The 57,671-nt window shown below is 44.7% G+C and carries 44 protein-coding genes, 3 tRNA genes, 1 rRNA gene, 1 pseudogene and 2 riboswitches (1 of these 51 running past the window's edge); of the genes and pseudogenes, 27 read left to right on the top strand and 22 right to left on the bottom strand.

Annotated features, from left to right (window positions below; translation table 11 throughout):
• The 3 genes from rrf to GB992_RS07485 form a co-directional block, all read left to right on the top strand.
• A 5S ribosomal RNA gene (rrf, locus tag GB992_RS07475) occupies positions 1–99 on the top strand; the annotation flags it as partial.
• Positions 100–251: 152 nt separating this feature from the next.
• Positions 252–324 (top strand) — tRNA-Thr (locus tag GB992_RS07480).
• Positions 325–503: 179 nt separating this feature from the next.
• On the top strand, positions 504–1,682 hold the full coding sequence (locus tag GB992_RS07485) for an NAD(P)/FAD-dependent oxidoreductase (protein WP_161001881.1): 1,179 nt from the start codon (positions 504–506) through the stop codon (positions 1,680–1,682).
• Between the two features lie 56 nt (positions 1,683–1,738).
• Here the strand turns inward: GB992_RS07485 and GB992_RS12040 are convergent.
• The 6 genes and pseudogenes from GB992_RS12040 to GB992_RS07515 form a co-directional block, all read right to left on the bottom strand.
• Positions 1,739–3,297 (bottom strand): annotated as a pseudogene (locus GB992_RS12040) (bifunctional metallophosphatase/5'-nucleotidase).
• Positions 3,298–3,308: 11 nt separating this feature from the next.
• Positions 3,309–4,556 (bottom strand): MBL fold metallo-hydrolase, encoded by a 1,248-nt coding sequence (locus GB992_RS07495; RefSeq protein ID WP_161001882.1) that lies wholly within the window; start codon positions 4,554–4,556, stop codon positions 3,309–3,311.
• A 134-nt stretch (positions 4,557–4,690) separates the two neighbouring features.
• Complete coding sequence (locus GB992_RS07500; RefSeq protein ID WP_161001883.1) at positions 4,691–5,962, bottom strand: ABC transporter substrate-binding protein; 1,272 nt, start codon at positions 5,960–5,962, stop codon at positions 4,691–4,693.
• Positions 5,963–6,061: 99 nt separating this feature from the next.
• Positions 6,062–6,886 (bottom strand): carbohydrate ABC transporter permease, encoded by an 825-nt coding sequence (locus GB992_RS07505; protein WP_161001884.1) that lies wholly within the window; start codon positions 6,884–6,886, stop codon positions 6,062–6,064.
• 24 nt (positions 6,887–6,910) lie between these two features.
• Complete coding sequence (locus GB992_RS07510) at positions 6,911–7,807, bottom strand: carbohydrate ABC transporter permease (protein ID WP_017261107.1); 897 nt, start codon at positions 7,805–7,807, stop codon at positions 6,911–6,913.
• Positions 7,804–8,913, bottom strand: a complete 1,110-nt coding sequence (locus tag GB992_RS07515) for an ATP-binding cassette domain-containing protein (RefSeq protein ID WP_161001885.1) — start codon at positions 8,911–8,913, stop codon at positions 7,804–7,806. Before GB992_RS07515 ends, GB992_RS07510 begins: the two co-directional genes overlap by 4 nt.
• A 516-nt stretch (positions 8,914–9,429) precedes the next feature.
• Between GB992_RS07515 and GB992_RS07520 the strand changes: the two genes are divergently transcribed.
• Both GB992_RS07520 and GB992_RS07525 read left to right on the top strand, forming a co-directional pair.
• Complete coding sequence (locus tag GB992_RS07520) at positions 9,430–10,764, top strand: C1 family peptidase (RefSeq protein ID WP_161001886.1); 1,335 nt, start codon at positions 9,430–9,432, stop codon at positions 10,762–10,764.
• Positions 10,765–10,886: 122 nt separating this feature from the next.
• Positions 10,887–11,519, top strand: a complete 633-nt coding sequence (locus GB992_RS07525; protein WP_161001887.1) for a hypothetical protein — start codon at positions 10,887–10,889, stop codon at positions 11,517–11,519.
• A 104-nt stretch (positions 11,520–11,623) separates the two neighbouring features.
• On the opposite strand, the gene GB992_RS07530 is transcribed toward GB992_RS07525, so the two are convergent.
• Genes GB992_RS07530 through GB992_RS07540 form a run of 3 tightly spaced genes read right to left on the bottom strand, consistent with a single transcriptional unit; the run spans position 11,624 to position 15,127 of the window.
• Positions 11,624–12,571, bottom strand: coding sequence for a zinc-binding dehydrogenase (locus tag GB992_RS07530; RefSeq protein WP_238331074.1), 948 nt, complete (start codon positions 12,569–12,571; stop codon positions 11,624–11,626).
• Positions 12,572–12,611: 40 nt separating this feature from the next.
• A complete protein-coding gene (locus GB992_RS07535; protein WP_161001888.1) occupies positions 12,612–13,592 on the bottom strand; it encodes an ABC transporter ATP-binding protein in 981 nt (326 codons plus the stop codon).
• Entirely contained in the window at positions 13,592–15,127 is a 1,536-nt protein-coding gene (locus GB992_RS07540) for an ABC transporter permease/substrate-binding protein (RefSeq protein WP_161001889.1), read from the bottom strand. The genes GB992_RS07535 and GB992_RS07540 overlap by 1 nt, the downstream gene beginning before the upstream one ends.
• Positions 15,128–15,218: 91 nt before the next feature.
• On the opposite strand from GB992_RS07540, the gene GB992_RS07545 reads away from it, so the two are divergent.
• Positions 15,219–15,833: a TetR/AcrR family transcriptional regulator gene (locus tag GB992_RS07545; RefSeq protein ID WP_161001890.1), complete on the top strand. Its 615-nt coding sequence runs from the start codon at positions 15,219–15,221 to the stop codon at positions 15,831–15,833.
• A gap of 215 nt (positions 15,834–16,048) precedes the next feature.
• On the opposite strand, the gene GB992_RS07550 is transcribed toward GB992_RS07545, so the two are convergent.
• Complete coding sequence (locus tag GB992_RS07550) at positions 16,049–16,507, bottom strand: GNAT family N-acetyltransferase (RefSeq protein WP_161001891.1); 459 nt, start codon at positions 16,505–16,507, stop codon at positions 16,049–16,051.
• 63 nt (positions 16,508–16,570) lie between these two features.
• On the opposite strand from GB992_RS07550, the gene GB992_RS07555 reads away from it, so the two are divergent.
• Complete coding sequence (locus GB992_RS07555) at positions 16,571–17,236, top strand: endonuclease III domain-containing protein (protein WP_161001892.1); 666 nt, start codon at positions 16,571–16,573, stop codon at positions 17,234–17,236.
• A complete protein-coding gene (locus GB992_RS07560; RefSeq protein ID WP_161001893.1) occupies positions 17,233–18,489 on the top strand; it encodes an ATP-binding protein in 1,257 nt (418 codons plus the stop codon). The genes GB992_RS07555 and GB992_RS07560 overlap by 4 nt, the downstream gene beginning before the upstream one ends.
• Before the next feature lie 91 nt (positions 18,490–18,580).
• Here the strand turns inward: GB992_RS07560 and GB992_RS07565 are convergent, their stop codons facing one another.
• The 3 genes from GB992_RS07565 to GB992_RS07575 form a co-directional block, all read right to left on the bottom strand.
• Positions 18,581–20,350, bottom strand: coding sequence for an ABC transporter ATP-binding protein (locus GB992_RS07565; RefSeq protein WP_161001894.1), 1,770 nt, complete (start codon positions 20,348–20,350; stop codon positions 18,581–18,583).
• Positions 20,350–22,068 carry an ABC transporter ATP-binding protein gene (locus GB992_RS07570; protein ID WP_161001895.1) on the bottom strand — a complete coding sequence of 573 codons (1,719 nt, stop codon included), beginning with the start codon at positions 22,066–22,068 and terminating at the stop codon, positions 20,350–20,352. Before GB992_RS07570 ends, GB992_RS07565 begins: the two co-directional genes overlap by 1 nt.
• Positions 22,069–22,607: 539 nt before the next feature.
• Positions 22,608–22,757, bottom strand: coding sequence for a hypothetical protein (locus tag GB992_RS07575; protein ID WP_017260849.1), 150 nt, complete (start codon positions 22,755–22,757; stop codon positions 22,608–22,610).
• A gap of 167 nt (positions 22,758–22,924) precedes the next feature.
• Here GB992_RS07575 and cls point away from each other — a divergent pair, with 167 nt between their 5' ends.
• The gene (cls, locus tag GB992_RS07580) at positions 22,925–24,370 is read left to right on the top strand and encodes a cardiolipin synthase (protein WP_161001896.1); all 1,446 of its coding nucleotides are present in this window, start codon (positions 22,925–22,927) and stop codon (positions 24,368–24,370) included.
• A gap of 71 nt (positions 24,371–24,441) precedes the next feature.
• On the opposite strand, the gene dapF is transcribed toward cls, so the two are convergent.
• Positions 24,442–25,473, bottom strand: a complete 1,032-nt coding sequence (dapF, locus tag GB992_RS07585) for a diaminopimelate epimerase (protein ID WP_161001897.1) — start codon at positions 25,471–25,473, stop codon at positions 24,442–24,444.
• Positions 25,466–26,875, bottom strand: a complete 1,410-nt coding sequence (locus tag GB992_RS07590) for an aspartate kinase (protein WP_161001898.1) — start codon at positions 26,873–26,875, stop codon at positions 25,466–25,468. The genes dapF and GB992_RS07590 overlap by 8 nt, the downstream gene beginning before the upstream one ends.
• Before the next feature lie 192 nt (positions 26,876–27,067).
• Positions 27,068–27,251: riboswitch (Lysine riboswitch) on the bottom strand.
• A gap of 147 nt (positions 27,252–27,398) precedes the next feature.
• Positions 27,399–27,576: riboswitch (Lysine riboswitch) on the top strand.
• Positions 27,577–27,938: 362 nt separating this feature from the next.
• Here GB992_RS07590 and lysA point away from each other — a divergent pair.
• From lysA to GB992_RS07625, 7 genes are all read left to right on the top strand, one after another.
• Positions 27,939–29,270: a diaminopimelate decarboxylase gene (gene lysA, locus GB992_RS07595; RefSeq protein ID WP_161001899.1), complete on the top strand. Its 1,332-nt coding sequence runs from the start codon at positions 27,939–27,941 to the stop codon at positions 29,268–29,270.
• Between the two features lie 231 nt (positions 29,271–29,501).
• Positions 29,502–30,215, top strand: coding sequence for a 2,3,4,5-tetrahydropyridine-2,6-dicarboxylate N-acetyltransferase (gene dapD, locus GB992_RS07600; RefSeq protein ID WP_087051863.1), 714 nt, complete (start codon positions 29,502–29,504; stop codon positions 30,213–30,215).
• A 30-nt stretch (positions 30,216–30,245) separates the two neighbouring features.
• On the top strand, positions 30,246–31,394 hold the full coding sequence (locus GB992_RS07605) for an N-acetyldiaminopimelate deacetylase (RefSeq protein WP_161001900.1): 1,149 nt from the start codon (positions 30,246–30,248) through the stop codon (positions 31,392–31,394).
• Positions 31,395–31,486: 92 nt separating this feature from the next.
• Complete coding sequence (dapA, locus tag GB992_RS07610; protein ID WP_161001901.1) at positions 31,487–32,401, top strand: 4-hydroxy-tetrahydrodipicolinate synthase; 915 nt, start codon at positions 31,487–31,489, stop codon at positions 32,399–32,401.
• A gap of 3 nt (positions 32,402–32,404) precedes the next feature.
• The gene (dapB, locus tag GB992_RS07615) at positions 32,405–33,193 is read left to right on the top strand and encodes a 4-hydroxy-tetrahydrodipicolinate reductase (protein ID WP_161001902.1); all 789 of its coding nucleotides are present in this window, start codon (positions 32,405–32,407) and stop codon (positions 33,191–33,193) included.
• Between the two features lie 39 nt (positions 33,194–33,232).
• Entirely contained in the window at positions 33,233–34,429 is a 1,197-nt protein-coding gene (locus GB992_RS07620; RefSeq protein ID WP_161001903.1) for an aminotransferase class I/II-fold pyridoxal phosphate-dependent enzyme, read from the top strand.
• 42 nt (positions 34,430–34,471) lie between these two features.
• Positions 34,472–35,539 (top strand): aspartate-semialdehyde dehydrogenase, encoded by a 1,068-nt coding sequence (locus GB992_RS07625; protein ID WP_161001904.1) that lies wholly within the window; start codon positions 34,472–34,474, stop codon positions 35,537–35,539.
• Positions 35,540–35,634: 95 nt separating this feature from the next.
• On the opposite strand, the gene GB992_RS07630 is transcribed toward GB992_RS07625, so the two are convergent.
• Positions 35,635–37,122: a DUF4097 family beta strand repeat-containing protein gene (locus GB992_RS07630; protein WP_161001905.1), complete on the bottom strand. Its 1,488-nt coding sequence runs from the start codon at positions 37,120–37,122 to the stop codon at positions 35,635–35,637.
• Positions 37,109–37,465 carry a PadR family transcriptional regulator gene (locus GB992_RS07635; protein ID WP_161001906.1) on the bottom strand — a complete coding sequence of 119 codons (357 nt, stop codon included), beginning with the start codon at positions 37,463–37,465 and terminating at the stop codon, positions 37,109–37,111. The genes GB992_RS07630 and GB992_RS07635 overlap by 14 nt, the downstream gene beginning before the upstream one ends.
• A gap of 339 nt (positions 37,466–37,804) precedes the next feature.
• Between GB992_RS07635 and GB992_RS07640 the strand changes: the two genes are divergently transcribed.
• From GB992_RS07640 to addA, 4 genes are all read left to right on the top strand, one after another.
• Positions 37,805–38,368: a helix-turn-helix domain-containing protein gene (locus GB992_RS07640; RefSeq protein WP_161001907.1), complete on the top strand. Its 564-nt coding sequence runs from the start codon at positions 37,805–37,807 to the stop codon at positions 38,366–38,368.
• Positions 38,369–38,386: 18 nt separating this feature from the next.
• Positions 38,387–38,593: a DUF3923 family protein gene (locus GB992_RS07645; RefSeq protein WP_161001908.1), complete on the top strand. Its 207-nt coding sequence runs from the start codon at positions 38,387–38,389 to the stop codon at positions 38,591–38,593.
• 638 nt (positions 38,594–39,231) lie between these two features.
• Complete coding sequence (locus GB992_RS11945; protein WP_161001909.1) at positions 39,232–42,840, top strand: PD-(D/E)XK nuclease family protein; 3,609 nt, start codon at positions 39,232–39,234, stop codon at positions 42,838–42,840.
• Positions 42,827–46,672 carry a helicase-exonuclease AddAB subunit AddA gene (gene addA, locus GB992_RS07655; RefSeq protein ID WP_161001910.1) on the top strand — a complete coding sequence of 1,282 codons (3,846 nt, stop codon included), beginning with the start codon at positions 42,827–42,829 and terminating at the stop codon, positions 46,670–46,672. The genes GB992_RS11945 and addA overlap by 14 nt, the downstream gene beginning before the upstream one ends.
• Positions 46,673–46,739: 67 nt before the next feature.
• Here addA and GB992_RS07660 read toward each other — a convergent pair whose 3' ends face one another.
• Together GB992_RS07660 and GB992_RS07665 are read right to left on the bottom strand one after the other, a co-directional pair.
• Positions 46,740–47,261, bottom strand: a complete 522-nt coding sequence (locus tag GB992_RS07660; RefSeq protein ID WP_161001911.1) for a DUF1836 domain-containing protein — start codon at positions 47,259–47,261, stop codon at positions 46,740–46,742.
• A gap of 24 nt (positions 47,262–47,285) precedes the next feature.
• Positions 47,286–48,146 (bottom strand): DegV family protein, encoded by an 861-nt coding sequence (locus GB992_RS07665; protein WP_161001946.1) that lies wholly within the window; start codon positions 48,144–48,146, stop codon positions 47,286–47,288.
• Positions 48,147–48,397: 251 nt separating this feature from the next.
• On the opposite strand from GB992_RS07665, the gene GB992_RS07670 reads away from it, so the two are divergent.
• Positions 48,398–48,877, top strand: coding sequence for an HIT family protein (locus tag GB992_RS07670; protein ID WP_161001912.1), 480 nt, complete (start codon positions 48,398–48,400; stop codon positions 48,875–48,877).
• A 72-nt stretch (positions 48,878–48,949) separates the two neighbouring features.
• Here GB992_RS07670 and GB992_RS07675 read toward each other — a convergent pair whose 3' ends face one another.
• Positions 48,950–49,900 carry an FAD:protein FMN transferase gene (locus GB992_RS07675; protein WP_161001913.1) on the bottom strand — a complete coding sequence of 317 codons (951 nt, stop codon included), beginning with the start codon at positions 49,898–49,900 and terminating at the stop codon, positions 48,950–48,952.
• Positions 49,901–50,224: 324 nt separating this feature from the next.
• Between GB992_RS07675 and GB992_RS07680 the strand changes: the two genes are divergently transcribed.
• The 5 genes from GB992_RS07680 (at position 50,225) to GB992_RS07700 (ending at position 52,583) form a co-directional block, all read left to right on the top strand.
• Positions 50,225–50,310, top strand: a tRNA-OTHER gene (locus tag GB992_RS07680).
• A 78-nt stretch (positions 50,311–50,388) separates the two neighbouring features.
• A tRNA-OTHER gene (locus tag GB992_RS07685) sits at positions 50,389–50,474 on the top strand.
• Between the two features lie 64 nt (positions 50,475–50,538).
• Entirely contained in the window at positions 50,539–51,798 is a 1,260-nt protein-coding gene (locus tag GB992_RS07690; RefSeq protein WP_161001914.1) for a peptidoglycan bridge formation glycyltransferase FemA/FemB family protein, read from the top strand.
• A gap of 112 nt (positions 51,799–51,910) precedes the next feature.
• Positions 51,911–52,345, top strand: a complete 435-nt coding sequence (locus GB992_RS07695) for a GNAT family N-acetyltransferase (protein WP_161001915.1) — start codon at positions 51,911–51,913, stop codon at positions 52,343–52,345.
• 148 nt (positions 52,346–52,493) lie between these two features.
• Positions 52,494–52,583, top strand: a complete 90-nt coding sequence (locus GB992_RS07700) for a type I toxin-antitoxin system Fst family toxin (RefSeq protein ID WP_238331076.1) — start codon at positions 52,494–52,496, stop codon at positions 52,581–52,583.
• A gap of 439 nt (positions 52,584–53,022) precedes the next feature.
• On the opposite strand, the gene gndA is transcribed toward GB992_RS07700, so the two are convergent.
• Positions 53,023–54,465 carry an NADP-dependent phosphogluconate dehydrogenase gene (gene gndA, locus GB992_RS07705; protein WP_161001916.1) on the bottom strand — a complete coding sequence of 481 codons (1,443 nt, stop codon included), beginning with the start codon at positions 54,463–54,465 and terminating at the stop codon, positions 53,023–53,025.
• Between the two features lie 319 nt (positions 54,466–54,784).
• On the opposite strand from gndA, the gene GB992_RS07710 reads away from it, so the two are divergent.
• Positions 54,785–55,963, top strand: a complete 1,179-nt coding sequence (locus tag GB992_RS07710) for a thiolase family protein (protein WP_161001917.1) — start codon at positions 54,785–54,787, stop codon at positions 55,961–55,963.
• 293 nt (positions 55,964–56,256) lie between these two features.
• Here the strand turns inward: GB992_RS07710 and GB992_RS07715 are convergent, their stop codons facing one another.
• On the bottom strand, positions 56,257–57,671 hold the 3' portion of the coding sequence (locus GB992_RS07715) for an Ig-like domain-containing protein (protein WP_161001918.1). The gene runs 49 nt beyond the window's last position; 1,415 of the gene's 1,464 nt are visible here — the last part of the coding sequence; its start codon lies beyond the right edge, outside the window; the stop codon is at positions 56,257–56,259.

Genomic DNA, 57,671 nt, shown 5'->3' on the forward strand with positions numbered 1-57,671 from the left:
AAGGATACACCCGTTCCCATGCCGAACACGGAAGTTAAGCTTCGTCGCGCCAAGAGTAGTTGGGGGATCGCTCCCTGCGAGGGTAGGTCGTCGCCATGCGATTGAAACGTCAATCTGATGATTGGCGTTTTCTTGTATCTTGAAAGGCGCCTGATTAAGGCACGGCGCCTTTCAGCAAGAAATGCTAGCTAGGCGTTGATTAAACCTTGAAGCCAGTGAAAAAGTCCGTTATACTAACAGATGTGCTATTTGCCGGATTAGCTCAGTTGGTAGAGCATCGGTATCGTAAACCGAGGGTCAGGTGTTCAAGTCACCTATCCGGCATCTTTTAATTGAATATTCCAGTGCAAAACGTCTCGTTATTTGAGGCGTTTTTTATTTTTCTAAGTTTATTAATTGATTATATTGTGCAAAATAGAAATAGCGAGCGTAAATTAGGACAATTAAATGCGATTGCTTTTATAATAGTCATGAGAAGAAAAACACTGAGGGAGGTCATTATTATGACAGAAGTTGTGGTATTAGGCGCTGGGTACGCTGGATTACGAACGGTCCGCGAATTGAGCGGCACATCGAACGTACACGTAACCTTAATAGATCGAAATTCATATCACTATGAGGCCACTGCATTACATACTGTGGCAATTGGCACAAATGAAGCTGACCACATCACTTTTGACATCCGTAAGGCTATTCCTAAAGAAGTAACCTTTAAGCAAGACAATGTGACACGCATCGATCCCCAAGATAAAACGGTAACGTTAGAGAAAGAAGCAACACCGTTAAAATATGATTATCTAGTTGTTGCACTAGGATTTGAGTCAGAAGACTTTGGCATTAAAGGAGCGGCGACATACGGATTACCACTCCAAGATATTGATAGTGCCAAAGCAATTAGGAAACATCTTGAAGAACGTTTGGCCGCATACAATGACACACACGATGAACGGGATCTGCACATTATCGTATGTGGTGCCGGCTTCACGAGTATCGAACTGCTGGGAGAATTAGTCTATCGCATGCCTTCACTAGTTGAACAGTATCATTTGCCAGCAGATAAAATTCAAATTACTTGTCTTGAAGCAATGCCAAAGATTTTACCAATGTTCGATCAAAAGCTTGTCGATTTTGCCGTACAATTCTTAGCAGATCATGGTGCAATCATTCATACATCTACGCCAATTGACGAAGTGACAGATCACAGTGTCATTAGTGGGGATAATGTTTACGAAGCCAACACCATTATTTGGACTACTGGGGTTCGCGGCAGCCACGTTATCAGTGATTCACAATTTGATCAGAAACGAAACCGCGTGGCAGTGACGAGTCAGCTTACTATGAAAGATCATCCTGAAGTGTTCATCATTGGTGATAGTAGTGCGGTTCCTGATCCAGCTAGTGGACGTTTTTACCCAACTACGGGACAAATTTCTATTGCTCAAGCGACCCACACAGCCAAGAATATTAAGGCATCGATTGACGGGACCCAATTATCTGACTTTACTTATAAATCTTTGGGAACAGTTTGTTCACTGGGACCAACGACTGGTATTGCAGAGATAGGTGATTCAGGTCGGATTAAATTGAAGGGTCGTAAAGTTGCTCTTGTTAAAAAGATGGTTAATGACCGTTCAATTATGGAAGAAAGTGGCTTTGCAAACATGATGCGAAATCTAAGTTAAAAATAGTCAGAAAAAACTCTCTCACCGCGTTTTCGGTGGGAGAGTTTTTACATTAGTCACAGAACTTTTGTATTCGCTACTACTCGATAAGTGCTAGTTGGCACTACAGAGACGATTTGACGTTTTGAAAAATAATGGGCAATTAGCTCGGCCATGTCAATGGGCACAGTTTTAATTATTTTATCAGCAGAGAACATATGAAATTCGCCACCGCCAATTGCACGATATTGATTGAGAACGATGTGCAAACGATCTGTTTTCTTGACTGATTCGCCATGGTAGATCAGTTCGGTAACACGATCGTCAAGTGGTCTGGTTACATCGACCGTGTAATTTATGCCGGCAAATAGATCGTAGTTATAATGTTGAACTTTTGGATCGGTGTAATCTTTGCTGACACCAACTTGCTGACCGTCCCACTGCCAATAATGCGCGCATTGTTCTACGGCCGCACGTAAATCTGCACCGGTGATTTCTAAAACGGCTAAGGTGTTTGGATACGGATAGCTGATTTCAACATCACGCATTGTAACTTCACGGTCTAGCCCTGCCACCTCGTTGGTGAACAAGGCGGTGCTGGAGAGGTCAACTCCGGCGGCTTCCATCTGAACTTGGTTAATAAAGTCGAGGTAGGGGTGCCCGTGTAATCTGGCCATCATAGGATCGCTAATATGTGCATCTTCCTCTAGCTGACCAATGGTCGTATCCAACCAGTTCTCTGTAGCCATTTCGCTCTTTGCTAATGGTTCATTGATTTGTATTCGTGGCTGCACTGTAGCGGTTTTAATCAGCGAAGCTTCACTATGGGTTATGACATGATCTTCCACGGTGAGGTTAATTTGGCCAACGTAAGCACCGCGATAGCCTGGCTGTGTTGTTGGCACACCATTCACGTGGGTTGCAATAGAACGGTGTTGATGGCCTGTAACGAGGGCGTCGATGCCGGGACTTTAGAAAGGGCAGAAGCTTCGTTTTCGCCAGTTTCTAGTTCAGTTGGTCGATTTGTATCCAAATCGCATTCAAATCCGCCATGATAGGCAACGATGACAATATCAGCTAATTGATGAAGCTTAGGCACGTAATTTTTTGCCGTTTGTAATGCGGAAACAAAGGATAAACCACGAACGTGATCTAAGGGTTCCCAGTGGCTAATGTAAGAGGTGGTGAGCCCTAAAATAGCTACTCGAAGACCGTTATGAGTGAAGATTTTGTAAGGATTACCGAAATAAGGCCGTCCTTGTTCATCCAGGATGTTTGCACACAAGATAGGGTAATTCCGTTTTGAAAGTACATGTTCCATATACTCCCGACCGTAATTAAACTCATGGTTGCCCAAGATACCGACATCATAATTGACGTTATTGGCGACGTTACTGAGCAAGGGTGCAGATGTCTGATCAAAATGATTTAGGTAGTAGGTTAGCGGGGAACCTTGAATAAAATCGCCGTTTTCAATGGTTAGCACCATATCTTGTGGATCTGACTGACTCCTTATTGTGTCAATGACTGTCGCAGCACGCGCTAGACCAAACGGTGATTGCTGATTGGCAGTTCGAAAATCTGTTGGGTAGAAATAGCCGTGAATATCACTAGTAGATAAAATTGTTAATTTCATGGAGAACCCCTTTAAAACGAGTAAATTTCATCATAGTTTGGTAAAAAAAGGTGAGTATCTAATTCTGACATGGCAGCGACGGCCGCTTCTGGATGAAATGAATGCCAGATACCTGTAGTTTGCGCGTTAACGTTTTTAGCAATGGCAATGAGCGCATTCCGAGTAGCATGGCCTGAACTGCCTAAGTACTGATATTCGGCGTGATGTTGTGCGAGAAATTCCTGTAGTTTCATGTAACGAGGATCGTAATTGCCAAGTGGTTCGCCATTACTGTGTAAATATAGGAATTTTGGGCAGCGAGACAATACTTGTAAATCAGCGTAACTATTCTGTAGACAAAAACGTTCTGGCTCGTGCTGAATAGTGGACATGGAAACGGGAATTAACATCGCAAAATCCTGTTTGTTAAGTCGTTCTGTTTCTTGAACGTGAATTAATGCTTCAGGATAAAAGCTACTTAATAAGCGGGCGTATGGTAATTCCCAGACAACGGGGCGATTATACGCATTTGCTGTTTGATTAAAGCGTAATAATCGCTCAAGGTTTCGTGGATACGGATTAATGACAAGGAGACGCTCATCATTTTGAATCAGTTGCCTAAAGGTACGCTGAACATCATCTTCACTGACTGGTTCAGAAAATTCTAAATTCTGTTTCGGTTCAAAGCTGAAGCTCGTGCCCTCTAGCATAAAGAGATCCAGATGAGCTGCTCGAAATGCGTTTATCCAGTTGTGAACACGTTCTAGGTGAGGACCATGAAGACGAACGTCGCCAGAGTGACCAAAGGAGTGGTGACCATCGCTAACTAGCAAAGCAGCGGCTCCGAAAGCATCATGGTCGCTAGCAAAACCTGTTACAGAAAGGTCGCCGATTTGAATAGTGTGATCATATTCAAATGCATGAAGATTAATTCCTAGAGGCATTGCCAGGCCAGAGCCAGCTAAGTTTTGATACAGTCGATACGATTCATGAGAGATATAAACCGGAATGTTACTGCGCAGGTAGGCTAATGCTGCCGTGTGGTCTAAGTGCAAATGACTGATAAAAATGGCTTCATGTTGAAAGGCGTGTTTCTGATTATCCTGAAACAGCTCATTAAGTGCAGGTAAACTGTGTTGTGCAATCAACGTTCGGACATCTGTTTCTTCGCTATTTTCAGTCATACCGAAGTCCATAATGACTCGAGATGTTTCGGTGGCAATTTCCATGATGTTGCCGCCAATGGTGGATAAACCGTTTAAAAATCGAACAGTAGTCATAGATTAGCCTCTTAATATAAATACAGATATTGGCATATGTGGGGAAAGCAGATGTTCTATGTAGCAGGGCGACGTTCTGACACAAACGTCGCCTGTTTGGGATAAAAATACTTAATGTGACAATGTTTGAAAAACTAGTTTGCTGAAGTAATTTGCTTTGCTTGTTTAGCAAGCTTTGTTAACGCATCTTTTGCGGACGTGTTCTTAGTGAGCATGCTGTTAAATGCGTCACCTTTGTCGTTATAGTATTCACCGAAACCAGCAAAGGCAGGTTGGGCGAATGCTTTTGGTAATGAGTTTACAGCTGCTTTGTTCTCAGGGTGTTGTTTCAAAAAGCTTTGGTAATCTGCGGAGTTAGTAGCTGATTTTGATAATGGTACATAACCAGTTAATTTAGCCCACTTAGTAGCAGTTTTTGCTTTAAGTAGATACTTCATAAAGTCGTAAGCGCCACGTTTTTGCTTGGTGTTTGCACCTTTAAATAGCACTAAGTCGTTACCTGCGACTTCCGTACCACTCTTACCTTCATATGAAGGAACAGGGGCGGTGGTCCAGTTTAATGTTTTAGGTGCTTGTAACTTCGTTTGGGTCAAACCGGCGGAAGAACCAATGTAGAAAGCCGATTTCCCGTTAACAAAGTTTTTGGTCCAGTAGTTATCGGAGCCAGCTGATTTAGCCGTGCCATCCTTAACCATGTCTAGAACCAAATTGGCGGCCGCAATGGACTTCTTGTTGGCTACCTGAACTTTGCCAGTGCTGGAGACGGGCGTTACACCAGCCGCGTGCGCCATACCTTCCCATTCCATGTCAAAACTCTTGTCGAATCCGTAAGCATAGATTCCATCTTTTTTCAGCTTGGCACCATCTTGTTTCAATTGATCCCAAGTCTTAGGAATGCTCAGGTGATATTTCTTCAGAATGTCTTTGTTTACATACATAATGCGCGTTGACTTTGAAAATGGTGTTGAGTAGTAAGTGTTACCAATCTTGGATCCGGAAAGAAAGGCTGGGTAAATGTCCTTTTTCGCTTTTGATGACATGCCCTTATACATTGGATTTAAATTATCGATAAAGCCATGGTGTTGATAATCAGGTAGGTTTGTATAGGTTGTCATGCCCAAAACAGGCAGACTATGTGACTTGGCTGCGGCCATGACCTTTTGGTTCATTTGGGTGTAGTCACCTTGCGAGGTGGCGACAACTTGGTACTTAGTTTGCGACTGATTGTAGTCGTTAACGATTGTGTTGAGATTCTTTTGATAAGGGCCAGTTAAACCGCTCCAAAAAGTAATCTTTGTTCGGTTTGTCGAAGTATCGGCGGCATGTGCAGGTCGCAGCGCCGTTAATGTAATACCGGCTGCAGCAGCTAGCGTTGCCAGCAGCATCAAACCTTTATGGGTCTTCATGATCTTTTTCATCCTTTCTCAAACAGAAGTGACATTCCCGATACAAACACCTGATTCTCGATGGCAACACCCCTTTCGGTGCAAAGCTGTTAAAGCGGTTTAACCCTTAAGACCTGATTTACTAATACCAGCAATGATGTATTTTTGTAGGCACAGATAAACGATGATCATTGGCAAGATAACAAATGTTGATGCCGCCATGAGGAGTTGAAATTGTGTCCCGGCGTCGCTGGTGAAGGCATTCAAACCAACGGGAAGCGTTCTTACTTTAGCCGTGTTAGTCACAATAAGTGGCCACATGAATGAATTCCAACTGCCAATGACTTCCAAGATACCGATTGCGGTGATGGCCGACTTGGATAGCGGCACCATCATAGTCCAGAGGAAGTGCCAATCTGATGAACCATCTAATTTGGCCGCGTAATAGAGTTCGTTTGGAATGGCGTTGAATGTCTGACGTAAGGTGAAAACGGCAAAAAAACTGGCTAACCAGGGGATGATCAACGCACCAAAGGTGTTAATCAGACTAAATTTTGATAAGGTAACGAAATTTGGAATAATCAACATTTCGCCAGGAACCATCATGGTCGATAAGAAGAGCGCGAATAGAAAGTTTTTGCCATAGAAGTTAAGCCGGGAAAATGCAAAGGCGGCTAAAATCGTTGTAAATAACTGACCAATCGTTGTGACCGTGGTGACGATAAGACTATTGATAAAATATGTTAAAAATGGGGCAGCGTGCCATGCAGTAACGAAGTTTTGCCACTGCAGGTGCTTTGGAATCCATGTTGGCGGCACCCTAACCGTTTCTGGGGCTGTTTTTAAAGCGGTTGAGAGCATCCAGATGAAGGGCACTAACATCGTAATGGCACCCAGCGTCAAAATGATTATGAGTAAAGCCTGACTGATTCGCTTTTTCGTCATGCGAAGCTCCTTTTGAACAATCGACTAAGCATAGTGCACGTGCTTTCTGCTGTACCAAAATTGAATGATGGTGACGACGAGAATAAGTAAAAATAAGACGACACCTGATGCGGCCGCAATACCATATTTCCATTCTGAGTAAAATTTTTGGTACAGGTAGAAAACAATGGTGAGCGTCGATTTACCTGGACCAGGTGAGCCACCAAACAGAACAAAAATTTCGTCGAATACTTTGAAACCACTGATGACGCTGGTGACACTAACTAGGAAGGTCATTGGTGAAAGCAGTGGCAAGGTAACATGAATGAAGCGTTGCCAAGCATTTGCGCCGTCAATTTGTGCTACCTGATCGTAACGTTTGTCGATATTACTCAGGCCGACGAGGAAGAGAATGATATTGAATCCCAATCCTTTCCAAATGGTCATAATAATTAATGCGGGCATTGCCCAATGAGGATCATTTAACCAGTCAATAGGATGAACGCCGAAATGACTTAAGAATGCGTTGAGCAGGCCGTATTGATCGTTATAAATCCACTGCCAGACCAGAGAGATGGCAACCGTGCTGGTAACAAAGGGCAGAAAGTAAGCTGTTTTGAATAGGCCGGCTAAAAAGCGAACGCGGTGTAATAAAAGGGCAATGATCAGTGATAAAAGAACGGAGAATGGCACGACCCCGAGGACAAAGATCAGCGTATTACGAACAGACAAATAGAAGTCAGGATCCGAAAAAATAAACTTATAATTGGCCCATCCAAGAGCACTGACCTTATCGGTAAAGAAGTCGTACTTCGTATAAAAACTCATCGCAAAAGATTTAAAAATGGGATAGATGTTAAACACCAACGTAATGATCAGCATTGGCGCAAGGTAGGCGAATGCAATCAACGTTGACTTAATTGTCGGATGTTGTTTGATCATGCGTGGATTACCTCGGTTGGTTTCAACGGTGATACGTTGGTCGCAACGGTCTCAGGCCAGATGCGGTTACCTGACTGATTGAAAACAAAGACACCTTGTGGTCTCAAGGCAAACTGAAGTGATTTGCCATTGCGACCTAAATCCTGTTCTCGGAAACCGTCTGCAATAATCGTGTGACCGCCATAATTAAGGGAAAGGCTTGTTTCTCGTCCGAAGCGGTTGGATTGAACCTGAGTGCCAGTAAGCGGAAGCATAGTTAAGTGGTCATGCGGATCGGTAGCGGGCACGATACTCTCAGCACGAATGGCAACGGTAGTACCGTCTGAAAGGACGCTGGTAGGGACAACAGTTTTAAAATCGTCACGAACGTTTGCAAACGGAATGGTATTTATGATTGGCGATCCAATGAACTTAGCAACAAAAAGGTTGTCAGGTTGATCGTAAAGGCGATTAGGTGTCGTGAACTGTTGGATTTTGCCCTCGTTTAGAACCATGATTTGGTCGGCGATATGAATGGCTTCCTCCTGATCGTGGGTCACGAAAACAGTGGTCACGCCAGTTTCCTTTTGAATGCGACGGATCTCTTCACGCATTTCTACCCGCAATCGGGCATCGAGGTTAGAAAGGGGTTCGTCAAGTAATAAGATGCTCGGCGATTTTGCTAGGGCACGAGCGATTGCGACTCGTTGTTGCTGTCCGCCGGAAAGTTCGCTGGGTTTCTTAGATAATTCAGTTTCAACATGGACCAATGCCGCGAGTTCACGCCCTCGTTTGAGTCGGTCTGCTTTCTTAACCTTGGCCATTTTCATCGGAAAACAAATGTTATCCAACACGGACATATGAGGATAAAGTGCATAGTTCTGAAAAACCATTCCCACTTTGCGTGCCAGAGCGTCTTTTTTCGTAACGTTCTGATCACCAAAGAAAATTTGACCACCGGTTGGCGAAAGCAAACCACTAATCAAATTCAAGGTTGTTGACTTGCCACAGCCACTTGGGCCGAGCAAACAGGTCAACTGTCCTTCAGGAATGGTAAAACTGATATTATTTAAAATGTTGTTTACGTTGTCGTATGCTAACGAAACGTTTTGAAACTTTACATCCACAATGAGACACCCTTTCGTAAACTGAATAGTAAGCAGATATTGGAAAGCGTGAACAAGGAATATCTGCGCCGATAGATTGTTGTACTGACGTCGTTTACTCATTACTAATCGTGATTTGAAAATGATTGGCAATGTCTAACCAACAATCAGTATACACGATTGAAAACGAGTCTCAAGTTATCTAATGTTCGTTTTATTTAACTAAAAACTCATAAATAAATATATTAATAAAATCATTTAGAACAGAATGTGAACTATACAAACTTTTGACTTATGATGTAATGAAAATGGTTGATGCGAATTTTTACCGTTTTACCCGCATTTATTCAAGCAATGTTGTGATTGTAAAGAAAACGGTTACCATTATTTCGTTTGTCAGCGTTGAAAACCCCAAAAAACAAAACTGGTTTAAGACAATGATTAATTCAACAAGAACAGTCAAATGTGAAAAGTTGATTAGACTTTTTCTCATTAAGGAGTAAAATTATTTTATTCTAATTTTTGGAGGCATCGTGAATGAGTGAAGCAGAATTAACACGACCGGTTTTAGACGCGGCCACAATTGCAGATTTACAAGCAGACTATGCCAAACAGCCACAGGCGGCTATTTTGGAACGTACGGTGACGAAAAACGGTGTTAAAGCAGCCAGCTGTGATAATCATGCAGCGACGCGATTAAACCGAGCTTTTTCAATCGAAGTTGATACAGGTGCGGTCTCTAATCAGAAGCATTCCGGTCGTTGTTGGTTGTTTGCAACGCTCAATACGTTGAGGCACAGCATGGCCAAGCAATATAAGATTAAGGATTTCGAGTTATCACAGAGTTATTTATTTTTCTGGGACCGTGTTGAACGCGCCAATACTTTCTATACAAAGATGATTGAGGATACCACAAGGCCAATCGATGACCGTGAAGTGCAAAAGTTAATGTCGATGGCCGGTACCGATGGTGGCCAATGGAATATGGCTGCCGGTTTAGTTCAAAAGTACGGCGTCGTGCCTAGTTATGTAATGCCTGAAGTGCACAATACTGAGGATAGCTCAGAAATTGAATTAGCATTGAACACTAAAGAACGTAAAGACGCTGTTGCGTTGCGCACATTGGTTAGCAATGGTGCTAGTGAGGAACAACTTGAGGCGGCTCGTCGACAAATGTTGCGAGAAGTTTACCGCATGGCGGCCTACGCATTCGGTGAACCACCGGTAAAGTTTGATTTCGAATATACCGATGACGATAAAAAATATCACATTGATCGCGATTTGACCCCGAAGGATTTCTTGAACAAATACTTCACAGCTGACTTTAACGACTATGTGGTGGTCACTAATTCTCCTGATAAGGCGTACAACAAACTGTATGCAATGCCGGCTCAAGACAATATTGAAAGTGGCAACCCAATTCACTTTTTAAATGTGCCGATGGATGAACTGAACAGGGTCGCAACAGCTCAGCTAAAAGATGGTGAGACCGTTTGGTTTGGTAATGACGTGTTACAACAAATGGACCGGAAGACTGGTTATTTGGATAGCAATCTGTTCCAAACGGATGCCTTATTTAACGTTGACTCTCAGATGAGTAAGGCTGATCGTTTGCTCACGGGGCAAGGTGAAGTTTCCCATGCGATGACCTTAACCGGTGTTGATGTCGTCGATGATCAACCACGACGTTGGAAGGTTGAAAACTCATGGGGCAAAGAAAACGGGGCCGATGGTTACTTCGTCATGAGTGCTGACTGGTTTAATGATTACGTTTATGAAGTGGTCGTTAATAAAAAGTATCTGACATCTGATCAACAGGCCTTATTGACGACTGAACCAACAATTTTGCCAAGCTGGGATCCATTGGCTTAGTGAAACAAAGAAAAGATTAAAAAATGAGAATTACCTCAAGTTTATTTGCATGTGAACTAGGTTTGAAATTATAATCTACATTATGAGTTCAGTTCGCAGGGAAATCCTGGAGGGAGTTATTTATGAAGAAGGTTATTCAATTCGGTGTGGTTGCTTTATCAGCCTTGGTTTTGGCCGGTTGTTCATCGTCAGCAACATCTAAGTCATCGAATAGTTCATCAGTTCGGAGCAGTAAAACGCAATCATCTACCTCAAAGAAAGTTTCTTCATCCAGTGATGCCCAACAAGCAAGCTCGACATCAAGTCAAACGGACGATAATGCTTCCTCAACGACAGATGATAACAGTGCCTCAACGTCTAGCGCCGCAACTTCTAGTCAAAGTGCTAGTAGCGCTGCTGTAAGTAGCAGTGCTGCCGCAACCAGTTCAAAAGCTGCCAGTCAACAACCGGCTCAGAGCTCGGCTACTTCATCACAAAGCGCCACACAGGCCGGTACAGCTAGTTCAGCTTCGGCCGTGATAACGAGTCAGGCGCAAGCTTTAAACACGCTGGTTAGCCAATATGGGACCAATAATGGGGATACCGCCTATCAGTACCTCGGGGCATCCACAATCAATGGTCAAACGGCGTATAACTTTGATGGCTTCTCAAAACAAGCCATGCAAAGCGGGCAACGTGGTCAAACAGGTGCCTACTATGTCTTTGCGAACGGAAAAGTGGTTAACACATTCACGGATCCAGATGCGATTAAGTAACGCTCATTAAAGTTTAAAATTTGGCATACGAATACAAAAATGGCTTCTTCTCGGTAATCGAGAGGAAGTCATTTTTTGTCGTTCTGGATATCCTGCAAGATTCATTACTCATGATTCGCAATAACGACAATCTTGCCGATCTTGTGCGAGTTAACCATAGCCTGGTGAGCCTGAGCAATGTCTGTCAGTTTAAACGTTTGGGCGATAGGTAATTGTAGACGATGATCCTTGATGAGCGCGACGGCTTGACTCAATAACTGAGCGTTAACGTTTGTCGATTGAAAGTTGGTGAGGTAACCAGGTATTTCAAACGGACTGAAATCGGGTAATGACCATTCGCCACCAAGACCGCCGGTAACAACGGCAGTACCCGTAGGAGCAAGGTGTTGCAGAGAATCCCGGAGCGTTGAGGTGCCAACTAATTCCAGAATGCCATCAAATGAAGTGGTGGTCTCCAAGCTGCCACAATCGAGTAAAGTTTCGTCCGCACCAAGGTTTTGTAATGTGGTTAGTTTGTCAGAATTCCGTGAAGTCGTTGAAACGGTGTAGCCCATCGCTTTTGCTAATAACAGAGCGGCAATACCGGCGTTGCTGGTTCCACCACGAATCAACAGGTGCGCACCTGTCGATAGGCGCAGACGATTCAACGATCCGTAGGCGGTGTAAAAGCTTTCTGGAATGGTTGCGAGTTGCGCCCACGAGTCTTTAATTGGTAATGGGTACAGCTGATGATTGGGGATGAGGGCATATTCTTCGTAACTCCCGTCAAACTCGCGACCGAGACCGCCCATGAGTGTCATCACCGTTTGACCAACATGAAAACCACTATCAGTCGTGGTGTCAGAAACTGTGCCAACTGCTTCGATACCAATGACGCGTGGGAACTTAACGTCTGGTGACTCACCGTTACGTGTGAGCAATTCAGCATAATTCAGGCCAAAAGCCATAATTTTCAACACGCTATCAGTGGATGTTGAAACTGGTATTGCGCGTTCTTCTGCGTGAAAGGTGTGTTCGTTTCCTGGATGATTCAAAACCATAGCTAACATCATAAGACCTCCAAACAATATCATCAGGTTAACGGACGATGTGTTAATGACTGCGATAATCACCGATGAACTTGAATAACTGATCACGGGTTAATAGCCGTGCGGGGCCGCCCTCAGACTGGATTAACACAGCTTCACTGCTTTCTAAGGGTGTGAGCGCATCGCTGACGGTTTGGTCACCGGTTAGCGTGACGCGCTCATCGCCACTTGCCGTCGTCCTCGGGTCATTAACATCTTGCAAATAACCCATTACAGACAGCTTGCTGAGTAACACATGATACACATCATGGGCCATTGAATTTTCAAACAAACGTTGGACAAATTGATCGGCTGGATGGCGAACGATTTCGTCTGGTGTACCAACCTGCAAGAGTTTGCCTAAGCGCATGACGCCGATGCGGTCGCCTAATTTCAGCGCTTCATCCATGTCGTGAGTGACGAAAACAACCGTGGTATTGAGTCGGTGATGGATGTCGATGACCAGATTTTGTAGTTGGGTTCGCGAAATGGGATCGAGGGCGCTGAATGGTTCATCCATCAGGACAATCTGTGGCTGGCCAGCAAACGCACGCAGAATGCCGACCCGCTGTTGTTCACCACCGGACAACTCGTCTGGCATGCGATCGCGGTACGTTTGCGGATCTAAATCGACATCGTTGAGTAACTGATCGACCAGCGTGCTTGTGTCAGCCTTGGATTGCTTTTTCATGCTGGGGATGAGGGCGACGTTTTGCGCGACAGTCATGTTAGGAAACAGGGCAATCTGTTGAAGAACATAGCCAGTTTGCAAACGTAGTTCACGCACGTTGTAGTCCTTGATCCGTTTGCCGTTGAAATAAATGTTGCCATAGGTAGGTTCCAGCAGCTCGTTGATCATCCTCAAAGTGGTTGTTTTACCGCTACCGGAGGCGCCGACGAGAACGAAGATTTCGCCGCGGTTGACCGTGAAGGACACGTCGTCGACTGCTTGCTTGTTGCCGTAATTTTTTTTGACGTGATCAAACGTAATTAAAGTTTCTGCCATTATCGTGCACCTCCTAAAAGATGGTGAATCGTCAGATAGTGCTTGGCCACGCTGGCGGCGGATTGTTGTTTAACATTAACCTCATAGTTCATTTCTTGCATATCACGCTCGCTGATGTGGCCGGCGAGTTTATTGAGTGCTGCAATAATTTTAGGGTTCTTGTTAGCAAACGTCGTATTCATTAATGGTGCGCCTTGATATGTCGGGAATAATTGTCGATTATCTTGTAAAGCCACTAACCGGTACTGGCGAATTTGAGAATCAGTGGAGTAACCATCTGTCAGATTGATTTTGCCGCTATTAATCGCCTCATATCGTAAGTCCGGATCCATTGATTGCGTTTTGAAGTTAAGGCCATACTTGCTTTGCAAACCTTTGTAACCGTCTGTGCGATCCAAAAATTCGAGATCAAAACCGCCAAGCAAGTTACCCTCAACCTTTTGTAAATCAGCAATTGTTTTAATATTGTGCGCGTCCGCGTAACTCTTTTTAATCACAACGGCATAGGTGTTGTTGTAAGCCATCGGTTTCAAATAGGTCATGTGGAACTGTTGAGACAGATCGTTTTTAGCGTACTGGTAAAGTTGAGCAGGCGGTGTGCCAATTTCTTTTTGGTTTTTCGTTGGTTTGACCAAACTTTCCAACACAGTGCCAGTGAATTCAGGGTAAATGTCGATTTGCTGACTCTTGAGAGCATTGAACAAGAAGGCTGTTTGACCAAAGTTAGCTTTGAGGACGACTTTGTCGCGCGGATCTACTTGGTGAATCATATCTTTGTACATATTAATTAAAATATCTGGTTCAGAGCCCATTTTACCGGCAATCGTAATGGTCTGTGGTGCGGGTTGAACAGCATGATAGAGACCAACGCCGGAAGGGACTAAAATAATCAGGGCAAGAGTCGCCACGGCATAGCGTAACTTGCTCTTCTGTAAGATGAAAATAATGCCGCTGAACACAATTGCCAGTAACGCTGACGCAATCGCACCAATAAGGGTCATACTATTGTTATTGCGGTCAATCCCCAGCAAGATGAAGTCCCCTAGGCCACCAGCGCCAATTAAGGCCGCTAGGGTGGCAGTGCCAATAATCATGACTAACGCTTGTCTAATGCCAGCAATAAGGGTTGGCATAGCGAGGGGAAATTCGACCCGGATTAACTTTTCAGTTCGTGTCATGCCAAACGCATCGGCTGCTTCTTCAAGTGACGGGTCGATGCCGGTGATCCCAGTTAACGTGCCCGTAAAGATTGGAAGGAGCGCGTAAACGACTAGTGCAATAACGGCTGGGACAGTCCCAATCCCGACAATGGGAATTAATAATCCAAGTAGGGCCAGCGATGGAATGGTCTGAAAGACACCAGTAATTTGGGTCAGCACATTGGCAGCTCGTCGATGACGGACAACCAATAAAGCAAGTGGGATTCCAATTGCCATAGCGATCAGCAAGGACACCAGCGATATTTGGATATGCTGCCAAATGGCACTCATCAGGTCAGATCGTCTGCTAATTAATGTTTGCCAAAATTCGTTCATAAAATCAGCTCCTTAACAACGTAGATAACCAGGCAGGAGAATAATGACATGCTATAATGACCATGTTTAGTGAACGAGGTCAGTGAAAGGGATGATCAGCGTGTCTGCTAAAGTGAGTCGAGCACAACAGAAACAACAAACCAAAACACGTCTTTTTCAGGCGGCGGTAAAATTGATTAAAGCGCAAGGATACGCAAAGACCACGATTCGTCAGATAACTCGTGAGGCAAATGTGTCTTCAGGCACGTTTTACGTTCATTACACGTCCAAAGAAGACATTATTCGTGAGCGTTATTATGACGAATTGGCCAACTATGTGAGAGAAAACTATGACGCTTATGTATCAGAACATCCGTCAGCAACGGTAGAAGAACGTATTTTGGCGTTCAGCATGCTTCAGTTGCAATTGTCTGCGGATCAAGGCTGGCAAGTGGTTACATTGGTGTTTACTTCATTCTTTCAGGAAACATTGAACCAGGAGTTCAAATTACGTGACTGGAAGATGCTTAATACGTTAAGAGAATTAATGCAACAGCTAAACGATGAACAAAGATTGGCAAACCACGATCCAGAGTTGGCATTTCAACAGTTATATACGTCTGTTCGGGGAATCATGGCGACCTGGGCATATAGTCGCGGTAACTTTGATTTAGTAGCATCTGGCAGGGCCTATTTGACGACCGTTTTGCATGGATTAATGAGTTAATAGATTGATTCACTGAACGTGTTCACTTAATGCGATCATTGTATTCACCGACGTTCCTTTACGCAATTATCTGTCTTCGACCGTTGGCAATTGTGATTAAATTAGGCGGATTAGTGGTGTCCGTTAGTTTAAATAAAAAGCACCGCATCAGATTAACGTTGATCTGACGCGGTGTTTCGTTTGTTAGCGGACTTACCGTTTATATTGACGCTTTTTTAATTGTGAGGGATAAAAGGATAACGGTCTAATTGGGTATCTTCCAAGGTGATGTTTGGTGGCGTGGCTAGATTATCACGTTTGACCTCGCGGAATTGTAATCGCGCGTAGAAATCACGGGCAGGTTGATTGGCGATGACAACTTTTAACTGCATTGGTCCAGTTGCTTGTGACCGCATGTAATCGATGAGCTGACTAGCAACGCCCTGATGACGGTAGTCTGGGTCAATAAAAAGCAAATGAATAAAATTGGCTAACCGATAAAATGACAAGAAACCAACCACGCGTTCATCAATGGTGGCGACGATAATCATTTCGTGATGACTATCGCGCTCAAAATCTGTTAATTGTGGATTGGCGACCCAGGGAAACTCCTGCTGGCGGTCTAATAAATAGATATTTTCAAGTATTGCGTAATCACTAATTGCGGCGGGTCGAATACGAATCTGATCTAACATGACTAAAACTCCATTTTTCGTCAAAATTCAAAATAAGGTAAAATACCATTAGAGGAATAAGATATGAATTTAAAACCACTATACAACATTTTAGAAACGAATATGGGCCGTCAAAATTGGATGTCGACGGATGCGTTGTGGGCACAGTCGCCATTTCAGGTGATGTGGGCAGCCATTCTGATTCAAAATGCCAGTGCAAACAATGGCGATGCAGCGGCACGGTCGCTATTAGCGGCAACGGACAATGATCCGGCTAAGATTCGAGCATGCACACCAGAAAAATTGGCCGACATCATTAAACCAGCGGGACTCTACCGTACAAAAGCAAAATACATCATGGCCGCCGCTGAGTGGTCTGGTACTCACGATGACAACGTGGCGGAAATTGAAGCCCTAGATCGAGAGACGTTGCAGGCAGAACTGCTTAACGTAAAGGGTCTCGGTAATGAAACCGCAGATGACATTATGCTGTATGGCTTTCATAAACCGCTATTTATTGCGGACACCTATGCCCGTCGTCATTTTGGTTGGCTTGGCATAGACGTGCCTAAAAAATATCGTGATTTTCAAACGTTGGTGGAGGCAGACGCTGGCCTGAACTGGGACGAATATCAGGAACTGCATGCTCTGATCGATGAATTTGGTAAGAAGGTTAAGAATCAACAGCAGTGGGATGCCAGCTTTATGGGCGGATTTACGCTCTCCGGTACAGAAAGGACAGTCAAATGACAGGAACAACTAATTTAGATGGTTTTGCCGTTCGTCGCCCCTCTGCTGAACCAGTAGTGATTGAGGCGAATCGCTTATTTAGCCAGCACTTGTTAATCGTGGGACAAACAGGCAGTGGCAAGTCGACTTCAGCGGTGGCATTGCTGAATGCACTGATGCGCCAGAACCAAACGGGAATCATTTTGGATCCCACGGGCGAATATGCACATTTGCCACATGCAGTGGTTGGCAAATTAGGCGATAACGCCTTTATTGATTTTGCCAAACTATCGGCTGATCAGTTGGCGGAAATTATCGGTATTGATGACGATATTGTCGTGGCGATCTTGAGCGCTGCGATGACAAGTCTGCGGCTTGCTTATAATGTTTTACATCAGGAGACACCTTACGTGAAAGTGGGCGTTTCTTGGACGGACTATGAGGCACAATTAGAAAGGCTGCATGATTTCCCCCGACCATATGACATTCGCTTGTTACCCGATCAGTTGCTGGAAGAATGCGTTCAACCCGCTAGTGATGTGGATGCTGATTTTAGTTTGCTTGGTCAGCAGTATGATCGTCCTCGCCAGCGACAACTGGTACCGGTACTGGCATCAGTTCGGAAGTTCTTGGCCGATCCGACGATGCAACGGTTGTTCCGTTTGCCCCGGCCAAAACGACAATCCGAACAGGCACATGTGGACGCTTCAGTTAAGACACAGTATGACGTGGTTTATCTGCTGACGATGTTTGCTGCCATGAAATCCCAACACCGTTTTCTCGTGATCGACTTATCGGCACTGCGAAGCAATCTTAAGGTTGGCAAACTGGTTGTATCCACATTGGCCGCGACATTGCTGGCAATTAAAACGAACTTGCCACACACCGTGCCGATTGTTCTGACGGTTGATGAGGCGCATCGTTATTTGACCGAGGCTGCTAGTCACGTCGGTTGGGTTGACCAAGACGGATTATCGCGAGTTGCCAGAGAAGGCCGTAAAGCAGGACTGTACCTGATGCTAACAACGCAGAGTCCGCTCGACTTGCCGAGTCAATTGTTAGGTGAATTCGGCAATTTATTGGTTCACCTTGTGACGACGATTGATGAATTGAGTAAACTACCAATTGTTAATGATATTGGGAAAGAATTGGCCCAACAAAACGTGGGTGAAGCAACCTTTGTCGGCAACGGGTTTGAAGAGCCGCTGGCAGTGACAATGGTGCGAGCCGGGGATGTTCAGCATGATACGGCGAGCCCTCAATTTAAGAAGTAAACATATATCACGAAAAATGTTTATACTATGTAAAAAGAACCAGCGAAGAATTGTATTCGCTGGTTCTTTTTATGAAGATGATCTAAATAGCTTATTCAAACACAAACTGATTATGGTACAGTTCCGAATAGAATCCATGTTCATCGAGCAACTGCTGATGTGTTCCTTGCTCAATCACATTACCATCTTTCAACACAACAATCTTATCGGCGTTAAGAATGGTCTTCAATCGGTGAGCGATGACAAAGCTGGTTCGGCCCTGAACCACAGCATCCATCGCTTTTTGAATGCGCGCTTCAGTGACGGTATCAACGTTTGAGGTTGCTTCGTCAAGAATCAATAATGATGGGTTAGTGAGGATTGTCCGAGCGATACTGAGCAATTGTTTTTGCCCTGTCGAGAAGACGGAATTTTCGTCCGTGACTTTGGTATCGTAGCCATCGTCTAGCGACATGATGAAGTCGTGAATATTGGCTTGCTTAGCCGCCGCAATCATTTCTTCATCGGTGGCATCAGGCTTCCCATATTTGATGTTAAAGGCAATGGTGCCGGAGAAGAGTACACTATCCTGTAAGACGATCCCAACGTGGTCACGCAGGTTTGTCATGTCGACCTGACGTACGTCCTTATTATCAATGGAAACAGTCCCTGAATCGACGTCATAGAACCGATTTAGCAGGTTCATAACCGTTGTTTTCCCTGAACCAGTGGGTCCGACTAGAGCGACCATTTTACCTGGTTCAACGTCAATGGAAACGCCGTGTAGAATTTCACGACCTTTATCATAACTGAAATGTACATCGTTTAACGCAGCGCTGGTGGAGCCGGCAGGAATAATTGCGCCTTTTTCTGGTCTGATTTCCTCGGGTTCATCAAACATCTGATTCAAACGTCGGGCACCAGTAACAGCCAATTGGAACATGCTATAGAGTGTCGAAATTTGGGTGATTGGTTGATAGAATTGTTGCGAATATTGGACGAAGACAACGACCAAACCAAGGGCAGCGGCGCGGCTCATCCCAGAATTCATCGCCATCCAGCTACCAGCGAAGATAACAATCGCCGTGTTGACTAATGACATGCCTTGCATCAGTGGGAAGAGCATCCCGGAGTACGTTTGCGCCCGTGTTGTGGCCTTACGAACGTTTTCGTTGTGAGGCAGGAAACCGTCGATGGACTCCTGCTGCAGACCGTTGGTAATGTTGACTTTTTGACCGGCAATTTGCTCATTGATATACCCATTCAGTTTACCGACCTCATCTTGCTGAATATCGGTATACTTGCGGGTACGGTTGATTAGAAAGGTAGCCAGGATGATAGCAACAGGAGCTGAGGCGATGGTGACCCATGCCATTTGCGCGTTCTGCTGGAACATAATGATCAAAATGCCAATCATCAAGGCGACGTTTGCCATGATTTCACCTAACGCCTCATTGAGGGCATTGGAGATATTATCCAAATCACTGGTGAAACGGCTAAGAATATCACCATCTTGATGGGAGTCAAAGAATCGGATCGTCATCCGTTGCAGTTTGCCAAACAAACCACGACGCATGCAGTTCGTTGAGTAACCTGTAATGTAAGTAATTGCGATGTTCATGACGAATGTTCCCAGGATACCGATGAAATAGAACAGACCCAGTAACCACACGAAATGAACGAACTCGCCTTTATTGCTGACGCCGTGCATTAGCCCGAATACATACTTAGCCAGGGAAGTAACGGCCTTGCCCAGGTAAATGGGGGCCTTAACCTGGAAGTAGGTAGAGACGATGATAGCAATAATAACAATCGTAAAACTAATCTTATAACGTTTCAGATAATGATAGAAGAAACGCATGGAGCGACCAACGTCTGACATTAGGCTTCCCCCTTTCCCTTTTGTGTCTCGTAAATTTCTTGATAGAAGTGATTATTAGCAACCAGTTCTTGATGAGTACCTTCACCAACGAGTTTGCCGTTATCGAGGACTAAAATGCGATTGGCGTTGATTACGGATGAAATTTTTTCTGCAATGACAAACGTCGTTGTGCCTTTTAGTTCATGGTTCAAAGCTTCCTGAACTAGCTTTTCTGACTCGGCATCTAGCGCAGAAGTAGAGTCATCCAGAATCAAAATCTTTGGCCGGCCAATCACGCCTCGCGTAATGGATAATCGTTGCTTTTGCCCACCAGAAAAGTTGCTGGAACGTTCCTCGATATTAGCATCATAGCGATTTGGCAAACGGTCAATGAACTCAGCCGCCTGCGAAATCTTGCTGGCTCGGTCCATATCAGCAATTGAAGCATTTTTGAGACCTTGCTGAAGGTTATGCGCAACGGTACCGGAAAATAGGATGGCCCGTTGCAGTACAAAGGCGACTGTTTTACGTAGTGAACGTTCGTTGACATCTTTCAAGTTAACGCCGCCAACACTAACCGTACCGCTTTGCGGGTCAAACAAACGGGGAATAAGCTGAGCTAGAGTGGATTTGCCAGCCCCAGTAGCACCAACAATGCCGATCATTTCGCCGGGTTTAACGTCGAAGGAAATATCTGACAGGGTTGGTTGGTCATCACCATCATAAGTGAAGGAGACGTGATCGAATTTAACAGATCCGGTTAAGTCTTGCTCCGGCACATCCTTCTTGTAAACGATGTTCGGCTCAGTGTTCATGATTTCGTTTAACCGGTTTAAGGACACCATTGCACGAGCAGAGAAGGTGAGCATCATACCACCATTAATAATGGCAAACATGATTTGCATGAGATAATTAATAAATGACGCAATGGCGGCAACAGCACCGGGGTGTGTTTGGGCAATGTCGCCAGTGAAGTAGATGGCGGCAACCACTGCCATGTTCCCAATCAACATAAAGGCGGGAATCATTAATGAAAAGAGAATACCGACGCCAATATTTTGGTCATTCAGTTTGTCAGAGACAGTATTGAATCGCTTTTGTTCATTATTTTCTTGATTGAATGACTTAACTACGCGGACTCCAGTTAAGTTTTCCTTAGCCAGTTCGTTGACGCGGTCAATCAGGGTCTGCATTAAACCGAAGCGGCGTCCCATTCGACCAAACGTACTGAGAACGACGAGCATAACAAGCACGATTTGAATCACAATAATCCACCAAAGTTGAGGCAGCGTGTTCAGTGCGAGAATCAGCGCACCGACAAACATGATAGGAACTCGGATCAGCGCTTGAAGGACCGTCATAATCAGGTTCTGAACCTGGTTGATGTCATTAGTTAACCGAACAACTAAACTGCCGGCTGAAAAACGTTCGATGTTGCTAAAAGAAAATGCCTGAATTTTGCGATAGGCCATTTCCCGAATCGATGCGGCCATTCCCATAGCTACTTTAGCGGAGAAGATAGTGTTCAAGACACCGGCAATCAAACCAACGAGCGCGATGACGATTAATGTGATTCCGATCGTTAGTATTTTATGATTGTTGTTGGCGATGATGGCATTGATCACGTTTTGCAGCAATTTAGGTTGCCACAAACTGGCGGCAGCCATTACGGCCGCCGAAAAAACGGCCCAGAAGATCCCCCAGGCAAAGGGTTTTATGTTGGCGCGGATAATTTTCAAAGTTAATTAACCTTCTTTCTATGAACTATTGCTAATTTGATTTTGAGTGTCGGGCTTACGCTATCGGTTGTCAACATTGAAACTTCGCTGTGGGACCGGTTCAAGCCGGGAGTGTACCGTCTTTCACCTCGCCGCCAAGCCTCTGAGAACCGCGAGTCTTGGCGACCGTCCGTGCTGTAAATTCGAGAAGCCCATTCGAATTAACACCACTTTCACTGCTTCGTTTCAATGTTGACGCCCTTTCGCTCACATCTTGCATTAAAACAGCTTTACTAACACTGTTTACAATTGAGTTTGTGACAGACTATTACTATTCGGAGTTTTTATTGAAATGTGAGTGGAGGCAAACAGGGACAGAGTTTCGTGGTAGCAATACTTAGTGGGCGTACTTGGGCCACTTAGTATTGCAGGGCGACTTCTGAGGTCGGGTTATGAGCTCAGAATCGAGACCTAAGACCGTCTTATGGGCTTGGGTCGGTCCCACGAAACGGCGTCCCTGTTTGCTGTAACGGTCAGTCTTGAAAAAACTGAATAGATGCTTAGTGTCGCCGATGAAGATAAATGGCGACAATGATAACAATGATGAGGAGCAGAATGATGGTGCTCCGCGAATCATGCCCCAAAGCCTGTCGAAGCAAACGGAAATACCCAATCCCGTGAGGCAAAAAGACGCCTGAAATGGACCACATGTGTGTTGCCTCCTAAATTACTTTGTTTGACTTATTATACGCATTACAAAAATTATGAGAAAGCAATAAGTTGTTTGTGAGCAAATTTCCACAAAAAGGGGTCGCGTTGCTTCCTAAAGATGAGTAAGATGAAATTAGCATTTATGCGTATTGGAGGACCAATCCAGATGAACTGGGCACATTTTATTTTTGAAACAATTATCTATGTAAACGCGGTGTTGGCGTTTATTACCGTGTTCCGTGAACCGCGTGATATTTCAGCGACCTGGGCCTGGCTACTGGTGCTGGTGTTCTTGCCAATCATCGGTTTCATTGCCTACGCCTTTGTCGGTCGGCGATTGCCGAAGAATCGATTATTTCAAATTCAAGAGCAGGAACAACTGCAGCTTGATGAGCAGCTAGCGCTCCAGCGAGCGGAGCTATCATCAGAGCGAAATGACGCGGATGATGTAACCGCCACTGCTTTGGGTACAGTTAATTTGTTTATTGAGTCGGATCAAGCCTTTTTAACTCGCAACAACCGGGTGCACATCATTTCTGATGGGAAAGTGCTGTTCCACCAGATGTTTGAAGACATTGAGCGGGCTAAACAGAGTATCCATATCGAGTTTTACACGATCTATAACGATGACATTGGTAACGAATTGTTGCGTTTATTGATTCGTAAGGCCGAAGCCGGCGTGGCTGTGCGAGTATTGTACGATTCATGGGGTTCGATGGGTGTTCGGCCCAAATTCTATGATCCATTACGGGCCGCTGGTGGGGAAGCATATCCCTTCCTGCAAACGCGCAGTGCGCTAGTGGATTTCCGGTTGAACTTCCGTGATCACCGTAAAATTGTCGTGATTGACGGAGCTATTGGCTATACCGGTGGTTTTAACGTCGGTGATCAGTATTTAGGCCGTAAAGAAAAGTTTGGTTACTGGCGTGATACGCATCTTCGCATCGTTGGGGCTGGCGTTTACGGGCTTCAGTCACGCTTTATCCGTGATTGGAATGCTACCAGTCGTACCAAACCACTAAACGTTACCAATGATTTCTTCCATATCACTAAGGTGAAGGGCGAAACCAACATGCAGATCGTGTCATCTGGTCCCGATTCTGATAAAGAGCAGATTAAGATGGGCTACTTACGATTGATTAACTCAGCACGCAAACGGCTGTGGATCCAGTCGCCGTACTTAATTCCAGATGACTCTGTCCTTGATGCGCTTCGAGTAGCGGCCGGCAGTGGCGTGGATGTCCGCATTATGATTCCAAGCAAGCCGGATCATGCCTTTGTGTACCGGGCAACCGAGTATTACGCGAAGCAGTTGTCTCGTAACGGGGTAAAAATCTTCAAATATCGCAACGGTTTTATCCATTCTAAAACGATGGTCGTTGACGATGGGGTCGCATCTGTTGGATCGGCAAATTTAGATTTTCGTAGTTTCAAACTAAACTTTGAGGTCAATGCATTCCTGTATGATCCTAAAGTGACTGCTGAGTTGGCTAAGTTGTTTGAAGCTGATATGCGCGTGAGTGAGCTGACGACTTACGAGACGTTCGCCCAACAATCGTATTGGCGTAAGTTCAAACAAATATTTTCACGCCTATTGTCACCAATTTTGTAGAGAATAACTATCACAATAGAAAGGGACCGGTTTCGTAGCTAGACTGCGAAACCGGTCCCTCTTTAGCAAACTTAGTGTTCATCTGCAGTTGGGCGGACATCGCCAAATGACCAATGTGGTAACTGTGATACGAATTGATGATAGGCGGTCTCTTCTTGTGTTGCCGCGACTTCTGCACTGGCGAGGTTCCCAGCGTGCAAGTCAGCCTCGCTCAAACGCAAATGATCAGTAAAGGTCGCGTTGCCGATTAGGTCGATAGTGTACGCGGCGTTTTGATGATGGACACGCGTTTGAACCATCCCGCCTGGATTATAAATGGTCAGGAGTTGGTCAAACTGAGCGGCTGCGTGAGTCAGCACCCAAATTAGCGATGTGGCCGACATGCCAGTACCACAGGCGTTTGTAAAACCAACGCCGCGTTCAAACGTCCTCACAAAGAGGGTAGTGTCGTTGATTTCCCAACTAAAGCTGACATTGACGCCGTCAGGGAACCACGGGTTTTGACCGTTTAATTGTTGTCCGAGTTGCCCTAGGAACGCGGTTGTTAAGGCATTAGGATGGTTATGGTCTGTGAGACTAATCAAATGTGGGTTTGGCACTGCCACAGCGGAAAAGGTTGCAGTGGAATTTGTTGCAAACGGCAAGCTGTTTTGATTTAAAAGTGGTGTTGTCGGGATTTTATGTAAGCCAATCGAAGTCGCATCGAAACTGACGGGTTGGATGCTGACACTGAATGCAGGCACATCTGGCGCAAACGGAGTGACTTGATGAACTGGTAAATCAGCCGCATCTGTTTCAACTTGGAAGTCCGTTTGGTGCGTTTGTTCTGCAAGATAGCGGCTGACGGTTCGTAGGCCATTGCCACACATGCTTGCTTGACTGCCATCGCGGTTAAAAACCTGCATCCGGCCGATTGCGTTGGGATGCTGACTGTCACTGACGACCAGGACACCATCTACTTCGCCTAGACCTGCTGGTGCTGTGTCGTTGACTTGTTTTGCCAAACGACTGAGTTCAGCCGTGGTGAGGGCATGTTTAAGTTGCCGTTGATCGAGCAGGTAAAAACTATTTTCCGAGCCATGAACACGAATTAAATTAACCATGAGTGACCTCCTGTGCTGGTTGACGAAGTGGCAAGCTAACTGGTTGGTTAAAGAAGTCATTGTAGATGAGGCGAACAGCATCATCAGCCTGCGCTTCCCGAACACCGATCATGATTGAAATCCGTGACGCCCCCTGGTTGATCATTTGAACACCGATATGATGAGTGGCTAGTGGGTGCAAGATCCGGTCAATGACGCCGACCTGATTGCGCATGCCTTCGCCAACCACCATCAAAATCGCGTAATCATCGATCCACTGAAGACGATCGGGTTGCAATGTTTCTTTGATATCTGCTAGCAAACGAGGGAGAACATCCGTCGGAATTTGATTGCGATCAAAGATGATCGTTAAATCGTCAATTCCTGAAGGCATATGTTCGTAACTGATGTGGTAGCGGAAGAGGATTTTGAGCAACTTTAATGTGAAGCCAACTTCCCGGTTCAATAGATAACGATGCAGGTAGAGCGCTGCAAACCGTTTGGAACTGGCCACTCCCGTAATTAATCGCTTAGGCTGCGATTGATTCGTTGGTACAATCAGTGTTCCTGGCGCACTAGGATGGTTGGTATTCTTGACGCAAATGGGAACCTGGCCTTCAATGGCTGGAATAATTGCCTCATCGTGAAAAACTGAGAAACCGGCATATGAAAGTTCCCGCATTTCGACGTAGCTCATCTTAGTAATTGGTGCTGGGTTAGCGACAACGTTAGGATTGGCAGCGTAAATGGAGTCGACATCCGTAAAGTTCTCGTATTCAGTCGCATGCAAACCACGAGCAAGAATGGCACCTGTGATATCTGAGCCACCACGGGAAAAGGTTACCAGTTGACCGCCGGTTGTATAGGCAAAGAAACCAGGAACGACCCACAGTTTGTCTTCCGCTAGAAGCTCCTGACGGGCAACGGCCAGGTGTGTGTATGTCTGAGATAAAATGGTCGCGTTGTTTGGTTCCTGCGTAGCAATTAAGCCGAGTTCGTGTGGGTCAACGTAACGGGCACTTAATCCTTGTGTATTTAACACCAGCGCCAGTAACTGGGCGTTTAACTTTTCGCCGTGGGCCTTAAACGCAGCCATTCTAAAGGCTGGGCCACGAAATGATGTCGTTGGTAGGGCCAAAATTTGGTCCGCCAATGGTTTAAATTGAGCTGCGGAAATATTAAACGCTGTTGCGATTTCTTGATATCTGTCGATGATTTGCTGACCGATCGACTGTTGTGTTTTACCATGCGCACGTGCGTAGTCAATCAGTAAATCGGTAACTTTTTCATCGTTCTCATTTCGTTTGCCGGGTGCTGAAACAACAACCACGCGGCGTTGCCTATCCATTCGTAAAATCTGCATTACGTCACTAAAATGCGTCGCATCTGCCAAAGAACTGCCACCAAACTTAATTACTTTCATCGATCCTAACCTCGCTTACCACGGTCGTTTGTCCAAACAGACCATTGTTTTTGATGTTAGAAGGGGAATCGACACTGAAATCATTCACACCCACGATTACATTTAAAAAGCGCACCCAATGACTTTGTTTAACGAGGTCATTGGGTGCGCTTAGTCTAATCGAACGTAATCGATATAGTACCGGTTATGTATGGTCGTAGATAGCGCCCCGCAACTTTTTTGTTAGTTGCGACAGTCCTTGGGCTGTTAACCCGAGTCCCAACCCTAACTGAGACGAGTCAGTCAAAGTTTCGGCGAATCATCCTTTCACTAAGCGTCGTTAACCTCGTCGATTTCCTCTTAGTTACTTTTAATCTTCGCAACCTCTTCTATGATTACTGGCAATTATAGCGAATTAGTTTTCAATTACAATAGCTAAATGAAAATAAATGTAAACGCGTTGGTACAGCGCTTTACTTGGGAACATAAAATTTAAATGGGGACTTGACGGGTAATGAAAAGAGCGATATGCTCATTAAAATTAAATGTGAAAAGAGGTTGCAACCAACAAGAGTAATCAGCGGAGTCGGGTCACGACATAGAAACTGATGAAAGGGGCGGTTGCCGAAGCTGGACGATTGACCATCGCTTTGGCTGGGATGTTGATGAATAATCAGCAAACTGTCGTGATGAAAAATTCATCGCGGGGCGCTTACGACATTCAGAAACGAAATGAATTTATTTTCGGGACTCTTTTGCGTACGCACCTATGCAAATGAGCCCCTTTTTTCGTGCTATGTTTCTGTGCTTTCGGTTGTCAACATTGACACACTCGACCTGGGACCGGTTCGAGCTTCTCAAGTTCGGAGTCTTTCACCTCGCCGAATAGCCCCGTGGGAACCCGGGTCTCTTCGACCGTCCGTGTTGTAAATTTGAGGAAACCGCTCAAATTAACATCACTTTCAGGACTCGGTATCAATGTTGACGCCCTTCAGTTCACCTTGCAAAAATGATCGTCGTATAGGCAAAGCGCATAACCATTTGGACAGACACATAACTTCTAAAAACTAAAAGGAGCAAAAAAATGACAACAACAGTTGAGTCAACGACAAATCATTTAATGATCGGCGGCATGGACACTGTCAAACTGGCTGAGCAGTTTGGCACACCGCTGGTTGCTTACGATACGCAGGATATCGTTCGTCAGGTGAAGGCCTTTCAACAGACGTTCGCTAACCACCGAATTGATGGCGTCGTGAGTTACGCGTCGAAGGCCTTCTGCGTGAAGGGAATCTATCAGCTGTTGGCGCCACTTGGCGTACATGCAGACGTTGTATCGGCAGGAGAAATGGCAACCGCGTTTGCGGCCGATTTTCCTGCATCTCGACTGAGTTTTCATGGGAATAATAAGTCTGTGGATGAACTAACAATGGCATTGGATCATCACCTTGGCACGATCATTGTTGACAATTTCGTTGAACTTCATTTGTTACAACGTTTGCTAAAGGAACGGGACGAAACCATTGCGATTCAAATTCGGGTGACCCCCGGCGTTAGTGCTCATACGCATCAGTACATTCAAACGGGTCAGGTCGATAGTAAGTTTGGTTTCGACATCGGTTCTGGTCAAGCGGATCAGGCACTGAAAGAGGCTTTAGCGGATGATCATCTAAATGTTCGTGGCGTTCATGCACATATTGGATCACAAATTTTTGAGAGTACCGGCTTTGTAATGGCAGCCGAGAAATTGATTGAACTGTTGACCCATTGGCATGAGGCGTTTGGCTATTCGGCCCAAGTGCTAAATCTAGGCGGTGGGTTCGGCATTAAATATGTAGAAGGTGACGATCCACAATCACCGGAGGCCCAGCTTGACACCGTGTTAACGACGATTGAAGCCAGGTTAGGTAATCATCACTTAGAAATGCCGGATATTTGGATTGAACCTGGCCGGTCGTTGGTTGGCCCGGCAGGAATCAATTTATATCGGGCTGGCGCAAACAAACGCGTCCCCAGCTTATTGCCTTACGTGGCTGTTGACGGCGGCATGGGGGATAACATTCGACCAGCGCTGTATCAGGCTGAGTACGAACCAGTATTAGCCAATCATGTGGAAGATTCATCTAAAGAAACCATCCATATTGTCGGTAAATATTGTGAGTCCGGCGACATTCTAGTAAAAGAAGCGACGTTGCCGGTTACGAAAACGGGCGATGTGATTGCCCTCTTAGCTACCGGTGCCTACGGTTATTCGATGGCCAGCAATTACAACCGCAATCCACGTCCAGCCGTCATTTTTATCGATCACAAACAAGCCAGTATCGTCGTCCGGCGTGAAACCATCCGCGACATGCTCGCATTAGATGAGGATTTTAAGAAGAGTGGCACCGAAGCCCTGGGAGAAGTTGAGCAATAACGTGGAAGGCGTAGCATTCGGTGGGCTGCCGGATGAAACGACTTTCGGGTTATGCGCAGGCTTCTGGGCAACAGGTGCACGTTTAGGAAGAGTGCCGCCGAAGCTCGGTAAGGCTCGAGCAACAACGTAAAGGTGACAGCTTTGGGTTGTGCACAGGGCCTTGAGCGGACAGGTGCACGTTTAAAAGAGTGCCGCCGAAGCTCGGTAACGCAATCATTAAGGAGGATTCAAATGGCAGAATTAGATGCGACACAGATTATTCATACGATAGCGACTGCTAAGAAACAAACGCCGGTTAAGGTCACTGTTAGTGGCGATCACTTACGTCAACTGACGATTCCAGATGGCATTGAAGCGTTTATGGAAGATCACACGGGGACGTTGTTTGGGAGTTGGCCGGTAGTGAAACCATTTCTTGAATCACACCAAGATGTGATTGTGCAAACGCATGTGGAAACCAATGCTACTAATTCAGCTGTTCCGTTATTAGATGCGCGTGAAGTTAATGCCCGCATCGAACCAGGTGCCATCATTCGTGATCAAGTAGTGGTTGGTGATCACGCTGTCATTATGATGGGTGCACTGATCAACATCGGCGCTGAGATTGGCGCTGATTCCATGATTGATATGGGTGCCGTACTTGGTGGCCGGGCAATCGTTGGCAAACATTGTCATATCGGTGCCGGCGCGGTCCTAGCTGGTGTAATCGAACCGGCTTCTGCAGAACCCGTGCGCATCGATGATGATGTGTTGATTGGAGCTAATGCAGTGGTTATTGAGGGTGTTCATGTCGGTGAACACGCGGTGGTCGGTGCTGGCGCCGTGGTAACTGAGGATGTGCCAGCCAATACCGTTGTTGCCGGTGTTCCAGCTAAGGTGATTAAAGTAAACGATGCAAAAACGCAGGCTAAAACGAAACTGCAAGATTCGTTACGAAAGCTCTAGCACGTTTGACTGAAAGAAAGCTGGTACTGCATGTCTGAAACGTTAGATTTAATTCATATTCGCCGTCACTTGCACCAAATTCCAGAGTTGGCACTTCGTGAAACTCAAACAGCTGCATATCTGCGGCAAGTTATTGAAGCGATGCCTCAACAATGGTTGACCACGCATCACATCCCAAGTTTGCCAACGGCCTTGATGGTTAAAGTTCAAGGAAGTAAGCCGCAACGGTGTATTGGATACCGCACTGATATTGATGCCTTGCCAGTTACAGAAGCGACTGGATTGCCATATGCGTCGACAAATCCCGGTAGGATGCATGCTTGCGGGCATGATATTCATATGACGGTGGCCCTAGGGGTGCTCAATTACTTTGCGAATCATCAGCCAAAAGATGACTTATTGTTTTTCTTTCAACCGGCTGAAGAAAACGACAACGGCGGCAAGTTGGCCGTTGAAGCTGGCGCCTTTACTGGCGAATGGCGACCAGATGAGTTTTATGGGTTGCACGTCAATCCAGAGTTGCCTGCAGGCGTGATTGGATGTCGCAATGGCACGTTATTTGCCGGCACGACTGAAATTAACGTGGACTTTATTGGCAAGGGTGGGCATGCGGCTTATCCGCATTTGGCTAATGATATGGTAGTTGCCTGCGCTAGCTTTATCATGCAAGCCCAGACCGTTGTCTCTAGAAGCGTTGACCCAATAGAAGGCGGCGTGGTGACGTTTGGCAAACTGAATGCCGGTAGTATCCGTAACGTCATTGCTGGCCGTGCCAGGCTAGAAGGGACCATTCGCGGACTAACGCAAGCGATGATTGAACACATTGATCAGCGGTTACAGGCAATCGCCAATGGTATTGCTACGAGTTTCGAGTGTGAAGTCAATGTTGAACTGAATCAGGGCGGTTACTTGCCGGTAGAAAATGATCCCCAATTGACGATCCCGTTCATTCAATTTATGAAAAGTGCACCCGATGTGGACTTTGTTGAAACGGCACCGGCCATGACCGGCGAGGACTTCGGATATATGCTGCATCAATTTCCTGGCACGATGTTTTGGTTAGGGGTGGACGGTCACGCACCGTTGCACTCTGCCAAAATGACGCCGGACGAGTCCGCTATTAGCAAGGGTGTCACCGCCATTACCGAGTTTTTGGAGGATCGGATGACAAGAGAGTGATGCTCGACTTCGGTTGAATCCGAGCAATAAGAAGCAAAACAAATGATTCGGTGGTTTTCCGAATAGTTCTCACCAATAGGGAGGAATTTAAAATGTTTGAACAAAATGATTTATTAACAGCGATCATCACACCATTTACCGAAGATGATCATATTGATTTCGAGGCATTAACGCGATTAACAAATATGCTCATTGAAACTGGTTCACGCGGGTTTGTCATCGGTGGGACGACGGGTGAGACACCAACGCTAACGCACGAAGAAAAGATTGAACTCTATACCCGTTTTGAACAGATTGTGGCCGGTCGTGGTGTCGTTATCGCTGGGACAGGCAGCAATAATACAGCTGCGACAATTGCCCTAAATCAGGAAGTCGATGCGATTGACGGGATTGATGCGACGTTGGTCGTTGTCCCTTATTACAACAAACCTAATCAACGGGGGATGATTGCTCATTTTACAGCGGTTGCTCAAACTGCTACTAAGCCGATCGTCATTTACAACATTCCTGGCCGAACTGGTGTCAACATGACGAACGAAACGATTCTCCAACTTGCACAAGTGCCGAACATCAGTGGTGTTAAACAGTGTGGTAGTGATGCAGATTTGGCGGCGTTAATTAATGATGCGCCGACAGGTTTTGCTGTTTACAGTGGCGAAGATGCCCAAGCGTTATTAGTGAAGGCACTGGGTGGAACTGGCGTTATTTCCGTTGCCAGTCACGTATATGGTCCAGCTATGCGACAGGAATACGACGCACTAGAACAAGGTAATGTTACACGTGCCGGTCAGATTCAACGTGACTTGATGCCAAAGATGGCTGCGTTATTCATGTATCCATCACCATCACCAGTCAAGGCCGTTTTAAATGCTCAGGGACTACCGGTTGGTAACCCACGTTTGCCAATCGTTCCTCTGAATGACACTGAGCAAACCATTTTGGCACAACGCTTAGGCGTTCACCAACTAAGCGATATTCCGTTGGCAGAAAACACGGAGGCGGTATAGAAAATGAGTGAGTCAAAGATTCGTGTTATTGTCGCTGGCTTTCGTGGCAGTATGGGGACTGCTAGCTGCCAGGCAATTTTAAACGATGAGCGGTTTGAATTGACTGGTGTGTTTGATCCTCATGCTGCACTAACGGACGGGAATGACACACATTTGCCAAGCCAAGTTGTCGTTGCCACTACGGAAGACGAGTTGCCTGAGGCGGACGTTTGGTTAGACTTTACAACGCCCACTGTAGTTGAACACAACGTTGAAGTGGCCCTGCAACACGGGTTAGTCCCATTGGTTGGCACGAGTGGCTTAACGACAGTACAAATAAAATCATTACAAGCATTGGCTGCCTCAGCTCATTTAGGTGGGTTGATCGTTCCCAACTTTGGATTGTCAGTGGTGTTACTAACTCAGTTTGCTAAACAGGCGGCTAAGTATTTTCCGAACGCGGAGATTATTGAAATGCACCATGCCGATAAACGGGATGCACCATCTGGTACGGCCGTTGCTACTGCCCATGCAATCGCCGCTGGTCGGCAACAACAGCCAGATCCCGATCATACTGAAAGCAGCGTGGATGGCGTGCGTGGCGGAATTGTCGACAACGTTCCGATTCATGCAGTCCGGTTGCCTGGTTATCTAGCACATGAACAAGTGTTGTTTGGCGGAACGGGCGAAGCGCTGACGATTCGGCAGGACACGTATGATCGTGAGTCATTTATGGTTGGCGTCAAGCTAGCATTGAGCAAAGTGACAACATTAACAGAATTAAAGGTTGGTTTGGAACAGGTTTTAGATTAGCGTCGTACCGCGAATTGATACGGTCAAAGGAGAATGTATATGCCAGAATTAGAAGCTCAGTTAACGGGGATGACACGGCCCGTGTTTGACCAAATTGTGCCATCAGCGATTCGTCAATTTGATAATCAAATAAAGGATATTCCTGGCATCCTGAAATTAACGCTTGGTGAGCCAGATTTTAACGCGCCAGACCATGTTAAGCAGGCGACCATCGATGCAATCAATCAGAATCGCTCTCATTACGCACCGGCTGCCGGGTTACCAGAGCTACGAGAAGCGATTAGTACATACTTAACCAAATTGAATCAGGTTACTTACGATCCCCAAACGGAAATATTGGTAACAGTGGGTGCCACAGAAGCGATTGCGGCCGCGATGGGAACTGTTTTGGGAGCGGGCGACGAGGTGATTATTCCAACACCCATTTTTCCGTTGTACATTACGACTGCCCAGATTGATGGCGCTACGCCAGTGTTGGTTGATACTTCAGCAGATGACTATGTATTAACACCGGCTCGGCTAACGGCTGCATTGGCTGCCCATCCGCGTGCAAAGATGTTGGTTTTGAATTATCCAACCAATCCAACTGGTGTCACTTACACAGACTCGCAGTTGCAAGCATTGGCCGCAGTGATTCGTAAGCATAAGTTGCTCGTGTTGGCTGATGAAATCTATTGTGAATTAGCCTACGACCAGCCTCATGTATCCATTTCCACATTGTTACCAGAGCGGACAATCGTGATTAATGGCGTTTCCAAGACGTTTGCCATGACTGGTTACCGGGTTGGTTACTTAGCGGCACCGGCTGCACTAACCCAGCAGATTGCCAAACTACATGGCGCCTTGGTTACCACCGCACCGACACCAATGATGGCGGCGGCCACTGATGCTTTGCAACATGGGGCAGCAGACACGGCAGCCATGAAGGCTCAGTATCACGAACGTCGTGATTTTCTGGTACAGGCGCTCAATCAACTGGGCTTTACCACGGCTCAACCAAATGGCGCTTTTTATGTGTTTGCCAAAATACCGGCGGAGGAACAAGATGACCGAACTTTTGCACTTAAGGTCGCTCAACAGGCAAAGGTAGCCGTTGTTCCAGGCAGCTGTTTCGGACCTGGTGGTGAAGGCCACGTTCGGTTGTCATACGCCGCCGACATGGACAAATTGCAGGAAGCTGTCAAACGACTGGCAGCCTATCGTGCCAATAAATTATCGGTTGATGTTTCGGCTTAACTAAATGATCGAGTGGAGTGAAACTTGAAAGGAAGCAATTTAATGCAATCATTTAATGTCGCAATTCTTGGTGTTACTGGTGCAGTTGGCACACGGATGTTACAACAATTGGAAAAGTCTGATATCGCGGTTGATCGATTGGTGCTGTTGGCATCAGCACGTTCAGCTGGTCAAACACGCACCTTTCGTGGCCAGTCTTATACGATTGAAGAGGCCACAACGGACTCGTTTAAAGGTATCGATATTGTCTTGTCGTCAGCTGGCGGTTCAGTTTCCAAAGCATTGCTACCAGCAGCGGTGAAGGCAGGAGCCGTTTGTGTCGATAACACCAGTGCCTTTCGGATGGAGCCGGATGTCCCTTTGGTCGTGCCTGAAGTGAATCCAGAAATGTTGAGTCAGCATCAAGGTATTGTTTCCAATCCAAACTGCAGTACCATTCAAATGGTTGTTGCGTTGGCACCGATTGATCGTCAGTATAAGTTACATCAAGTCCTAGTTTCGACTTATCAAGCGGCTTCTGGTGCTGGTCAACGGGCAATGAACGAGTTATTCGATGAGGCCCAACAACGTCATGAAGGCGAAGAGGAGACGGCTGCCATCTTACCCGTCAAGGGTGCTGAACATCACTATCCATTGGCGTTTAACTTGTTGCCACAGATTGATGTCTTTGAAGATGATGGTTTTACTCACGAAGAATGGAAGATGATTCACGAAACTAAAAAGATTTTGCGTGGCGACATGAATGACACAGAACTCAAGGTGTCTGCAACCTGTGTCCGCGTGCCTGTGCCAATTGGCCATGGTGAAAGCGTTTATTTTGAAACGCACCAAACACCAGCTGTACCAGACATGCAGGATCTACTGGCACATTCAAAGGGTGTCGTGCTGCAGGATGATCCCGCACACCAAGTTTATCCGCAACCGATTAACGCAGCTGGTCATGGCGAAACGTTTGTCGGCCGGATGCGAGCAGACCGGGAAAATCCAGGCGCTTATCACATGTGGGTCGTTGCTGATAACCTACTTAAAGGGGCAGCATTGAATGCGGTTCAAATCGCACAGGAACTGATTAAACGTGATTTAGTGCGTGTTCCTGAAGTAACTAAATAAAGTGCAAAAAACATCACGCTGATTTTTTAATATCAGCGTGATGTTTTAGGTTACTTTGATTACATGATGTTGAAACAATTAACCAGTTAATGAGACTAAGAAACGTGGATCGAACTCGACTTAGTTGCCGCAGTGACATAGAAATGAGGGTCATCGCCGACAGCACCATCTTTGAAGTTAGTCGTATTGTGATCGTAGATGGCGTTGTCAGGACCGGTGATAGAACCACTCTTGGCGTCTAAGTCAAAGTTATACTCGACGCCCTTAGCGAATTCTAGTTTGATTGAACTGGAGTGCGCTGTGGTATCAAGGTTGCCAGTGAGGTCACTGAAACTTAGGCTAATTGACCCTGAATTGGCGTTGAACGCACCAGCACCGATTAAGTTAGTGCCGCGGACAGAGCCTGAGTGTGAGTCAACATCGAACTTAGCAACCGTAGTGTCAGCCAAACGAATTGAACCGCTATGAGCACGAGCACGTAATAGACCCGCAACAGTGGTTTGCTTAATGCGAACGGAACCAGAGGATGCGTTGACATCCAAATCTTTAAAGTGGGCACCATTAATGCGAATGGAACCACTGTTTGCTTCCAAACGAACCTGGTTCAGAGCACCGGTATGGCTGAAATTAACGCTGCCTGAGGCACTGTTAACCAGTAAATCACCTGCAAAGGATGCTGGAATGAGTAGTTGAACACGAACCCGCAGTGGTAACAGGTGAGGCCGTGATCCGTTATAAATCGACAGGGTACCATTCTCCAACTTAGTTTGTGCAAGATAGCTGTCATTAGCACGATTCATGTATTCCCGGAAGATGATGTGATCATCATCGGGATTGCTTAAAATTCGGACGCTACTGTCAGCATATTTAAAGTCGATTCGCTGAACTTGATCGGCAGAAAATTGTTGTTCGTTGGCAAGCGCTAAACTGTCCACGTAGATTTCAGTATCGACCGGTTCTTGTTCATTAAATTGCTGATCGAAGTTTGAAAATGTGTCGTCATTGGCATGGGGATCGAACTTGTCAGTATGTGGTTGCTGCTTTTTTTCCGCAAACGAACCGGCAACTGTTTTGCCGCCGTCCGTGTGAATGCCACGATTGTCGATTACAAGATTACCCATCCGAATACCGTCGTTTGTGACAGTAAACGTACCGTTATTGATGTTGATGCCATCGCTATCAATATTCACTGCTTTGCCACCGTTAACTTTAATACCATTGTCGTCGATGCTGAGCACTTTGCCACCATCGATAATTACCTTGCCATCAGCAATATCGATGTGGTGACCGTGACTGTAGGCATGCTCATGTGACGTTTGTTTGGCATCGTCGGAATGAGTATCTTGATCAGTAGCATTTTTTTCGGCGTTAATTTCATCCACTAAGTCGTCGAGATTGCCTAATCCTTCAAAAGCTCTGTTGACGGCGTCCGTGATGGTGGCGCCTTTTTTTTCATTGTCGTGGGCGGCCTCACTTAAATCAGCAGCCAACTCTTCACGTAATTCATGCATTTCTTCCGTGTCAGGATAAGCCTTAAACGTTTCATCCAAACGCCGGTTAACCATCGTATCAATTGTGTCCATTGTCATCAATCCTCCCGGTAATCAGGTCATCAATAATCTTTTTGGCAAACGCCCAGTCTGCGACGTTTTTTGCGAGTAGGCGGGTACCTTGTTCGGTTAGTTTATAGTATTTTCGGCGGCCACCCTGAGTCTCGTCGCCCCAATAGCTTTCGATATCACCATTGCGTTCCATGCGGCGAAAAGCAGTGTATAAAGTGGCTTCGTTTAATTCATATGCATCGTGGCTCAGTTCGCGGACGGCCTTAGCAATTTCATAACCGTAACTGTCGCCCTGGCTAAGAATATTAAGAATGATGGTCGTCGTGTGTCCCCGAATGATATCTTTAGAAATTTCGGGTTTCATGAATGTACCTCCAGTAGTTGTTCGTTTGATTGAGTATAATTTATCACCAATTACTGTGTGTGTCAAAGTATTGTTTAAGGTTTTCTGTTCAAGTTTCAAATGCAGCCGCCTAGTTACTGTGCTCACTGTTGACGGCCCTGTCGCTGAGATAGTGGACAATTTCTTTGAAATACCTGATACTCGTAAATTAAAAAATTGGTGCAATTCTATTCACATCAATGCTAATGTATAACTTAGCAATTATGATTTCATTTTGGTCTACAAACACTGTGCTAATGCGGATGCAAGCGTTCCTTGCTCGTCAATGAAGCAAGCTACTGGTACCTTTTAGGAGTGAAGATGATGCAAACAAAAGGTGAAATTCTCTCGGCCAATTTAAAGAGGGCACGTAATCAATTACGGCTCACACAGTCTGAGGCTGCTAAACAACTAAATGTTTCACGTCAGGCTATTTCTAACTGGGAGACAGGGCGCAATCTGCCAGATGTTTTATTGCTGCAACAAGCGGCAGACGTCTATCAAACGTCTGTTGACGCATTGATGAATGCTTCCGCAGTGACAACGATATCGGCTAAGTTCTCAAAAGTCTTGATCGTAATCGCAGAAACTATCTTGGTAACTATTCGGATGACACAGTTATCCACAATTGCTGGTCTAAGAATGATGGATGGTTTGATTGTGATTGTGGCAATGTTGCTATTTATATTCAAGATTAGAAGAACGCAACTTGTTTCTGCAACGATATTGATAGGTGTGTTAAACCTTATTGCCGCGTGGCAGTCGCAGATCGACTTAAATTTTGGCATGCGATTTGCTTGTTTTGTAGCAGGCATTTTGCTGCTGTTACAAGCTATTATTGGTTTGACTAGGAGGATCACTGAGAACCATCATTTTCAACATTGATGTTCGGGGTGGTTAGCGATGAAACGATTGTGGTGGTTGGTGACTATTGTCTGGAGCTTTCTGCTTGGATGCGCAGTGGCAATTGTCATGACACGTACGGTGGATGGGGCAGGTGTGACACAAACGCCTGCGTTGCGAATTATTTCACTGGTAATCTTAGGGATAGTTATTGCTTTCGTTTGTGCCTGTCAATTGATTTGGTGGCTAATTATGCGCCGGCATTGAGACCTTAATTTAAATCAGACCAAAAAGCCGCCCATCAATTAAGATGGACGGTTTCTCTGTCATCCGGTCATCGCAAACATCTCATGACGCTGTTGCCAAGTTGATCTTTGCTCACGGATTACTGCCGGTCACACACCGGCTGTTTAATTGTGCGACCCCGCGGGAGTCACTTATATTGGTGGCGGATTCTAGGTTGCCGCCTGCCTGTTATCAGCTGATGAACAACTTCATCCAACTGACCCTGTGGTTCTTAGGAAGGAATCTTTCTAAGGCCAACGCTTTTTTCGTGGTCATGATTCACTCACTGGCCATTCGTCTAAGCGTCTAATTGTAATGGGATGTTCGCTCCCTGGACGATGTTTATCAGAACAATACCATTTCACGGTGAAGTGACTTCATGATGTCTAACACCAACCATTCCGACACGTAGTCCAAACTGTGTTCTAAACTCATTAAAGGCCAACTTCCTTCCTCACTTAGAAGTATAGCAAACGTTGAATGAAAGCGCTACCATTATTTACTATTTTCGATATTAAAATTTAAATCGAACAAATGTTTGTACATCTATTTCACCGAGAATCAGATTCGGGTAAAATGGATACAACGAGTTAGTTCCGCAGAAGAAAGGGGCAAAAAACGTGTCGTTAAACTTTATTTTGGGCCAAGCCAAATTTGATCATCGTCAGGAAATGATTGAGCAAATGCGTGCCTCCATGGCTGAGCATCCAAAAGATCAATACTTCGTTTTGGTTCCTAACCACATTAAGTTCAATGCTGAGGTTGGTGTATTAAATGCATTGAAAGAAGCCACGGATAAGACGAACCAGTCACTCTATGCAAATGGCCAAATTCAAGTATTTTCGTTTACTCGATTAGCTTGGTATTTTATGAAAAACACGCCGACTTATCAACTACCGCGTTTATCAAACGCTGGGTTAAGTATGCTGATTTATCACATTATTGCGCAACACCAGGCTGAATTGACCGTTTTTGCCGGTGAACTTAACCAAACCGGTTTTATTAATCAGCTGGTTCGCCAATTTTCCGAGTTAAAGGTCGGTCAGGTTAGTGCGGCGGATTTGCAACATATCGCGGGTTCTTTGGAAACTAGTGAACAGGCAGATCTAGGCGGCAAACTCCATGATTTGGCAATTGTATATGAGGCATACACAGAGACTTTAAGCGGCAATTATGTCGATAATGCTGACCTAGTGAACCAGTTAACTGATTTTTTGGCGCAGGGCAATGAACTTAAACACGCCCATATTTATTTAGACGGATACGCTACTTTTTCTGCACAGGAACAACAATTAGTCACCGTAATGATGAAACAGGCTGCTTCGGTCACCGTTTCGTTGGTTATGCAGCGTGCTCCGAAACAAACGCCTGAATTAGGTGATCTATTTTATGAGCCGTCATTGACGTATTTGAAACTAGTTCAGTTAGCTCGTGAAAACCAGATTCAGATTAAGTTAGACACGACTGCTAAGAAATTGCGGGTAAGCACTGAATTAGCTAAGTTAGACGATTATTGGGTCGCCAGCGTTCCCGCCAAACGCCTGCCGGTTGAGCAACTCTCAGCTCAAACGAATTTACGTGTGTTCACTGCTGAAACACGTTTGGACGAACTTAACCAAGTTGCCCGCCAGATTCGAACGATGGTTGCCCAACAGCCTGAACGGTATCATTATCGTGACTTTTTAGTGTTGAGCCGACATTTAGCACCGTATGAAAACTTTGTTGGTCCAGTGTTTGATCAGATGGAAATTCCTTATTTCGATGATTCAGACAAACCGATGGACAAGCACCCACTGATTGAATTAATCAGTGCTTTATTTGACGTACGCGACCATTATTACCGTTATCAAGATGTGATGCGGTTGTTAAAAACGGAGCTGTTAATTCCCCGTACATTGGGACAGGAAATGTCAGTCAAAGATTTTCGACAGGCGTTGTCGCTAACGGAAAATTGGGTATTGAAAACCGGTATTGAGGGCTCTCGTTGGGTTGAAAAAGAAGATTGGACGTATTGGCGTTTACAACATGTCGATGATGAGACCCTCACGGAAGCAGACGTTGAGGTTCAACGTCAAATAAACGTTATTCACCATTTCATTGGGGCCGTCTTGCCCCCCTTTTTCAAAAAATTAGATAAAGCCACTAATGGTACCGAGACAGCCAAGATTTTGTATCAGTTTTTAGCTGATAATGGGGTGATTGATTGCCTGAATTCATGGCGGGTAACGGCTACCGATAACGGAGACTTAGATCGTGCAAGCCGCAATGAGCAGGCATGGAATACATTTACCGGCATTTTGGACGAGTATGTCAGTCTCTTAGGAGAGGCTGCTGACTTTGATGTCGATGAATTTGCTGCGTTGCTGTTGAATGGATTCGAAGGCACCAATTATACTCAAATTCCGGCAACCTTAGACCAAGTGACTATTTCAGAAACGGGAATTGTCCAACTAAATGATTATCAGGTTGTTTTCCTAATCGGGGCTACTGATGATGTTATGCCAGATCAGGTCGCTGAAAGTAGTATTTTAACCGATGGTGATCGAGACCGATTAGCCCCTAAACTCGCGGATAATCAATTTTTAACGTTAAGCGCGGGTACGCGAATGACATTTGATCCATATATTAACTACATGGGATTCCTGACTGGATGCCAGCAATTGATCTTATCGTATCCGCAAGGAGGAACTGATGAAAACGGCCTTCAACCGTCACGCTACGTCACGAGCATTGTGAACCACTTTCAATTGCCTGTCGTTACCTACACCGCCACTCCAAATGTGGCAACGCAGCAAGCCAGTGCACTGCAACCGTTTATTGGCTCGCCACGATTTGCACTGACTAATTTGATTAAGGTTAGCTATCAGGCCAAAGAGACCCAGTTACCGTTGCCAAAGCCATGGGTGTTCGTGTACCGCTGGTTGCGATTGTCTTCCGTTAAAACGTTAACGGATCAATTATTAGCGGGAATAGATTACCGAAATACACCACAACCATTACGGCCTGATATTGTACAAGGTCTTTATGGTGATCAGTTAAATACTTCCATTTCACAGCTTGAGACATTCTATAGAAATCAGTATGAGTACTTTCTTAAGTTTGGGCTACGTTTAAATGAACGAGATGAATTCGAATTATCTGCCGCTAGCACTGGGGAGTATTTCCATATGGCGCTGGATCAGCTGATGAAGTTGGTAGTCAGTCGGCAACTAGATTTAAGTCAGCTGAGTGAATCTGCCATCAATGATCTCGTAAGTGAAGTGATGCCAACGGTCAATGACCAACCGCAATTTGCTATTCTTAACAGTTCCCACCGCATGGGATATATTCGCAATCAGTTAATTGAAACCATCAAACGGATGGCGACGGTTATCGGGCAACAACAGCAAATTACGCCGATGCGGACGTTAGCTACGGAAGTATTGTTCGGCCATGTTGGGGCGGATTCAGGGATGCCAGCTTTGTCGTTCAAACTGCACGGGGATCGTCACATTAACGTGCGTGGAAAAATAGACCGAGTTGATGGAATGAATGTTGGCAGTAAAGAATACTTGAGTGTTGTGGATTATAAATCTGGCCGACGTACATTTGATTTTGAGCAAGCCTACTACGGGCTATCAATGCAGATGCTGACGTACCTTGATGCCCTTCGCCAAGATGCCGATTCAGTGAGCCCTAGTCAGTTAAACTCACTAGCAGGTGCTTTATACCTACACATTCAAAGTGCAGGCATTTCGCTAAATAAACTGGGTAAGGGTAAACGTTTGGACCTAAATGACTTGGCATCTATCAGCGATGCGTTGCTGTCAGCCCACAAGTACCAAGGTGTGTTGGTTGCTGATCCTGTCATTCTGACAAACTTAGATCAGGACATTGCAGATGGCGGCCACTCAAAAGTTTATCCATTGGCTCTAAAAAAAGATAAAACATTGTCCGCGACGGCTAAGACAGTCATTACTGCTGAACAACTGAATGATTTATTGTCATACGAGGAACAACTCATTGTTAACGCGGGTAATCAGATTTTTGCCGGATCAGATAAGCTCAATCCATTCCAAAATGCCCGCAAACAGACAGGGTTGCAGTATTCACCATACACTGCGGTTATGCGATTTGACGCAATGCTACCTGAAAATCGCTATCACGTGTTGGATAAATTAACGCCAGCAGATGTGCTTCATCGCATTGATCCAAAGCAACAGGAGGATGATAAAGATGGCAACAACTAAGTTAAATTTCACACCGGCCCAGGATGCCGCCATTCATCATGCCGGCCACAATGTTTTAGTTTCAGCTTCAGCTGGTTCTGGGAAAACCCGTGTATTAGTCGAACGTGTAATTACCAAATTATTGGATGAGAGCAATGATACAGACATCACTAATTTACTGGTGGTGACGTTTACTAATGCAGCAGCTAAAGAAATGCGTGACCGTATTCAAACCACATTAAGGCGTGAAATAAATAAAAATGACGGTGAAGATGCCGACAGTAACAAACGGCGTCGTCAGCTGTTACATCAGTTAAATCTGCTTGGCAGCGCCGATATTAGTACCTTGGACGCATTTTGTTTGCGACTAGTTCAGAAATACTATTATGTCATTAAACTTGATCCAGTTTTTCGTCAGCTGGCCGATGAAACAGAAGCCCAGTTACTAAAAGAAGATGTTTGGGGCGATTTACGTGAAACCTTGTACGCCAACGATAATAATGGTCGATTTGCTGAGCTAACCCGTAATTTTTCTAACGATCGTGATGATGAGGGATTACAGGACCTAGTCTTTAGACTCGCAACGTTTGCCACTGCAAAAGCTAAGCCTGATGCATGGCTGGAGAGTTTAGTCAATCAGTACAAATTATCCGATGGAAGTCTTTGGGAAAGCGATTTAGCGCAGCAATACATCCAGCCGAGTGTGACCAGCGCAATTCAACAGTGTTTGGCAGATATTCAAACGGCTAATAACATTGTTGCTGGTTTCTCAAGTGATGACTATATTGCCAAGTGGCAGAAGGTCCTAGCGCCCTTAACCGACCGATTTACAAAGTTGCAGGATGAACTAACGACGACAAACTGGGATTCACTGCGAGATGAATTGGCTAGTGTTGATACTGGTCGGGCACCTGGGCTAAGAAAATTAGAAGCCGATGATCAACGTGTTCATGATCAGTTAAAAACGTTACGAGGTGGTTTGAAAAAGCGCCTAGAACAGCTAATTGATCGTTACTTTGTTTTAAACGAAGCTGACATTAAAAAGGTTAACCAGCATGCGAGTGAATTAGTTGCGCAACTTGCTGACGTGGTAAAGCAGTTTATGTCAGCCTTTGCAGCTGCAAAACGTCAACGACACTTAGTTGACTTTGGTGACCTAGAACATTTTGCGTATCAAATTTTGCAAGATGACAGTGTCCATCAAGAAATTACGAAAAAGTATCACGAGGTACTCGTTGATGAATACCAAGATATCAATGAGCTGCAAGAATCAATTTTGCAATCAGTGGCTAGCCAGACGGCTGGTCACGGAAACATGTTCATGGTGGGCGATATGAAGCAATCAATTTATCGCTTTCGCTTGGCTGATCCAACGTTATTTTTAAAAAAATATAATACGTTTGATACTCATGACCAATTGGCCGAAAAGCCAAATAGCGATGGTGAGCGGATTATCCTGGCCGATAATTTTCGTTCGATGAAGAATGTTGACGCCTTTACAAATTTGATTTTTTCACAGTTAATGGACGAATCTCTTGGCGAAATGAATTATGCCGGGGATGCTGAATTGCAATATGGACCAAAGGATTATCCGGAGAAGGATGTTCCAAAAACGCAGGTTATGATTTATGAGAGCGGCACTGACGATGAGTCTGCGGATAGTGATGATGACGAAGAGGACGTCACTGACGCTTTGACCATTAATGATCGCGCAGAAGGTCAAATCGTGATGGTAGCAGCTAAAATTCGTGATATGGTAGCCGAAAAGACACAAATTTTTGATCGCCAGCAAGGCACCAATCGAGACATGACGTATGGGGATGTCGCATTACTTGTTCCAACCCGTAACAACAATCTGTTACTTCAAGAGCAATTTGCTAAGCTGGGGGTTCCTCTAGAAGTCCGCGATACTGCGAATTACTTCCAAACAACCGAAATTCAAATTATGATGGCTCTTTTACGAATTATTGATAACCCATACCAAGACATTCCATTAGCAGCTGTTTTGCGTTCTCCGATTGTCGGTTTAAATGAAAATGAATTGGCCTACCTACGCATTCAAAACAAAACAAGTGATTACTACCAAGCCCTGCTGGATTTTGAACAACGTGTTCAATCAGAACCTGATAAGATAGGTGACTTTGGTCAGCGTGTCCATGAACGTTTGCAACGTTTTTTAAAGCAGTTAGATCACTTTAGGGATATTGCTCGTCAAAATCAGTTGGTAACGTTAATCTGGACTATCTATCAAGATACTGGCTTTCTTGATTATGTTGCCGGAATGCCAGGTGGACAACAACGGGCAAGTAACTTACATGCACTATACGCACGGGCAGCTGATTATGAAAACAGCAGCTTTAAAGGCGTCTTTCAGTTTGTTCACTTCATTACGGAAATGCAAAAACGCGATAAGGATTTGGCTGAGGTTAATACGACAAGCAATGACAATGCTGTTTCAGTAATGACAATCCACGGTAGCAAAGGCCTGGAATTTCCAGTGGTATTTGTCATGGACGCGTCCCACGGTTTCAATCTATCGGATCAGCGGAGCGCTGTGGTGTTGGACGACCATCTTGGTATTGGAATCACGTGGTACGATCAAAGTCGTCATTTGAAGATAGATACACTGCAGAAAAAATTGGTTGCCAGCGAGTCACTCAAAAAGACTTTATCTGAAGAAATGCGGGTGCTGTACGTTGCTCTGACACGAGCACAACAACGTTTGTTTGTGGTTGGCACGTATAAGGATCAGGATGATCTATTAAAGCATTGGCAAAAAGCAGCTAACAATGCGGCCTTAACGTTAAATACGACACTAAGATCGGAAACTAAGAACTTCATGGATTGGATTGGGATGGCTCTTTTACGATTGCCGTCAGTGGCCAAACAATTAGGAGTGGATGACTTTGTGATTCCGTTGTCGTCTGAGGTTGTGAACGACACGCGGGCGGATAGCTTCGAATTGGTCTTAAAAACGAAAGCTGATTTAGAGGCTGCCGGCATTTTACAAGCAGCGGATGACGAACAACAAACTTACTTGGATGAATTACGTGAAACGGCCAAACAAACCAAGTTTGGTGACCTTAACGTTGATGCGTTAGAGCAGGTATTGTCTTTTAGCTATGCAAACGAAGCCGCAACGAAAACGACTGCGTATCAATCTGTCTCAGAATTGAAGCGATTGTTCGAAGAACCCGACCAGAATCAGTTTGGTACGCTGGAATTAGACGATCAGGCCAAGGCTCGGTCACGGGTTACTAACAACGAATTAAGGACACCACAGTTTATGCAAACGGTCACGGCGCCGAAGCCTACTGAGATTGGGACAGCGACTCATCTAGTTCTGCAGGAAGTAGACTTAAGCGCTGGTCAACCTAGTCCCGAAGACTTGCAGAATCTTGTTAATCAACTGGTTAAAGATCATGTGTTGACTGATGCGGTGGCTTTGAAAATCAACTTGTCTCAGATTGAGAGCTTCTTTCACAGCGATTTAGGCAAGCAGGTGCTTGAACATGCGAATGAGGTTCATCGTGAAGCGGCCTTTTCTTTGCTAATACCTGCTTATCAGTTATATCAGGGCATTCATCAGCCAGAAGATGAGACGAAGGCTGAGCAAGTGCTCATTCACGGAATTATCGACGGTTATTATATCAAGGATGACGAGGTCACGTTATTTGATTACAAGACTGATTATATTGACCCTGCACATCAAGATGAGGGACTTCAAAAGTTGGTTGAGCGCTACCGAGGCCAATTGAACCTTTACGCTGCCGCGCTGACAAACATGACTAGATTACCTGTAACGCACAAAATTCTTTACGCGTTAGATGCCAGCCGACCGATTGAAATATAAATAAAAAACTGATTTTCTTGATGACTTACACGTTAACTGGCGTAAGCACAGAAGAAAATCAGTTTTTTTATTGTTGATTAGCATCAATTACACGATGCAGAGCCTTTTTAGCGGAGAGCCAAAATAGAAAGGCTTCCAGTGCGTCATAACGAATAACCTCTGCGGCAGACATTTCTTGCTGTTGCTGTTCGGCCAAACGAAAATGTTTGAAGGAGTCGTTAGCAGCTTCTCGATTAAATAGTGTTATGAAATGATCGTAACTTTTTTGCGGTGACTCATTGTCGATGATGTATTGAAGGGCAACTCTAAGCTCTTCAAGCGAAAAAATGTTTTTTAAGAGACCAACAATGATAGCACCTGCTAAATGAATCTTATGATAGCTTTTTTTGTCGGGTGCGACTAGAACGTCAGCCTTAAAGTAATTATGCATCATTGTTTTAGTCACTATATCGCCGGTAATAGGGCGTAAATACCCATTTGTGAGTTCAATCAGCTGGTCGAGATGAAGGTCGAATCCAGGTAGGTCTGACCAATGTGGCAGAATCATCAAATTATTATTTTCGAATGATTGATTCAATGGCTTTGACATATTAATGGGGCGTCCTTTCTGACATTAACCTACCTGTACCGCGATACCGACAAGTCCGGGACCAGTATGAACGCCAAGGGCAGGGGAAATGTTTCCTGTCTCAATATTAAGTGATGGAAAGCGGTTTTGTAAATCCCCTGTTACCTGATTTAATAGCGGTTCATTGAGACCTTGAGCTACAGCTACCCGCGCGTTTTTGTTGGCGGCGATTTTTTGAGAAGCAAGTTCGACCATTTTCTGGATAGCCTTCTTTTCTGTGCGCGCTTTAGCGATAGCTGTATAAACACCATCTGAATCACAAGTAATAATCGGTTTAATGTTAAGTGCTGCACCAAAGAATCCGGCAACACGGCCGATTCGACCTCCGGCTCTTAGATATTTTAATGTTGGAATATAAATGTAGACGGAACTTTTAGGAACGGAGGCATTGAGCTTATCGATGATTGTGGTAAATGGCAATTGTTGGTCAATGAGCGATTCTGCGTAGCTGGCAAACAGGCCACTACCAACACCAATGTTTTTAGTATCGATAACTACCATTTGCACGTCGTCCTGTGACTCTGCGATCTGTTTGAAAAGGCTGTTGGTTACCGATAGTGCGCCAGATATGGTGATTCCAATGACATGGGTAAAACCGTGGCTTTTTAGTGTTGCGAGGCGATTAATGACATCGCCCATCACGGGGCTGGCAGTTTTAGGAAGCTCTTTAGCAGTGGATTGTAAACGATAAAAGTCATCTGGTTCAATGGTTTCACGGTCGGCGTATGTTTTGCCATCGATCATTAACTGCATTGGCACAGCAACGATGTTTTGATAGTGTGTAAAAATATGTTCAGGCACATCGGAGGCCGAATCTACGAGCAAAGCAATTTTTTCTTCTGTCATCAAGAGTTTACCTTCTTAGTCGTATTTGAAACGATATTGATTTCATTAATATAGTATTGAATACTATATTAATGATCGTGTTTTGTCCAATTTCGGCTTAATTCATTTAATTTTAATAATTGAATAAGAAATTAATTTGAACTCGTCTAGCATTTGAAAATGTGATACTTTACTGATTGAGAAAGTAATTGATGGCATAACTGCGAGTCTCATGGGGAGAGAATCGACATTATATAGAGAGGGTGGATGAAATGATGAACGATAACTGTGAAATTTGCAGACGGATTCAAATGATTAAGGATGGGACGAATCCCTATTTTGTTGCTGAATTATCAACAGGGTATGTAGTAATTGGCGACAATCAGCACTTTAAGGGATACACCTTGTTTTTGTGCAAACAACATGAGACAGAATTGCATTTTTTGCCACGCGATTTTAAAGAGCAATTTTTGCACGAAATGAGTTTGGTAGCGGAGGCTGTTTACGACGCGTTCCATGCTGAAAAAATGAACTATGAGTTATTAGGAAATGGCGACACCCACGTTCACTGGCACCTATTCCCTCGCCGAAAAGGCGATACGAAAACACCGGGGCCAGTTTGGTGGTTAGATCGTAACGTTATGTTCAGTGACGGCAACCGGCCAACACCTGAAGAACTTGACAAGATGAAGCAAACGCTGAAGGCAACACTAACTAAAGTGCTGGCGGCGGATGCTGAAGCGGCAAATTAAATAGAACTCAAATAGCGGCAACGTTCGCCCGAATTACTTCGCGTGAATGTTGCCGCTATTTGTTATCTTTGGTTACTCAATTAATTTTAAACGATGATGAACGATCACTAGATCAACAGTGTCATCATCGTAAACGAAAGCAGCTCCGTAAATATCGTCGCGGTCTTCTCCCCAACCTGGAATTGGTTTGCCCGCAAAGAAAAGCCGTTTCGTTTCTATTTCACACGTGATTGAGTCACGGGCAAAAATAGTGACACCGCTGACGTGTGTTTGCAGGGGATGACCGGTTTCAGGACTCAACAAGTGGTGGTAACGATGACCGTTCTTAACTAAAACGCGTTCGTAGGTGCCTGACGTGACGGCGGAACCAGCTGGCATTAGCACAGTCAGAAGATCCTCACCACGTGCTTTTGTTGGTGCCTGAACGCCAACCAGCCATTGACCATTATCGCGTTTAGGCGAAGTACCGACAAATTCAACGTTTCCGCCTAGGTTGATGATACCTGCTTGCACGCCATTGGCACGCCATAGATCGCGAATGCGATCAGCAATGTAGCCCTTGGCAATACCGCCTAGATCCAGTTCCATCCCTGGCTCAGTGAGGTACACGCTCTGATCGGCGTCATTTAGAATGACATTTGCTCCATTAGACAGTGCTAGCCGTTTGGAAATATCCGTTTCATTGGGAACGTTTGCTCCAGCAAAGCCAATTTTCCAAAGTTTAACGAGTGGTCCAATTAGAGCATTGAAGCCAAAATGTTGGTGGCTCTGCTCAACGGCAGTTTTGATGAGTGCAAACGTGCTTGGGGATACTTGTACAGCATGTTTGCCGGACGCATTGTTGACTGCCATAACTTCGGAAATAGGGGCATTAACGGTTAGCTGTTGTTCGTACAGCTGAATGAGCGCGATGCTGTCATCCAGTACCTTTTCATCTGTCTCACCCATGACCGTTAGCACAATGCGAGTGCCGAGCGCATGGGTTGTTTTTGTTAGTTTTTGCGATGCGAGATTATTAATCATAGTTTGGGTCCTATTGGTTATCTTTCAGTAAGTTCAAAATGTCAGTGTTAATTGATATTATAGGTCGTGGTCGTTTTTACCGTCAATGTCAGTATGGATGAGTACTCAACATTAATAAATTAATAAATAAACTTTGAAGTTTAGTAAAGACACTACTGATATTAACCAGCTAAAAATATTATGCGGTAATATCACAGTGTACCCAAAGAGATAAAGATGTTTCCATTTTTACTAGTCAACGGATGTCTGACGTTTGTGAAATTACCTTGAATCTTCTTTGGAACAGGGTTATATTTTTCTATGGCGGTATTTTTAAGGCCTTATGGAGAGTTACCCAAGTCTGGTTGAAGGGACACAATTTCGGTTGTGAGGTCAGCAATGACGCAGAGGTTCAAATCCTTTACTCTCCTTTATGAATCCATGGTAACGTCGGATTAGCGTTAGTGCCTAGCATTCATATAGTTGCATAATTTAACAGTTGTAAATATGGAGAGTTACCCAAGTCTGGTTGAAGGGACACAATTTCGGTTGTGAGGTCAGCAATGACGCGGAGGTTCAAATCCTTCACTCTCCTTCTTGGGCATCGAAGTTCGGTGCCTTTTTAATATCTAACTTTGTAGTATATAAAATGAAATGGTGTGAAAACTTTGCAAAAAGTACGCGAATTAACAGTTGAAGAATTCAGAACGTTTGAAGAGAAATGTCCCTATGGTTCTTTTTATCAATCTGTGGAACAGGGTAACTTGATGCTAAAAGAAGGCCATAAAGCGGTCTATATGGGTCTTGTAGAAAACGATCAGATTATCGTTGCCGGATTAATCGTTGGGATGAAGGTGCACTTTGGTTACCGGTTTGACATTTATGGTGGTCCATTGTTTATGCCCGGTTCAGAAACTAAGGCTAATTTAGCTGCTTTTGTAAAGCCAGTTGAAAAATATGTTCGTCAGCAGAATGGGATGTTCTTGCGACTGATTCCTAACTTAGCTTTTAAAACATACAAGGACGATGGCGAACTAATTGCGAGTCATTTTGACACGTTACCTGCATTATTTAAAGAATTAGGATATAACTATCAGAGTTACCACAGCGCTGGTTATGACGAAGCAACTCATGTGACCCATTACGAGTATAAAAAAGACGTTCGTGATATGACGGAACAGACGTTGGAAAAAAGCTTCGACAAGAAAGCGCGCTATAACGTTAAGAAAGCCAAAGAATTTGGTGTTAAGTTACGCGATATTTCTTACGATGAATTACAGGAATTCAAGAAAGATACTGCACTTACGGCTGAACGGTTACACTTCCCAGATAAGTCACTAGATTACTATCAGAATGTGTACCGTGAGTTTGGTAATAAAGTTCGCTTTGTGGTTGCTGAAATCGATTCAAACGAATATATCGATTCGTATCAAAAAAAGATTGCTGCTACCGATGATAAGATTGAAGCGCTCAAACAAAAAAACAAGGGCTACGAACAGCATAAAATCGATGACCTTGAACGTCAAAAGGCTAACCATCAAAAGAAAATCGATGTCGCCAAAGATCTTCAAAAACGTTATCCTGCCAAGTTTAATGTTGCCAGAGCGATGTTTGTGATTCAACCACAAGAAATCGATTACGTATTTAGTTACACGAATGAAGAATTCAAAACGTTCAAGGGTCCATTCATGTTGCAAGATGCCATGATGAAGGCCGCTGTTGACCAAAATATTCCGACGTACAACTTCTTGGGTGTTGCCGGACTCTTCGATGGTAGTGACGGTGTGTTTGAATTCAAACAAGGTTTTAATGGCTACACTGACGAAATGATCGGTGAATTCTCCAAAGTGTTGATTCCACGGCGTTACAAGTTGTTGAACGCTATTAAGACAGTGTTGGGGCGTAGCAAACGTTTCTAAAAAGTTGAGATTTGAAAGATAAAGAAAATAACCGTTTGAAAATTACAAGTTGCACAGTAATTTCCAAACGGTTATTTTAGTAGCGTTAAATAGAATTGAATGGAGAAACAAAATGTCTATTATTTCCCATCATGTTAGGACAGAAGACTATGACGCACTAACTATACTGTGGCGTGAAACGGTTGTAACAACGCATAAATTTTTGAAGGTGGCAGATATTGACCAGATTCAACGAATGTTGCCAGTGTACTTTGATGCAGTTAATTTATTGACATGGTTTGACGGCGAAAAACTAATTGGTTTTTCTGGCACTAAGAATTATAAACTTGAAATGCTGTTCCTGGACGTTCGTTGTCTGCATCAGGGCTACGGAAGTCAAATTTTGGAACGTCTGATCAATGAGGACCACATTCAAACAGTGGATGTTAACGAACAAAATCCTGATGCATTAGCCTTTTATCAACATAATGGGTTTCACATTGCGAACCGTGATGCTGAGGATAATCAGGGACGTTCATTTCCAATTTTGCATTTAAAGTTAACCTAAGTATGCTATCGAGGACAATAAAGCCAGTGCGCTCAAAACTCACCTGTATTCCTAATCCAATTAAGGCAAACATTCCTGTAAAATCTCTATTGTAGTCGATTCCGGCTCATCGCATAAAAACGGTGAGAGGAGGACGAATATGTTACAAATGTTTTTGACTATTATAGTGGGCCCGCTTGTTGTCGGCGTACTGCTTATCTTATTTAAGCAGTGGTTGGATCGAAATGATAAGTGGTAATCGACTACTAATCTAACCCGTCCGTTTAAGTACATATTATTCGAAAAAAGAACCCCGAAGAGTGGCAGCGCTTCGGGGTTTTGACGAATATGTTACATTTAACTATCGGTGTAAATACAGTTTATCATGTTTTTGAGCAAATGCGAAGTAATAGGGTAAATGTCATTTGAACATGTCTGTGTCAAACACAAGCACATAACTTACCATAGATCATTTGGATAGTTCAGCTAGTAGCCGTTTTAGTGTATGAGACAGGTGAACATTCTTACACGCTGCTATGACTGTCAGTGCCGACACCAAGGATAATTGATAATCAATTTTAAATAAATAAAAATCCTGTTCACAGTTAAGATTTTAACGTCTTAACTATGAACAGGATTTTTTGTCTAATCTAAATGCATTCAAACAAATAGATTACTCACAACATTTAATCCGAAGTCTATTGTTCTTCGTACCAAGTGTAGTGGAAGTTACCAGGGCGGTCAGTACGTTCGTAAGTGTGAGCACCGAAGTAGTCACGTTGTGCTTGCAACAAGTTAGCTGGCAGAACTTCTGCACGGAAACTGTCGTAGTAAGTGATGGCAGCTGAGAAGCTAGGAACTGGAACCCCAGCCTTAACAGCCATGGCAACAACGTCACGAACTGATTCTTGGTACTTAGCAGCGATGTCCTTGAAGTAGTCGTCGAACAACAAGTTAGTCAGCTTAGGATCCTTGTCAAAGGCATCAGTGATGTTTTGAAGGAAGCCGGCACGGATGATACAACCTGCGCGCCAGATTTGTGCTAATTGACCAAATTGTAAGTCCCAGTCATAAGTTTCAGAAGCAACACGCAATTGTTCGAAACCTTGTGCGTAGCTCATTAACTTACTGAAGAACAAAGCTTGACGAATCTTTTCGATGAATTCTTTCTTGTCACCGATTTCAGCTTTACCTTGGCTCTTAGCTGCTGGTAAGACTTTAGAAGCTTTAACACGTTCGTCCTTCATCATTGAGATGTAACGAGCGTAAACGGATTCAGTGATAACAGATTGTGGTACTTGGATGTTCAAAGCATCTTCTGAACTCCACTTACCAGTACCTTTGTTGTTACCACGGTCCAAGATCATGTCAAGGATAGGCTTTGTCTTGTCGTCGCCTAAGTCATCTTTATGAGTCAAGATGTCGGCGGTGATTTCGATTAAGTAACTGTCCAATTCACCCTTGTTCCATTCTTTAAAGATGTCAGCCATTTCATCAACAGAAATGCCGGCAACGTTACGCATGATGTTGTAGCTTTCGTCGATCAGCTCTTCATCACCATATTCGATACCGTTGTGGACCATCTTAACGTAGTGACCAGCACCGTTAGGGCCGATGTACGCTACACATGGTTTGCCATCTTGAGGTGCCTTGGCAGCAATCTGTTCAAGGATTGGGGCAACTAAGTCATAAGCGGCCTTTTGACCACCAGGCATTAGTGAAGGACCTTGAAGGGCACCTAATTCACCACCGGATACACCCATGCCGATAAAGTTAATCCCGGACTTGTCCAGTTCAGCGTTACGAGCCATGGTGTCGTGGAAGTTAGTGTTCCCACCATCGATTAAAACATCACCCTTGTCGAGTAATGGTAATAATTCTTGAATAACGGCGTCCGTTGGGGCACCAGCTTTAACCATCATCAAAATCCGACGAGGTGTTTCAAGAGACTTAACGAAATCTTCAATCGTATAACTAGGAACTAACTTTTTGTCGCCGTGGTCCTTCATCATGTCATCGGTCTTTGAACGTGAACGGTTGTATACACCTACAGTGAAACCGCGACTTTCAATGTTTAGGGCCAAGTTCTTACCCATAACTGCTAAACCAACAACACCAATTTGTGCTTTTTGATCTGCCATGATAAACCTTCCTTGTTATGTTTTATTGTGAAAATCATTATCATTATGGGCACAAACCCGTTATGTCAACGATGTTCCACAATTGTGAAGAGCAACACTATTACAGCTATTATGGTAGTTGATACGCTTACATTTTTCAACCGCTAGGGGTTCGTTTAATGAAATTAGTTGTGAAATAAATTTACGCGGACAGTTTATAAAACTTGGTTACAATCGTTTGTCATTGTTCTTAAATAATTGCCGTAATATTCGACATCGGTTAGACTTGGAATTACTTGTGAAAAAGAAGCAGTCAAACGGAGTAGAAAGAGGGAGACTCATGGACGACGTTGTTATCGTCAGTGCTGTGCGCACACCTGTAGGAAAAATGGGTGGCGCATTGGCCAGCTTTAGTGCAGTTGAATTAGGGACCTTAGCGGCTAAGGCTGCAATTAAGCGGGCAAACGTTGATCCAAGTATCATTGATCAAACGATTGTCGGCAACGTCTTACAGGCTGGCTCAGGGCAAAATGTTGGTCGTCAAATTGGAATCAACGCTGGCGTTCCGGAAAGCAGCCCAGCGATGACTGTTAATGAAGTTTGTGGATCAGGTTTAAAAGCGATTCGATTGGGTCAATCAGCCATTGTTATGGGTGATGCCGATGCAGTCTTAGTAGTTGGCACGGAAAGCATGACCAATGCACCTTACCTGACGAATGGCATGCGATTGGGGACTAAGTTTGGTGACACAACGATGGTTGATAGCATGGAGCATGACGGCCTGACGGATGCCTTTTCAAATCAGCCGATGGGTGTGACTGCCGAGAACGTTGCAGAGCAGTACCACGTTAGTCGCGAACAACAGGATGCTTTTGCATTGGCCTCACATCAGCACGCAGCCAAAGCCAGTGACGATGGTGCGTTTGCCGATGAAATGCTGCCACTAACCGTTAAAAATCGGCATGGAGAAACCGTTATCGACCGCGATGAAACGATTCGTGAAGATACCAGTCTTGAGAAGCTGGCTAAACTTAAGCCGAGCTTTGAACTGGGCGGTACTGTCACGGCCGGCAATGCGTCGCCACTGAATGATGGTGCTGCTGCCATGATCTTGATGCGTAAAAACAAAGCTGCCGAGTTAGGTTTGAAACCATTGGCGACCATTAGGGGTTATCAAGAGGTTGGCGTTAATCCACAAACGATGGGCTATTCACCGGTTAAAGCAGTCAGCGAGTTACTTGATAAACAGCATCAGACGGTGTCTGATATCGACTTGTTTGAGCTGAATGAAGCTTTTGCAGCACCAAGCGTGGCAGTTGCCCGCGACCTGAAGATTCCGGCAGACAAATTAAATCCAAACGGTGGTTCGATTGCCATTGGTCATCCCCTTGGGGCGACGGGTGTTCGGATCGTAACGACACTGATTTATGCTTTGAAGCATGCCAATCAACATACAGGCGTTGCCGGTTTATGTATTGGTGGCGGACTGGGCATTGCGCTTTCTGTGGAAGTTAATTAAAACCTTTAGTATGAGAGAGCGGGACATCACACGCTTTGGCTTTCTCAGGTAACATAAATCCGGCGTTTATGGGTGTTTTTCCCATGAGCGCCGGATTTATGTTAGATGAGCAAAAGTCAGTGTTATGTCTCGCGTTTGCGGCAATTTTTCATCCGCATGAACTTTTGCAATTGAAGAAAAATTGCTTACCGAAACAACCTGCTACCATTTTGCTGAAATAAAAGTTGAGCAAAATGACTCAGACTTTTAATTTCTATGCTAATTGTGACTGTTAACGACTCTTTTTCATCAATTTAGTTTTGACTTAGCCTGTAAATAACGAGGCCAGCAAGCGAGATAATACCGACAATAATCAGCGAAATGCTAATTTGCTGACCGGTGTGTGGCAAAGCCTCTGCCAGAGAATCCTTCTGTTTTGCAGATTCTTTGGTTGAAACGAATTGTCCAGTAGATGGCGCATTTGAGGACGAATTTGATGGGCCTGCAACTATTGTTTGGTCACGATTGTCGGATGTCGAAGAGTGGTTGCTGGATGTTAGGTGACTAGCGCTTGAATCGTTAGAGACAACCACAGAGTTATCCGTTGAACTTTCGTTAGTGTGATTAGTATCTACGTGATGACTGTCTGAATGATCATTGTTTTCAACAGAACTGCTGTCACTATTTTCTGATGAACTGTTATTTGAGCTTTCAGAGGCACTATTGGATTCGCTAGTCGAACTTTCATTGGAATCGTTGTTGTCCGAGCTACTGTTTGATTCTTCGCCAGAGTTATTATTCTCAGAACCACTACCTGTTCCTGAACCAGCAGTTTGTTTCACGCTGGCAGTGGCCTTTTCAGTATTAGACCCACTGCCGTTTGTTCCCCAGCTCATTGTGGCCGTATTTTTGAACACGGAACTGCCATCAGAGGCAACGGTTGGGTCCTTAAACGTTGTTAGATAATCAATGACAACCATCTGTGAATCGAGTTTAGCAAACGTTGTTTCAAAACTGTCGCCAGTCACTGACACTGTGTAATCTGCTCCAGCAGTCAGGGTTTCATCACGCTTATAGCTTGCTTGTGTGGTGGAGTCTGTCCAATGTCCATTAGACACAGTGATGCTGCCAGGGACTAATTGTTGACCAGCATCAGTGATGATATCTGAAACTTTTACATTTTCCATCAGCAGTTCATTACGGTTAACCAGAATAGTCCATTTGATTGCGGGGTTGCCGGTGCTGTCAGTCGTGAAACTCCCCTTTTTGGACAAGTTATTTGTGGATGGACTGACAATCACTGGGCTTGTTAACGTCCCATTGTTAGTTTCAAACGGCACGTTTTGTTCACCTAATCCGATTGCTGCCGCATTGAGTTTGGTCGAAAAGGTAATGGTGCCATGGAGGTTACTCAGGGTTGCTGCAGTTTCGTTAAACGTAACCACCATTGTGCCATCAGTCTTTACGTCGACAGTTCCTAACGCCGTGCCATCGTCAGCAAGCAGCGGAAAAGTTGATTCCTTTGAGACACGAAGGGCGTCTGGCAATTGAATTTTCATTTGGTCGTTAGCAACGATGTGAACGTCGTTTGGCACTGCCCAGTCGTAGCGCACGTTGACGTTACTAGCATAGCTAAAATTAGGTCCATTTGTAATTGTTCCGCTAGTGATGAATTCGTTGCCGTATGTTGCGGCTTGTGCGACTTGAGTGTTAAAAAGGAAGCCAATCA

This window comes from Furfurilactobacillus milii (assembly GCF_009863985.1).
Taxonomy (GTDB): Bacteria; Bacillota; Bacilli; order Lactobacillales; family Lactobacillaceae; genus Furfurilactobacillus; species Furfurilactobacillus milii_A.

What these genes read in the sequence shown, in the direction of transcription:
- GB992_RS07660 (WP_161001911.1), bottom strand. Translation starts at nt 47,261, where the DNA reads ATGTCAAAGCCATTGAATCAATCATTCGAAAATAATAATTTGATGATT.
- GB992_RS07675 (WP_161001913.1), bottom strand. Translation starts at nt 49,900, where the DNA reads ATGATTAATAATCTCGCATCGCAAAAACTAACAAAAACAACCCATGCG.
- GB992_RS07640 (WP_161001907.1), top strand. Translation starts at nt 37,805, where the DNA reads ATGATGCAAACAAAAGGTGAAATTCTCTCGGCCAATTTAAAGAGGGCA.
- GB992_RS07560 (WP_161001893.1), top strand. Translation starts at nt 17,233, where the DNA reads ATGACAGGAACAACTAATTTAGATGGTTTTGCCGTTCGTCGCCCCTCT.
- GB992_RS07530 (WP_238331074.1), bottom strand. Translation starts at nt 12,571, where the DNA reads ATGATGTTAGCTATGGTTTTGAATCATCCAGGAAACGAACACACCTTT.
- GB992_RS07545 (WP_161001890.1), top strand. Translation starts at nt 15,219, where the DNA reads ATGATCAGCGTGTCTGCTAAAGTGAGTCGAGCACAACAGAAACAACAA.
- GB992_RS07710 (WP_161001917.1), top strand. Translation starts at nt 54,785, where the DNA reads ATGGACGACGTTGTTATCGTCAGTGCTGTGCGCACACCTGTAGGAAAA.
- GB992_RS07510 (WP_017261107.1), bottom strand. Translation starts at nt 7,807, where the DNA reads ATGATCAAACAACATCCGACAATTAAGTCAACGTTGATTGCATTCGCC.
- GB992_RS07575 (WP_017260849.1), bottom strand. Translation starts at nt 22,757, where the DNA reads ATGTGGTCCATTTCAGGCGTCTTTTTGCCTCACGGGATTGGGTATTTC.
- GB992_RS07630 (WP_161001905.1), bottom strand. Translation starts at nt 37,122, where the DNA reads ATGGACACAATTGATACGATGGTTAACCGGCGTTTGGATGAAACGTTT.
- addA (WP_161001910.1), top strand. Translation starts at nt 42,827, where the DNA reads ATGGCAACAACTAAGTTAAATTTCACACCGGCCCAGGATGCCGCCATT.
- GB992_RS07645 (WP_161001908.1), top strand. Translation starts at nt 38,387, where the DNA reads ATGAAACGATTGTGGTGGTTGGTGACTATTGTCTGGAGCTTTCTGCTT.
- GB992_RS07700 (WP_238331076.1), top strand. Translation starts at nt 52,494, where the DNA reads ATGTTTTTGACTATTATAGTGGGCCCGCTTGTTGTCGGCGTACTGCTT.
- GB992_RS07605 (WP_161001900.1), top strand. Translation starts at nt 30,246, where the DNA reads ATGTCTGAAACGTTAGATTTAATTCATATTCGCCGTCACTTGCACCAA.
- GB992_RS07590 (WP_161001898.1), bottom strand. Translation starts at nt 26,875, where the DNA reads ATGAAAGTAATTAAGTTTGGTGGCAGTTCTTTGGCAGATGCGACGCAT.
- GB992_RS07495 (WP_161001882.1), bottom strand. Translation starts at nt 4,556, where the DNA reads ATGACTACTGTTCGATTTTTAAACGGTTTATCCACCATTGGCGGCAAC.
- GB992_RS07670 (WP_161001912.1), top strand. Translation starts at nt 48,398, where the DNA reads ATGATGAACGATAACTGTGAAATTTGCAGACGGATTCAAATGATTAAG.
- GB992_RS07625 (WP_161001904.1), top strand. Translation starts at nt 34,472, where the DNA reads ATGCAATCATTTAATGTCGCAATTCTTGGTGTTACTGGTGCAGTTGGC.
- GB992_RS07620 (WP_161001903.1), top strand. Translation starts at nt 33,233, where the DNA reads ATGCCAGAATTAGAAGCTCAGTTAACGGGGATGACACGGCCCGTGTTT.
- GB992_RS07635 (WP_161001906.1), bottom strand. Translation starts at nt 37,465, where the DNA reads ATGAAACCCGAAATTTCTAAAGATATCATTCGGGGACACACGACGACC.
- GB992_RS07550 (WP_161001891.1), bottom strand. Translation starts at nt 16,507, where the DNA reads ATGTTAGATCAGATTCGTATTCGACCCGCCGCAATTAGTGATTACGCA.
- dapB (WP_161001902.1), top strand. Translation starts at nt 32,405, where the DNA reads ATGAGTGAGTCAAAGATTCGTGTTATTGTCGCTGGCTTTCGTGGCAGT.
- GB992_RS07520 (WP_161001886.1), top strand. Translation starts at nt 9,430, where the DNA reads ATGAGTGAAGCAGAATTAACACGACCGGTTTTAGACGCGGCCACAATT.
- GB992_RS07565 (WP_161001894.1), bottom strand. Translation starts at nt 20,350, where the DNA reads ATGTCAGACGTTGGTCGCTCCATGCGTTTCTTCTATCATTATCTGAAA.
- cls (WP_161001896.1), top strand. Translation starts at nt 22,925, where the DNA reads ATGAACTGGGCACATTTTATTTTTGAAACAATTATCTATGTAAACGCG.
- lysA (WP_161001899.1), top strand. Translation starts at nt 27,939, where the DNA reads ATGACAACAACAGTTGAGTCAACGACAAATCATTTAATGATCGGCGGC.
- GB992_RS07485 (WP_161001881.1), top strand. Translation starts at nt 504, where the DNA reads ATGACAGAAGTTGTGGTATTAGGCGCTGGGTACGCTGGATTACGAACG.
- GB992_RS07695 (WP_161001915.1), top strand. Translation starts at nt 51,911, where the DNA reads ATGTCTATTATTTCCCATCATGTTAGGACAGAAGACTATGACGCACTA.
- GB992_RS07500 (WP_161001883.1), bottom strand. Translation starts at nt 5,962, where the DNA reads ATGAAGACCCATAAAGGTTTGATGCTGCTGGCAACGCTAGCTGCTGCA.
- GB992_RS07505 (WP_161001884.1), bottom strand. Translation starts at nt 6,886, where the DNA reads ATGACGAAAAAGCGAATCAGTCAGGCTTTACTCATAATCATTTTGACG.
- dapD (WP_087051863.1), top strand. Translation starts at nt 29,502, where the DNA reads ATGGCAGAATTAGATGCGACACAGATTATTCATACGATAGCGACTGCT.
- GB992_RS07540 (WP_161001889.1), bottom strand. Translation starts at nt 15,127, where the DNA reads ATGAACGAATTTTGGCAAACATTAATTAGCAGACGATCTGACCTGATG.
- gndA (WP_161001916.1), bottom strand. Translation starts at nt 54,465, where the DNA reads ATGGCAGATCAAAAAGCACAAATTGGTGTTGTTGGTTTAGCAGTTATG.
- GB992_RS07665 (WP_161001946.1), bottom strand. Translation starts at nt 48,146, where the DNA reads ATGACAGAAGAAAAAATTGCTTTGCTCGTAGATTCGGCCTCCGATGTG.
- GB992_RS07535 (WP_161001888.1), bottom strand. Translation starts at nt 13,592, where the DNA reads ATGGCAGAAACTTTAATTACGTTTGATCACGTCAAAAAAAATTACGGC.
- dapF (WP_161001897.1), bottom strand. Translation starts at nt 25,473, where the DNA reads ATGGTTAATTTAATTCGTGTTCATGGCTCGGAAAATAGTTTTTACCTG.
- dapA (WP_161001901.1), top strand. Translation starts at nt 31,487, where the DNA reads ATGTTTGAACAAAATGATTTATTAACAGCGATCATCACACCATTTACC.
- GB992_RS07525 (WP_161001887.1), top strand. Translation starts at nt 10,887, where the DNA reads ATGAAGAAGGTTATTCAATTCGGTGTGGTTGCTTTATCAGCCTTGGTT.
- GB992_RS07555 (WP_161001892.1), top strand. Translation starts at nt 16,571, where the DNA reads ATGAATTTAAAACCACTATACAACATTTTAGAAACGAATATGGGCCGT.